The 54,976-nt window shown below is 58.9% G+C and carries 52 protein-coding genes (1 of these 52 only partly in view); 34 read left to right on the top strand and 18 right to left on the bottom strand.

All coding sequences use genetic code 11. The features are described from left to right. Positions 1 to 174 precede the first annotated feature (174 nt). From dusA to GOV53_RS17345, 4 genes are read left to right on the top strand one after another with little or no spacing between them, the layout of a single operon-like run. Positions 175 to 1,188, top strand: a complete 1,014-nt coding sequence (gene dusA / locus GOV53_RS17360) for a tRNA dihydrouridine(20/20a) synthase DusA (protein WP_217361261.1) — start codon at positions 175 to 177, stop codon at positions 1,186 to 1,188. 40 nt (positions 1,189 to 1,228) lie between these two features. Beyond that, positions 1,229 to 2,053: a sulfite exporter TauE/SafE family protein gene (locus GOV53_RS17355; RefSeq protein ID WP_170468679.1), complete on the top strand. Its 825-nt coding sequence runs from the start codon at positions 1,229 to 1,231 to the stop codon at positions 2,051 to 2,053. Continuing rightward, on the top strand, positions 2,050 to 2,832 hold the full coding sequence (locus GOV53_RS17350; RefSeq protein ID WP_170468677.1) for a hypothetical protein: 783 nt from the start codon (positions 2,050 to 2,052) through the stop codon (positions 2,830 to 2,832). Before GOV53_RS17355 ends, GOV53_RS17350 begins: the two co-directional genes overlap by 4 nt. A gap of 32 nt (positions 2,833 to 2,864) precedes the next feature. After that, positions 2,865 to 3,593 (top strand): STAS/SEC14 domain-containing protein, encoded by a 729-nt coding sequence (locus tag GOV53_RS17345; protein ID WP_170428259.1) that lies wholly within the window; start codon positions 2,865 to 2,867, stop codon positions 3,591 to 3,593. Between the two features lie 257 nt (positions 3,594 to 3,850). Here GOV53_RS17345 and GOV53_RS17340 read toward each other — a convergent pair whose 3' ends face one another. From GOV53_RS17340 to ccmI, 3 genes are read right to left on the bottom strand one after another with little or no spacing between them, the layout of a single operon-like run. Next, complete coding sequence (locus GOV53_RS17340; RefSeq protein WP_170428256.1) at positions 3,851 to 4,084, bottom strand: DUF1289 domain-containing protein; 234 nt, start codon at positions 4,082 to 4,084, stop codon at positions 3,851 to 3,853. 17 nt (positions 4,085 to 4,101) lie between these two features. Then, on the bottom strand, positions 4,102 to 4,566 hold the full coding sequence (gene ruvX / locus GOV53_RS17335) for a Holliday junction resolvase RuvX (protein WP_170428253.1): 465 nt from the start codon (positions 4,564 to 4,566) through the stop codon (positions 4,102 to 4,104). Further along, positions 4,563 to 5,789 (bottom strand): c-type cytochrome biogenesis protein CcmI, encoded by a 1,227-nt coding sequence (ccmI, locus tag GOV53_RS17330; RefSeq protein ID WP_170468674.1) that lies wholly within the window; start codon positions 5,787 to 5,789, stop codon positions 4,563 to 4,565. Before ccmI ends, ruvX begins: the two co-directional genes overlap by 4 nt. 196 nt (positions 5,790 to 5,985) lie before the next feature. Here ccmI and GOV53_RS17325 point away from each other — a divergent pair, with 196 nt between their 5' ends. The 4 genes from GOV53_RS17325 to GOV53_RS17310 all read left to right on the top strand — a co-directional run bounded on the left by GOV53_RS17325 (position 5,986) and on the right by GOV53_RS17310 (position 11,252). Then, positions 5,986 to 7,230 carry a sarcosine oxidase subunit beta family protein gene (locus GOV53_RS17325; protein WP_170468673.1) on the top strand — a complete coding sequence of 415 codons (1,245 nt, stop codon included), beginning with the start codon at positions 5,986 to 5,988 and terminating at the stop codon, positions 7,228 to 7,230. Between the two features lie 75 nt (positions 7,231 to 7,305). After that, positions 7,306 to 7,635 carry a sarcosine oxidase subunit delta gene (locus tag GOV53_RS17320; protein ID WP_170468671.1) on the top strand — a complete coding sequence of 110 codons (330 nt, stop codon included), beginning with the start codon at positions 7,306 to 7,308 and terminating at the stop codon, positions 7,633 to 7,635. Between the two features lie 43 nt (positions 7,636 to 7,678). After that, complete coding sequence (locus GOV53_RS17315) at positions 7,679 to 10,693, top strand: sarcosine oxidase subunit alpha family protein (protein WP_170468669.1); 3,015 nt, start codon at positions 7,679 to 7,681, stop codon at positions 10,691 to 10,693. Then, positions 10,686 to 11,252, top strand: a complete 567-nt coding sequence (locus GOV53_RS17310) for a sarcosine oxidase subunit gamma (RefSeq protein WP_170468667.1) — start codon at positions 10,686 to 10,688, stop codon at positions 11,250 to 11,252. The genes GOV53_RS17315 and GOV53_RS17310 overlap by 8 nt, the downstream gene beginning before the upstream one ends. Before the next feature lie 31 nt (positions 11,253 to 11,283). Here GOV53_RS17310 and GOV53_RS17305 read toward each other — a convergent pair whose 3' ends face one another. Further along, a complete protein-coding gene (locus GOV53_RS17305; RefSeq protein ID WP_170468665.1) occupies positions 11,284 to 12,045 on the bottom strand; it encodes an FkbM family methyltransferase in 762 nt (253 codons plus the stop codon). A 100-nt stretch (positions 12,046 to 12,145) separates the two neighbouring features. Between GOV53_RS17305 and GOV53_RS17300 the strand changes: the two genes are divergently transcribed. From GOV53_RS17300 to GOV53_RS17290, 3 genes are all read left to right on the top strand, one after another. Then, complete coding sequence (locus GOV53_RS17300; protein ID WP_170468663.1) at positions 12,146 to 12,745, top strand: superoxide dismutase; 600 nt, start codon at positions 12,146 to 12,148, stop codon at positions 12,743 to 12,745. Positions 12,746 to 12,966: 221 nt separating this feature from the next. Beyond that, positions 12,967 to 14,640, top strand: a complete 1,674-nt coding sequence (locus GOV53_RS17295) for an alkaline phosphatase family protein (protein WP_170468661.1) — start codon at positions 12,967 to 12,969, stop codon at positions 14,638 to 14,640. A 395-nt stretch (positions 14,641 to 15,035) separates the two neighbouring features. Further along, complete coding sequence (locus tag GOV53_RS17290; RefSeq protein WP_170428230.1) at positions 15,036 to 15,488, top strand: baeRF12 domain-containing protein; 453 nt, start codon at positions 15,036 to 15,038, stop codon at positions 15,486 to 15,488. 47 nt (positions 15,489 to 15,535) lie between these two features. On the opposite strand, the gene GOV53_RS17285 is transcribed toward GOV53_RS17290, so the two are convergent. Then, entirely contained in the window at positions 15,536 to 16,087 is a 552-nt protein-coding gene (locus GOV53_RS17285; protein WP_170468659.1) for a TIGR00730 family Rossman fold protein, read from the bottom strand. Positions 16,088 to 16,213: 126 nt separating this feature from the next. On the opposite strand from GOV53_RS17285, the gene GOV53_RS17280 reads away from it, so the two are divergent. Then, positions 16,214 to 17,545, top strand: coding sequence for a LysM peptidoglycan-binding domain-containing protein (locus GOV53_RS17280; protein WP_170468657.1), 1,332 nt, complete (start codon positions 16,214 to 16,216; stop codon positions 17,543 to 17,545). Between the two features lie 78 nt (positions 17,546 to 17,623). Then, on the top strand, positions 17,624 to 19,423 hold the full coding sequence (locus tag GOV53_RS17275) for an ABCB family ABC transporter ATP-binding protein/permease (RefSeq protein ID WP_170468656.1): 1,800 nt from the start codon (positions 17,624 to 17,626) through the stop codon (positions 19,421 to 19,423). Between the two features lie 385 nt (positions 19,424 to 19,808). On the opposite strand, the gene speD is transcribed toward GOV53_RS17275, so the two are convergent. From speD to GOV53_RS17260, 3 genes are all read right to left on the bottom strand, one after another. Further along, entirely contained in the window at positions 19,809 to 20,123 is a 315-nt protein-coding gene (speD, locus tag GOV53_RS17270) for an adenosylmethionine decarboxylase (protein WP_170468654.1), read from the bottom strand. Positions 20,124 to 20,336: 213 nt separating this feature from the next. Further along, entirely contained in the window at positions 20,337 to 24,134 is a 3,798-nt protein-coding gene (locus tag GOV53_RS17265; protein ID WP_170468652.1) for an efflux RND transporter permease subunit, read from the bottom strand. After that, positions 24,131 to 25,363, bottom strand: coding sequence for an efflux RND transporter periplasmic adaptor subunit (locus GOV53_RS17260; protein WP_170468651.1), 1,233 nt, complete (start codon positions 25,361 to 25,363; stop codon positions 24,131 to 24,133). Before GOV53_RS17260 ends, GOV53_RS17265 begins: the two co-directional genes overlap by 4 nt. 226 nt (positions 25,364 to 25,589) lie before the next feature. Here GOV53_RS17260 and GOV53_RS17255 point away from each other — a divergent pair, with 226 nt between their 5' ends. The 5 genes from GOV53_RS17255 (at position 25,590) to GOV53_RS17235 (ending at position 30,979) form a co-directional block, all read left to right on the top strand. Further along, complete coding sequence (locus GOV53_RS17255) at positions 25,590 to 26,261, top strand: hypothetical protein (protein WP_170468649.1); 672 nt, start codon at positions 25,590 to 25,592, stop codon at positions 26,259 to 26,261. Positions 26,262 to 26,303: 42 nt separating this feature from the next. Then, entirely contained in the window at positions 26,304 to 27,626 is a 1,323-nt protein-coding gene (locus GOV53_RS17250) for a PQQ-like beta-propeller repeat protein (RefSeq protein ID WP_170468647.1), read from the top strand. Between the two features lie 48 nt (positions 27,627 to 27,674). Then, complete coding sequence (der, locus tag GOV53_RS17245; protein ID WP_170468645.1) at positions 27,675 to 29,138, top strand: ribosome biogenesis GTPase Der; 1,464 nt, start codon at positions 27,675 to 27,677, stop codon at positions 29,136 to 29,138. A 162-nt stretch (positions 29,139 to 29,300) separates the two neighbouring features. Next, positions 29,301 to 30,287: a fatty acid desaturase gene (locus GOV53_RS17240; RefSeq protein WP_170468643.1), complete on the top strand. Its 987-nt coding sequence runs from the start codon at positions 29,301 to 29,303 to the stop codon at positions 30,285 to 30,287. Positions 30,288 to 30,376: 89 nt separating this feature from the next. Continuing rightward, entirely contained in the window at positions 30,377 to 30,979 is a 603-nt protein-coding gene (locus GOV53_RS17235) for a helix-hairpin-helix domain-containing protein (RefSeq protein WP_170468642.1), read from the top strand. Positions 30,980 to 31,033: 54 nt separating this feature from the next. Here the strand turns inward: GOV53_RS17235 and serS are convergent, their stop codons facing one another. Both serS and GOV53_RS17225 read right to left on the bottom strand, forming a co-directional pair. Continuing rightward, a complete protein-coding gene (gene serS, locus GOV53_RS17230; protein WP_170468641.1) occupies positions 31,034 to 32,326 on the bottom strand; it encodes a serine--tRNA ligase in 1,293 nt (430 codons plus the stop codon). 72 nt (positions 32,327 to 32,398) lie between these two features. Beyond that, positions 32,399 to 34,063 (bottom strand): mechanosensitive ion channel family protein, encoded by a 1,665-nt coding sequence (locus tag GOV53_RS17225; RefSeq protein WP_170468640.1) that lies wholly within the window; start codon positions 34,061 to 34,063, stop codon positions 32,399 to 32,401. A gap of 201 nt (positions 34,064 to 34,264) precedes the next feature. On the opposite strand from GOV53_RS17225, the gene yajC reads away from it, so the two are divergent. The 10 genes from yajC (at position 34,265) to GOV53_RS17175 (ending at position 41,255) form a co-directional block, all read left to right on the top strand. Beyond that, a complete protein-coding gene (yajC, locus tag GOV53_RS17220; protein ID WP_170428181.1) occupies positions 34,265 to 34,552 on the top strand; it encodes a preprotein translocase subunit YajC in 288 nt (95 codons plus the stop codon). A gap of 33 nt (positions 34,553 to 34,585) precedes the next feature. Continuing rightward, positions 34,586 to 36,247 (top strand): protein translocase subunit SecD, encoded by a 1,662-nt coding sequence (gene secD / locus GOV53_RS17215; protein WP_170468638.1) that lies wholly within the window; start codon positions 34,586 to 34,588, stop codon positions 36,245 to 36,247. Position 36,248: 1 nt separating this feature from the next. Continuing rightward, entirely contained in the window at positions 36,249 to 37,217 is a 969-nt protein-coding gene (gene secF / locus GOV53_RS17210; protein WP_170428175.1) for a protein translocase subunit SecF, read from the top strand. Continuing rightward, complete coding sequence (locus GOV53_RS17205) at positions 37,204 to 37,980, top strand: TSUP family transporter (RefSeq protein WP_170468636.1); 777 nt, start codon at positions 37,204 to 37,206, stop codon at positions 37,978 to 37,980. The genes secF and GOV53_RS17205 overlap by 14 nt, the downstream gene beginning before the upstream one ends. Further along, positions 37,967 to 38,320: an Mth938-like domain-containing protein gene (locus GOV53_RS17200; RefSeq protein ID WP_170468634.1), complete on the top strand. Its 354-nt coding sequence runs from the start codon at positions 37,967 to 37,969 to the stop codon at positions 38,318 to 38,320. The genes GOV53_RS17205 and GOV53_RS17200 overlap by 14 nt, the downstream gene beginning before the upstream one ends. Before the next feature lie 148 nt (positions 38,321 to 38,468). Further along, on the top strand, positions 38,469 to 39,083 hold the full coding sequence (gene ccmA, locus GOV53_RS17195; RefSeq protein WP_170468632.1) for a heme ABC exporter ATP-binding protein CcmA: 615 nt from the start codon (positions 38,469 to 38,471) through the stop codon (positions 39,081 to 39,083). After that, the gene (ccmB, locus tag GOV53_RS17190; RefSeq protein WP_170468630.1) at positions 39,080 to 39,736 is read left to right on the top strand and encodes a heme exporter protein CcmB; all 657 of its coding nucleotides are present in this window, start codon (positions 39,080 to 39,082) and stop codon (positions 39,734 to 39,736) included. Before ccmA ends, ccmB begins: the two co-directional genes overlap by 4 nt. A 61-nt stretch (positions 39,737 to 39,797) precedes the next feature. Next, a complete protein-coding gene (locus GOV53_RS17185) occupies positions 39,798 to 40,571 on the top strand; it encodes a heme ABC transporter permease (RefSeq protein WP_170468628.1) in 774 nt (257 codons plus the stop codon). Continuing rightward, positions 40,568 to 40,726 carry a heme exporter protein CcmD gene (ccmD, locus tag GOV53_RS17180; RefSeq protein ID WP_170468627.1) on the top strand — a complete coding sequence of 53 codons (159 nt, stop codon included), beginning with the start codon at positions 40,568 to 40,570 and terminating at the stop codon, positions 40,724 to 40,726. The genes GOV53_RS17185 and ccmD overlap by 4 nt, the downstream gene beginning before the upstream one ends. After that, on the top strand, positions 40,719 to 41,255 hold the full coding sequence (locus GOV53_RS17175) for a DsbE family thiol:disulfide interchange protein (RefSeq protein WP_170468625.1): 537 nt from the start codon (positions 40,719 to 40,721) through the stop codon (positions 41,253 to 41,255). The genes ccmD and GOV53_RS17175 overlap by 8 nt, the downstream gene beginning before the upstream one ends. A 110-nt stretch (positions 41,256 to 41,365) precedes the next feature. On the opposite strand, the gene acnA is transcribed toward GOV53_RS17175, so the two are convergent. Then, positions 41,366 to 44,056, bottom strand: a complete 2,691-nt coding sequence (acnA, locus tag GOV53_RS17170; RefSeq protein ID WP_170468623.1) for an aconitate hydratase AcnA — start codon at positions 44,054 to 44,056, stop codon at positions 41,366 to 41,368. Positions 44,057 to 44,285: 229 nt separating this feature from the next. Here acnA and GOV53_RS17165 point away from each other — a divergent pair, with 229 nt between their 5' ends. Beyond that, a complete protein-coding gene (locus tag GOV53_RS17165; protein ID WP_170468622.1) occupies positions 44,286 to 44,987 on the top strand; it encodes a DUF1223 domain-containing protein in 702 nt (233 codons plus the stop codon). Here the strand turns inward: GOV53_RS17165 and GOV53_RS17160 are convergent, their stop codons facing one another. The 4 genes from GOV53_RS17160 to purB all read right to left on the bottom strand — a co-directional run bounded on the left by GOV53_RS17160 (position 44,988) and on the right by purB (position 49,393). Continuing rightward, positions 44,988 to 45,911: a lysophospholipid acyltransferase family protein gene (locus GOV53_RS17160; RefSeq protein ID WP_170468620.1), complete on the bottom strand. Its 924-nt coding sequence runs from the start codon at positions 45,909 to 45,911 to the stop codon at positions 44,988 to 44,990. 91 nt (positions 45,912 to 46,002) lie between these two features. Beyond that, a complete protein-coding gene (locus GOV53_RS17155; protein WP_254439318.1) occupies positions 46,003 to 47,079 on the bottom strand; it encodes a flagellar motor switch protein FliG in 1,077 nt (358 codons plus the stop codon). A gap of 86 nt (positions 47,080 to 47,165) precedes the next feature. Beyond that, on the bottom strand, positions 47,166 to 47,708 hold the full coding sequence (locus GOV53_RS17150; RefSeq protein ID WP_170468616.1) for a tetratricopeptide repeat protein: 543 nt from the start codon (positions 47,706 to 47,708) through the stop codon (positions 47,166 to 47,168). 380 nt (positions 47,709 to 48,088) lie between these two features. Further along, the gene (gene purB, locus GOV53_RS17145) at positions 48,089 to 49,393 is read right to left on the bottom strand and encodes an adenylosuccinate lyase (protein ID WP_170468614.1); all 1,305 of its coding nucleotides are present in this window, start codon (positions 49,391 to 49,393) and stop codon (positions 48,089 to 48,091) included. A gap of 89 nt (positions 49,394 to 49,482) precedes the next feature. Between purB and GOV53_RS17140 the strand changes: the two genes are divergently transcribed. The 3 genes from GOV53_RS17140 (at position 49,483) to GOV53_RS17130 (ending at position 50,801) form a co-directional block, all read left to right on the top strand. Next, complete coding sequence (locus tag GOV53_RS17140) at positions 49,483 to 49,815, top strand: hypothetical protein (protein ID WP_170468612.1); 333 nt, start codon at positions 49,483 to 49,485, stop codon at positions 49,813 to 49,815. A gap of 67 nt (positions 49,816 to 49,882) precedes the next feature. Then, positions 49,883 to 50,440 carry a hypothetical protein gene (locus GOV53_RS17135; RefSeq protein ID WP_254439317.1) on the top strand — a complete coding sequence of 186 codons (558 nt, stop codon included), beginning with the start codon at positions 49,883 to 49,885 and terminating at the stop codon, positions 50,438 to 50,440. A gap of 10 nt (positions 50,441 to 50,450) precedes the next feature. Beyond that, a complete protein-coding gene (locus GOV53_RS17130; protein ID WP_170468610.1) occupies positions 50,451 to 50,801 on the top strand; it encodes a hypothetical protein in 351 nt (116 codons plus the stop codon). A gap of 9 nt (positions 50,802 to 50,810) precedes the next feature. On the opposite strand, the gene GOV53_RS17125 is transcribed toward GOV53_RS17130, so the two are convergent. After that, positions 50,811 to 52,025 (bottom strand): bifunctional alpha/beta hydrolase/OsmC family protein, encoded by a 1,215-nt coding sequence (locus GOV53_RS17125; RefSeq protein WP_170468608.1) that lies wholly within the window; start codon positions 52,023 to 52,025, stop codon positions 50,811 to 50,813. Positions 52,026 to 52,257: 232 nt separating this feature from the next. Here GOV53_RS17125 and GOV53_RS17120 point away from each other — a divergent pair, with 232 nt between their 5' ends. Beyond that, entirely contained in the window at positions 52,258 to 52,452 is a 195-nt protein-coding gene (locus GOV53_RS17120; RefSeq protein WP_170468606.1) for a hypothetical protein, read from the top strand. Positions 52,453 to 52,456: 4 nt separating this feature from the next. Here GOV53_RS17120 and dddP read toward each other — a convergent pair whose 3' ends face one another. After that, positions 52,457 to 53,800: a dimethylsulfonioproprionate lyase DddP gene (gene dddP / locus GOV53_RS17115; protein ID WP_170468604.1), complete on the bottom strand. Its 1,344-nt coding sequence runs from the start codon at positions 53,798 to 53,800 to the stop codon at positions 52,457 to 52,459. Between the two features lie 120 nt (positions 53,801 to 53,920). On the opposite strand from dddP, the gene GOV53_RS17110 reads away from it, so the two are divergent. Beyond that, on the top strand, positions 53,921 to 54,664 hold the full coding sequence (locus tag GOV53_RS17110) for a heme-dependent oxidative N-demethylase family protein (RefSeq protein ID WP_170468602.1): 744 nt from the start codon (positions 53,921 to 53,923) through the stop codon (positions 54,662 to 54,664). 36 nt (positions 54,665 to 54,700) lie between these two features. Here the strand turns inward: GOV53_RS17110 and GOV53_RS17105 are convergent, their stop codons facing one another. Further along, on the bottom strand, positions 54,701 to 54,976 hold the 3' portion of the coding sequence (locus GOV53_RS17105; protein ID WP_367648791.1) for a hypothetical protein. It continues 636 nt past the right edge of the window; only the last 276 of its 912 coding nucleotides appear in the window; the start codon falls outside the window, past its right edge; its stop codon occupies positions 54,701 to 54,703.

Genomic DNA, 54,976 nt, shown 5'->3' with positions numbered 1-54,976 from the left:
CCTCCCATCCGGTGCAATCGCGTAGGGCAGGTCGCAAGACCTGCCCTTTCTTTTTTGTGCCGAAGGCCCTGTCTGATGTGATGCGCCCTTGGTTGCGAAACCACGTTTGGTGCAGTAAGCCAGCAGCCTAGTTTAGCCCGAGATCAACCGATGACAGCGCCGTCAAACTCTGTGATGCAAAGACAATCCACTTCGGCAGCCCGTGTTTCACAGGCCGCAAGGCTGTCTGTTGCGCCGATGATGGACTGGACCGATCGCCATTGCCGCTATGTACATCGACTGCTGAGCCAGCAAACGCTTCTATACACTGAAATGGTGACCGCCCCGGCCTTGGTACGCGGAGGGGCATTGCATCTGTTGGACTACAATCCCCAAGAACACCCTGTCGCCCTGCAACTGGGTGGGTCTGATCCGCAAGAACTGGCGCAGGCGGCGCGACTGGGGGCGCAGGCCGGGTATGATGAGATCAACTTGAACTGCGGCTGCCCCTCGGACCGGGTTCAATCGGGAACGTTTGGTGCGGTGTTAATGAAAGAGCCCGAACGGGTCGCTGATTGCGTTGCTGCAATGCGTGAGGCGGTTGACGTCGAGGTCACTGTGAAATGCCGCATCGGGGTCGACGATCAGGAACCCGAACAGGTTCTGCCAGATTTCTTGCAGGCCATTCAGGCAGCGGGATGCCAGCGCGTGACAATTCATGCGCGTAAGGCCTGGTTACAGGGGCTGAGCCCCAAGGAAAATCGGGACATTCCACCGCTAGACTACGATCTGGTGCACCGCATGAAGGCGGCGTTCCCCGATATGCATGTCTCGATCAATGGTGGCATTACCTCGTTGAAACAGGCGCAGGCGCAGCTTGAGGCCGGTTTGGACGGCGTCATGATCGGGCGCGCAGCGTATCACCAACCAACTGATATTCTGGCTGAGGCGGACGTTCGGATTTTTGGCGCCGGACAGGTGGCTGATCCGATTGATGTCGTTCACAAAATGGTGCCCTATGTGGAACGTCACCTTGCCAATGGTGGGCGTTTGCACCAGATCACGCGTCATATGCTGGGCCTGTTTGCCGGTCGCCCGGGCGCACGCGCATGGCGGCGGGCTTTGTCCGAGGGTGCGGTGCATGACGGTGCTGGCCCCGAGGTGATGCTGCAGGCTCTGGACAGTATCGCGCCATTGGCCGAGGTTTGAGTGGAACGGAGTACGGCTGTAAGGCCGGTTTGGGGGGATGATGCCCGAGACGATGTTGCTGGCCCAGATGCTGGGCCTTTTGCTTGTGATCGGGGCGCTGGCCGGCGTGCTGGCGGGATTGCTGGGCGTTGGGGGCGGCATTGTGCTGGTGCCTGCGTTTTTCTATGCGTTTCAGACCCTTGGGTACGGTGGCCCGCAGTTGATGCAGCTGTGTCTGGCGACCTCTTTGGCGACGATCATCGTGACTTCGTTGCGCTCGGTTCTGGCGCATAACAAGAAAGGCGCGGTCGATTGGGATATTCTGCGCGGTTGGGGGCCGGGGATCGCGGTCGGTGCTATTGTCGGCGTACTGGTCGCCTCGGCCTTGCGGACCGAGGCACTGCAGGCTCTGTTCGGGGTGCTGGGCATGGTGATCGGTGCTTATCTGGGGCTTGGCAAATCCGAGTGGCGGCTTGGCGACGCAATGCCCAAGGGCGTGAAACGCGCGGTTCTGTCCCCGTCGGTTGGGTTTTTGTCGGTGCTGATGGGGATTGGCGGGGGCAGCTTTGGTGTGCCGTTGATGAGCCTGTTCAACACGCCGATTCACCGGGCGGTGGCGACGGCGGCCGGGTTTGGCGTGATCATCGCCGTGCCCTCGGTACTCGGTTTTCTTTTTCTTGACATCGCGCCCGAGCATCGCCCTCCGCTGACCATTGGGGCCGTCAATCTGGTGGCTTTTGCAATCGTTGTGGCCATGACCATGATCACCGCCCCGTGGGGGGTGAAGCTGGCGCATGCGATGGACCCCAAACCTTTGAAGCGCGTGTTTGCAGTGTTCCTGACGCTGGTTGCGCTGAACATGTTGCGCAAGGCACTGGGGCTGTGACCGACTTTTGGGACAAAGGCTGGATTCGGTTTCCGTATGATCCTGCCCTTGCCCGATGGGTTGATCATGCCTTGCCGCAGGCGCGGGCCTCGGTCACCGATCTTGTCTTTGCCGAGTGGCTTGATTGCGAAGGCACGTGGTTTATCGGGGTAGATGCGCTGGACAACGATCCTGAGGGCAGGGTGGGGCAATCGGACCCTCTTTCAGGTCAGGCCATGACATTTGTCTCTCAGCATTACGGGCACTTGCCGCTTCACAAGGGGCAGGTCTCGGTTGTTTATCCCGGCTATCCACGACCGCGCCGTGGCGAAAGCGAAGCGGCCAGTCGTTACCGGCAGAACCGTGATGCGGCACATGTGGACGGGTTGCGCCCTATGGGGCCGGATCGTCGCCGACGCGTCGACGAACCGCATGCCTGGATCCTTGGTATCCCGTTGACCGAGGTCAGCGCGGACGCCGCCCCAATGGTTCTGTGGGAAGGCAGCCACAAGATCCTGGGTTCTGCTTTTGCGCGCGCAATGGAGGGCCAGCCCAAGGACGCCCTGCATCAGATCGACATCACTGACATCTATCAGGCAGCCCGCCGCGAGGTTTTTGAAACTTGTCCCCGAATCGAGTTACCCGCAAAGCCGGGGGAGGCGTATCTGCTGCATCGCCATTGCCTGCACGGTGTTGCGCCCTGGGCCGACGGGGCTTCGGCCGGGCCGGATGGACGGATGATCGCCTATTTCCGCCCTGAATTTGCAGGGGGTGTGGCGGAGTGGATCGAATCCCCGTAACCTCCTGCCATTATTCAGGTTTGGAGGGTTTCATGATTACGGTTCATACGGATTCAGAAGGGGCACAGATCGAGGTCGAGCTGTCCGGCGAAGTCACCAGCAAAGATTACAGCGAAACATTGGTACCCGCGATTGAGGCCGCACTGGCGGATCATGACGCGGTGCGGATGCTGGCTATCGTTCAACCAGAATTTCAAGGCTATGACCTTGGTGCCGCTTGGGCGGATACGAAACTTGGCCTCAGCCATTGGCGCGGGTTCGACCGCATTGCTGTTGCAGCCGATCAGGGCTGGGTCCGATCCGGCGTTCATCTGGCTGCACCGATTTTGCCGTGTCCGGTTCAGGTTTTTGATCTTGCAGAACTTGAGGCCGCGCGCCGTTGGATGCGAGAATCTCTGGGGGCCATTCATGTCACCGATCTGGGCGGACCCTGTGTTCAGATCAGCCTGATGGGAAAACTGGACCCGGATCAATATAAACAAGCCGAGCGCGATCTTGATGCCGTTCTAAGTACCAAGGACGGGTTTCGCCTGCTGATTGATTTGCGAGAGTTTGACGGCTGGCAGGGGCTGACAGCGTTGGCCGCGCATTTCCGGCTGGCACGAGGGCACGTAGGACTGTTGGACCGCGCGGCCATTGTGGGGGACAAGGCCTGGCAGCATATCGCGCAACGCGTGGCCAGTCATGTTCTTGGCGCGCGTACGCAGTTCTTTCCGTCCGAAGAGTTTGAAAGCTCAAAGACCTGGCTGGCGGCGGGATAGCGCGTCTGTTTTGCAACATAAATGCTGCGCAAATTGACCATTACGTCAAGTTAAGTAAGCGAGCGTTCAATTTTTCTTGATCGACTGGTCAAAAAACATTAAGCAAACAGTGTCCGCCCGTCTAACCACTTCGGGCGAAACACAATTTTGAAACGCCGCTGTGGGTTGCCACTCACTCACCGTTTGTCTTAGAACTTGACCCCCTCGTAGTTCAGACCAACTCGCAGCGGCGCGGATACATCCCTGAATTGAGGATTTTAGGACTTGTTCAAGCGTGCAGAACGTCCGCCGCGCCGCTTGGCAAGGCGCGGTTTGCGGGCAGGCAGATCTTCCATGATTTCTGCGCGTTCACTGCTATCCATTTTTGACCAGCGCGTGATCTCGTCAATGGTGCGATAGCAGCCGGTACAGATGCGTTCGGTCGGGTGCACGACGCAAATCTGGATGCAAGGGCTTTCGACCTCGTTCCTTTTCCAGACCATGTTTGTCATCGGTGTTCCCCGTGCCGTTACAAAAAGCGCAGCCTATCCAGCGCTCCTTGCAGAATATAGCCAGCCGCAACGTGATCGATAACCTGTCCGCGACGTTTTCGTGTCGTATCCGCCTCCAGCAGTGCTTTTTCTGCCGCAACCGTGCTAAGCCGTTCATCCCAAAAGCCGATTGAAACCTCGGTCAGGCGCGACAGGTTTCGGGCAAAAGCGCGGGTTGATTGGCAGCGAGGGCCTTCGGTCCCGTCCATGTTTTTAGGCAGGCCGAGGATAACACCGCCGATCTCGCGATCTGCGATGATCTCCAGCAGGCGAGCGGAATCGAGAGTGAATTTTTTACGCCGCACAGTCTCAAGCGGGCTGGCGACACCGCGCATCCGGTCGGACACGGCGACACCGATGGTCTTTTCGCCCAGATCCAGCCCCATCAGCGCTGTCATCGGCGGAAGATTGGCCGCGAAATCTTCAAAAGCGTCATGGATCATTGTGCGATACCGGCTTGGTAGGCTGCGGCGTCGATGATCTCGAGCGCTTCTGCGTTTCCGGCAAAGACTTCCATCGCCTCGTTCTTGATGTCGATGGCGCGCTGTCCTTCGCCCAGAACGCCCAGCGCAGCTATCAGGCGGGCCCAGTCTTCTGGCGCACCACCTTCGGTGGCCAGCCGGTCCGACAGCTGATTGACCATGCCACGGATCATCTCTTGCCGTTCTTCGGGGGGCAGGGCGGCCGCAGCATCGATATCGTCCTGCGAGGGACCAGAAATTGCGGGTGCCGGAATCTCGGGCGCGTTGAACACACCTGCGCGGAAGGCCAGTTCATCCAGCTGCGCCAGGATCGCATCCGCCCAAGGAGCTCCGGCAGGCGCGTTGCGCAGCGCGTCGGTCCAGATACGGTATCCAATGTCAGGCCGCCCGACCTGCACCATCATCTGGCCCAGGTAATACAGCGCCGGACCATGGCGAGGATCGCGCTGCAGCGCCTGACGCAGCGCCTCTTCGGCTTCGGGCGACACATATCCGCGTGCCGACAGGATCATCATTTCGGCCAGATGCGAATAGGCGTCCGCAGGAACCTGATCTCCAGACAATTCGATGACACGCTGTTGAGCTTTGTAGGCCGCCGGAAAATTCCCTGCGTTCGCTTCATGTTGTGCCAGAAGAATGTGCCCCTGAAGATCGTCAGGGCGCGCAGCCACGGTTTCGCGAAGCTGGTTCAGCAAAGAGGCGTAGCTTTCATCCAACTCCGGCAGCGGGGCTGGCGTTGCGGCGGCTTCTGCCTCGGCCTGATTGGGGCGTTCCGCGCGGAGAATTTCGGCCTGTTCAAGCCGCAGAGACAACGGCTGATCCGGCAGGCCCGCTGCGCCCATAAGGTTGTACATCCAGGCCGCGCCCCCAACCAGAAAGGCACCAACAAGCGCAATCCCAGTGATCGTGACCCAAACCGGTGGCCCGGCCTGCGCTGTCTGCGCCTGCATTTGGGCATCAGCCGCCAGAATACGACGCGAGATTTCAGTTCGCACACGCTCGGCATCTGCTTCGCCAATAACGCCGCGCGCCAGATCCTTGTCCACTCCCGCCAGCTGTTCACGATAAACTCGCAGGTCATAAGCAGCGGCCGGTTCGCGCGTATCGCGCCCCCGCAGCAGGGAAAAACCCAAAAACACCGCTGTTACCAGCGCGGTCAAGATGATCAGGGCCCAGAACGTCATGGCTTCTCCGATATGGCTGCCCTGACTTAGACCTCTGGGCAGGGCGAAAAAAGGGACAAATGGCCGCTGTTCGACTTCATGTCGCAATAATGGAGCCTATGTCGCAATAATGCGATATTACGGCGTTGCACGGCAGGGGCGTATTGTCGTTACACGGCATATCTTCGCCCAATCACCGAACCGGATGGATTCGCTTATGAAACACTATTCAGCCTTTGCTGTGGCGCGCGAAGCGCTGCGCTATCACACCGGATGGGAGCGCGCGTGGCGTTCGCCCGAGCCCAAGAAGAAATACGACGTCATCATCGTCGGTGCCGGCGGCCACGGATTGGCCACGGCGTATTACCTGGGCAAGAACTACGGCATCCAGAATGTTGCCGTGATCGAAAAGGGCTGGCTGGGCGGTGGAAACACCGGCCGCAACACGACCATCATCCGCTCGAACTATCTGCAGGATCCGTCTGCTGCGCTTTATGAAAAGGCGCGTGGCCTGTACGAAGATCTGAGCCAGGAGCTGAACTATAACATCATGTTCAGCCCTCGCGGCGTCATGATGCTGGCGCAAACCCAGCACGAGATTCGCGGCTATCAGCGTACCGCGCATGCGAACGCGCTGCAGGGCGTAAAGACCGAATGGATCGGGCCAGAGCGCGTCAAGGAACTGGTGCCGATCATCAACATCGACGGGCCGCGTTATCCGGTTCTGGGTGCCCTGTGGCAGGAACGCGGCGGCACAGCTCGCCATGACGCGGTTGCGTGGGGGTATGCCCGTGCATGTTCCGCGATGGGCATGGACATCATCCAGCAGTGCGAAGTCACCAGTATAAGGTCGGAAAATGGCCGTGTCGTTGGTGTGGATACAACCAAGGGCGCGATTGATTGCGAAAAACTTGGCATCGTGGTTGCGGGGCATTCCGGCCAGCTGGCCGAGATGGCAGGCTTCCGTCTGCCGCTTGAGGCGATTGCGCTGCAGGCTCTGGTGTCCGAGCCGATCAAACCCTGCATGGATGTAGTCGTGATGGCGAACACCGTGCACGGCTATATGTCTCAGTCTGACAAAGGCGAGATGGTGATCGGCGGTGGTACCGACGCGTACAACAATTTCACGCAGCGCGGTTCGTTCCACCATATCGAGGAAACGGTGCGGGCGTTGGTCGAGACCTTCCCGATGATCTCGCGTCTGAAGATGCTGCGCCAGTGGGGCGGGATCGTGGACATGACCGGTGACCGGTCACCGATCTTGTCGAAAACACCTCTGGGCGGTTGCTTCATCAACTGCGGCTGGGGCACGGGCGGCTTCAAGGCCATCCCGGGCTCGGGCTGGGGCATGGCGCAGCTGATGGCCACGGGTCATTCACCGCTGACCGAAGCCTTCACGCTGGACCGCTTCAAAGAAGGCCGCTTTATCGACGAAAGCGTTGCTGCCGGGGTGGCGCACTAGGGTCCGACCTAAAAGCGCCACTGTTTAGAATTCTGGTTGGCCGCGGTGCCAACCGACCGCCAAAAGGATGATCACATGCTGATCCTGAATTGCCCTTATTGCGGCGTCGATGCCGAAGAAACTGAACTCACCGCCGGTGGTGAGGCGCATCTGAAACGCTATGGTCCGGGCTCGTCCGAGGATGAGTTCCACGACTATCTGTTCATGCGCGAAAACCCCAAAGGCGTTCATTTCGAACGCTGGCGTCACAGCAACGGCTGCGGCAAGTGGTTCCACGCTGCGCGCTGTACGCAAACGTTGGAAGTGTTTGGAACTTATTCGGCCCAGACCACCGAGCCGCCCCAAGAAATCAAGGACGCGATCACCGCAAAGCGTCCCGGCTGGACGTGGAGAGAGTACAAATGATCCGCGCCGCCATCCGTAATTCCGCCTGCGAAAGGTCCGCAACATGAGCACCCGTCTCGCAAAACAAGGCCGGCTGATTGACCGGTCGAAAAAGGTCACGTTCACCTTCAACGGCACTTCGATGCAGGGCTATGAGGGCGACACGCTTGCCTCGGCTCTGTTGGCCAATGACCAGATGATGATGGGCCGGTCGTTCAAGTACCACCGTCCGCGCGGCGTTGTCGCCAGCGGCGCGGAAGAGCCGAACGCCCTGGTTGGGCTTGGCGAGGGCAATCGGTTTGAGCCGAACCAGCGCGCCACCACGACCGAACTTTTCAACGGCCTAACCTCGGTGTCGCAGAACCACTGGCCGAACCTCGAGTTCGACGTGGGCTCGATCAACACCCATCTGTCGCGCTTCCTGCCGGCTGGTTTCTACTACAAGATGTTCATCCATCCGAAGCCGTTCTGGAAACACGTCTACGAACCGTTCATCCGTCAATCCGCCGGTCTGGGCAAAGCCCCCGACAAGGATAGCCGCGACGCCGACACCTACGAGCACTTCTATGCCTTCACCGATGTTCTGGTGATCGGCGGCGGTATCGCGGGTCTGCAAGCGGCCAAGGCCGCGGCCCAATCCGGTGCCAAGGTTCTGCTGATCGAACAGACGGCCCATTGGGGTGGCCGCGCTCCGGTCGATGGGGGAACCATCGACGGCGAGCCTGTGGATAAGTTCGTGGAACAATTGGTTTCCGAGCTTGAAACAATGGATAACGTCACCATGCGCGCTCGTTGCATGGGGGCAGGTGTCTATGACCATGGCTATGTGCTGGGGTATGAGCGCCTGAATGACCATAAGCCGGGCACACAAGGTCCGCGTCACCGCCTGTGGCGCATTCGCGCCAAGCAGGTGGTCACCGCGACGGGTGCCATCGAACGCCCGTTGTCCTTTGCTGGTAACGATGTCCCAGGCGTCATGCTGGCCTCGGCGATGCGCGACTATGTGGTGAACTGGGGTGTAACACCGGGCGAAAAAGTGATCGTGGCCACCAACAATGACGACGCGTATCGGACAGCGATCATCCTGAAACAGGCGGGCGTGAATGTCCTGCGCGTGGTCGATGCGCGCGCCGCAGCGGGTCCTCTGGCCGAAGAGGCACGTCAGCTTGGCATCCGCGTCGACCCCGGCAAGGCGATCGCCAAGGTCAAGGGCGGCAAACGCGTCAAGAAGGTTGCAATCTGCAATCAGGAAGGCATTGGCGGCGCTCGCGAAGAGGTTGAGTGCGACGCGGTGGCAATGTCGGGCGGATGGTCTCCGGTCGTGCATATGTGGTCGCATTGCGGCGGCAAACTGATCTGGGATGACGCCAACGCGCATTTCCGCCCGGATCCCGATCGTCCTCCGTTGGGCGCAAATGGAGAAGGGTTTGTCGTGGCCGCAGGTGCGTCCAACGGACCCTTGGCCTTGGGCGAGGTTTTGACCGACGCGCACGCTGCGGGCAAAGCCGCCGCCAAAGCCGCTGGGTTCAAGCCTAAGAACACCAAGGCTCCGTCCGGCGAAACAACCGGCGAAGCCCCGATGGAAGCTGTCTGGCTCATGCCCGCGAATGCTGAAATCCAGCTGCGCATGAAGTCTTGGCTGGATTTCCAGAACGACGTCAAAGTCTCGGACGTTCAGCTGGCCGCGCGTGAAGGGTATGAAAGCGTTGAACATACCAAGCGCTACACCACGCTGGGCATGGCAACCGACCAGGGTAAGTTGAGCAACATCAACGGTCTGGCGATCCTTGCTGATGCGCTGGAATCGGAAATCCCGAAGGTCGGTACCACCACATTCCGCCCGCCGTACACCCCAATTTCGATGGGTGCGATTGGCGGCGAAGCGCGGGGCGAGGTTTTCCAGCCGATCCGTCGTACTCCGATGCAAGACTGGCACGACAAAAACGGCGCCGATTGGGAGCCAGTCGGCCATTGGCGCCGTCCGTATGCCTATGTTCGTGCAGGTGAAACCGTCCATGATGCGGTGAACCGCGAGGTGAAAAACACCCGTGATAACCTTGGACTGTTGGATGCCTCAACGCTGGGCAAACTGATCGTCAAAGGCCCGGATGCCGGGAAATTCCTGGACATGATGTACACCAACATGATGTCCACGCTGAAGATCGGCAAATGCCGCTACGGTCTGATGTGTTCGGAAAACGGGTTCCTGATCGACGACGGCGTAGTCGCCCGGATCGACGAAGACACCTGGCTGTGCCACACAACCACCGGCGGAGCGGAACGTATCCACGCCCATATGGAAGAGTGGCTGCAGACCGAGTGGTGGGACTGGAAAGTCTACGTTGCCAACGTGACCGAGCAATACGCTCAGGTCGCCGTGGTCGGCCCTAATGCTCGCAAAGTGTTGGAGAAGCTGGGTGGCATGGATGTCAGCCCCGAAGCGCTGCCGTTTATGGAGTGGCGTGACGGTCAGATCGGCGGGTTCGATTGCCGTGTCTACCGGATCTCTTTCTCGGGTGAGCTGAGCTGCGAGATAGCGGTTCCTGCATCGCAAGGACAGGCTTTCTGGAACGCGCTGATGGAGGCCGGAAAAGAGTTCGGGGTGATGCCGTATGGCACCGAATGTCTGCACATCCTGCGGGCCGAGAAGGGCTTTATCATGATCGGGGACGAGACCGACGGCACCGTGATCCCGCAGGATCTGGGGCTAAACTGGGCGATCTCGAAAAAGAAAGAAGATTTCCTTGGAAAGCGCGCGCAGGAGCGGTCGCATATGACCGACCCGGATCGCTGGAAATTGGTTGGGCTTGAGACTGTGGATGGTTCCGTCCTGCCTGATGGAGCTTACGCAGTGGGCGAGGGTGTCAACGCCAACGGTCAGCGCAATATGATCGGGCGTGTGACCTCGACCTACTACTCGGCCAATCTGGGCAAGGGCATTGCCATGGGGCTGATCAAGCACGGTCCCGACCGAATGGGCGAGATTGTCGAGTTCCCCGGAACCGACGGCAAAACCTACAAAGCAAAGATCGTGGACCCGATCTTCTTCGACAAGGACGGGGAGAAGCAGAATGTCTGAACCCATCAGCGCACTGAACCACGCCAGCTATGATGGTATAGCCAAGGTCGAAGAATGCGGCCTGCAGGGCATGATCACCTTGCGCGGCGATCTGTCCGACAAGGTTCTGGCCAAGGCCGTGAAGGACGCCACCGGGCAGAAAGTGCCCGGTCAGCGCGAAGCTCTGGTCGATGGTGAAACCGGCGTTTGCTGGATGTCCACCGACGAGCTTCTGGTGCTTGTTCCCTATGCCGAAGTCGAAGCCAAGCTGGCGGCCATGACCAACGCGCTAAGCGGCACGCACGCGCTGGCGGTCAATGTCTCGGATGCTCGTGCTGTGTTCCGCATCGGCGGTAGCAGCGCCCGTGAGGTGCTGGGCAAGCTGGCACCGGTTGAACTGTCGTCAGAGGCTTTCCAACCGGGCCAAATCCGCCGTTCGCGTCTGGCGCAGGTGGCGGGTGCGTTCTGGATGGACGACGCTGAAACGCTCCGCGTCGTCTGTTTCCGCTCAGCTGCGGATTACGTCTTCAACCTGCTGAAGGTTGCGGCGCAGCCCGGCAGTGAAGTCGGCGTTTACTGAACCAAAGAACGGCCCCTTTCCGGGGCCGTTTCTACTTTGAGAACAGATACGTTCCGAAACCGGACAAGGCGTCAGAACTGACAAAATCATCCTTGGACGTCGCTCGGCCCAACCCATCACGGCATTCCGAATAAAACGCGAGCGTGTCAAACAGGGCAGCCATTTTTTCTTTGCGATCTTCCGCATTCAGGTATGGCGCGTGGGTTGAAAGGTATAGTGCGGGGCGGTTCTGGCTCAGCCAGTTGGCGAGGGTCGGAACAACCGAATACTCGGCCCCTTCGATGTCCATCTTGACCAAAGAAACGCCCGACAGATCGTTCACAGCCTCGAACTGATCCCAAGCGATGGTCAGGGCGTCGCTGCCATGAGTGCCGTCATGCAATAGGGAACTGGTGGAATCTCCAGGCTCCCCACGGACCGACGCCATGCGCGCCACACCAAACCGGTCCGACAGCGCGACACCGAAGGCCGAGACATTCTCGAAACCGTTCAGGTCCAGATTCCAAGCCAGGTACCGATATGCCGTTGGGTCGGGCTCAAAGCACCACACGTGCCGCGCCTTGCTGGCACCATACAGCACCGTCGGGCCAATCCACGCGCCGATGTCCAGATAGTCACTGTCCGGGTACAGGAACTGATCCAGCACGGCAAAGGTTTCGGGTTCCCACTGGCCCGAGGCCGCCTTGCGCCAGAATTTCGAATGATAGGGATCCAGACGAAATGGCGCGCCGTTCAGGTTGCCCGCATAGTATCCGCGGGCGCGGTAAAACATCTTGCGCGCCTGTGTCAGCATCGCCTGCCTCCGGGTTTTCTTGTCTCGGCCCTTGACCTGCGGCGGTTGCCAAAGCATTTAACCCTTGGGAACCGCAACTTACATTTAACAGGGGGCCGACATGGCTTTTGAACTTCCTGATCTTCCTTATGCACATGACGCGCTGGCAGCCAAGGGTATGTCCGCGGAAACGTTGGAATATCACCACGACCTGCACCACAAAGCCTATGTCGACAACGGCAACAAGCTGATCGCCGGGACCGAGTGGGACGGCAAGTCGCTGGAAGAGATCATCGTCGGCACCTACGATGCAGGCGCAGTTGCCCAAAACGGCATCTTCAACAACATCAGCCAGCTGTGGAACCACAACCAGTTCTGGGAAATGATGGGCCCCGGCGGCAACGCCATGCCTGGTGAGCTGGAAAAGGCGCTGGTCGAAAGCTTTGGTTCGGTTGACGAATTCAAATCGCAGTTCAGCGCCGCTGGTGCCGGTCAGTTCGGCTCGGGCTGGGCGTGGCTGGTCAAGAACGCAGACGGCTCGCTGGCCGTAACCAAGACCGAGAACGGCGTAAACCCGCTGTGCTTTAACCAATCCGCCCTGCTGGGTTGTGACGTTTGGGAGCACTCGTACTACATCGACTTCCGCAACAAGCGCCCGGCTTACCTGTCGAACTTCCTCGACAACCTGGTGAACTGGGAAAACGTTGCATCGCGGATGTAACCGTTAACCCAATAAGGGTTAATCAAGGGCCTGCTGGTGGTGACACTGGCAGGCTTTTTTGTCAGTGGCTGTATCGACCGCGATTTCACGATTGTAGCCAAAACCGCATGTCGGCTTTGAGCCAAAAGTGGAAGTTCAAAAGAGCGTCTTTTCTGACCCTAGGTAGCCGTTGGAAATAGATGCTGGTATTCAGAGTACTAGGTCGTCCTATGAGGTCAAAAATGCAGCGATCACTGGCGTTAGTCTCAACCATCCTCCTATCAATTTCCACGACGGCAGTCGGTGCAACGGAAGACATCAGACTTGTTGTGCAAATTACAGTTGATGGACTACGCGGAGACTTGATCTCTCGCTATCAGGCCGCCTTCGGGGGCTCAGGCTTCAATAGACTGATTGAAAACGGCGTCTGGTATACCGACGCCCATCATCGTCACGCCAACACCGAAACCATTGTTGGTCACGCGACCCTTGCGACAGGAGCCCATCCCTCTGAACATGGAATGATCGGCAATGCCTGGTTCAACAGGGCTGAAGAGCGATTGGGCTATAATATTGAAGATCCGGACTACCCGATGTTGCCAGTTCCTGGCTTCGGTGGAAACGTTGATCAAGTCGATCCGACACAAGCCGCTGCTGCGACTTCGGGCCGTTCTCCCGTCAACTTGTTGGCGACGACGTTCGGAGACGAACTGGTGAAAGCAAATGCGGGCCGATCAAAAGTCTTTTCCGTATCAGGTAAAGACCGTTCAGCGGTTGCTATGGCTGGACATTCTGGAAAGGCTTTTTGGCTGTCGGCGGCTACAGGGGCATTTGAAACAAGTACTTTTTATTTTGACGCGTATCCTGATTGGGTTCTCGATTGGAACTCTAAACGCCCAGCAGATGCGAAGATCGAAAGTGAATGGTGGCCGGAGTGTTCAGACGCGCCTTACCTGATGGAAAGAAAAGAACGCTCCTTCGTAACGAGCCTTGGCACGTTCGGTCGCGTTTTCCCACATTTCTATGGGAAGCCGGACGACGGGCTCTACTATACACAGGTATTGTTGTCGCCGCACGGGGACCGGATCACGGCCGACTTCGCAAAAACTGTGGTTAAAGAGGAAGGGCTTGGTGATGACGAATGGCCAGACTATCTAAGCGTTAGTTTCTCTGGTGTTGACGCCACCAACCATTTTTTCGGGCCATCCAGTTTGGAAAATGAAGAAATGGTGCGTTGTTTGGATCAGACACTGGCAGATTTCTTTGAGTTCATGGATCAAGAGGTCGGGCGTGCGAATGTGCTTTACGTACTTTCCGCCGACCATGGCATGCCGGAAGCGCCCGAAGAGATGGCCGAAGCCGGGCTTTCGACGTTCCGAAACTCTACCGAAGCATTGATGATGGATGTGAACTCGGTGATCGCCGATGAGTTTGGGGTAGAGTCCGCAATACAGTTCTTTTTTCGTCCTTACGTTTATCTGGACAACGCCGCGATTGAAGAGTCGGGCACCGACCGGCGCGTAATCGAACGACGTATTGCCGAAAAACTGATGGCTGCATCTGGCATTGAGCTTGCAATGCCGACCGAACCGCTTGCTGAACAGCGAGGGCATACACTTGAGGAGCAGATCCGGCGAAATTATCACCCAACGCGCTCTGGCGACATTTACGTTGTCCAGACACCTTATTCATTTCTCTTCGAGGAAGGTCCAATTGCCGTTATGCACGGATCGCCTTGGCGCTACGACACGCATGTTCCAATCATTTTCGCTGGTCCAGGCATCACGCCAACTCGCGTCAGCCGTCCCGTTTCCACGGTAGACGTGGCCGTCACTCTGAGTACCATTTTAGGTATCAGCCAGACTAGCAGTGCTGCGGGTGAAGCATTGAGCGAGATTGGCGTTACAGATCCATAATCGGTCTTGTCTATTAGTCGAGTGACCAACGGTAAGGCGTCTTGGTGGAGAAATCAGTGATCTTTGGCCCAACCTCCCAAGTTTGGCTAAATCTGGAGAGTTACCGAAACGATCGGCAGGTTTATCCACAAAGCTAACAATTTGACACAAGCCAGCCCGAAGTTCTGTTACGCCCCTATGTTGAAGCCGCAGGTGGAAACCTGCCTATACGTCAACTTTCGAATTGAGACCTATTGTACGCGGCCCCGCAGTACTTAGCTAAGATATGCGGAAGGGAGAGAGCCGCAAACCACTAAGAGCACTGTCAGGCAACGCGCTGAATAGCTTCGGCGCGTCTCGGGATAGGTGTGTCTGACGCATGAGGAATGGCATCAACGCCACAACAGGAGAACGCTATGGTCGAACTTGCACAGGGAACATGGGTTGTTATTGCCGACGGGGAAAAGGCGCTGTTCATGGAGAACGTCACCGACGCCGAAGATCCCAATCTGGTTGTCGTATCCGTCGAGGAAAGCGACGGCGCGAACGCCAAGCCGTCTGATCGGGCAGGTCGTCGATATGACACGGCGCCGAACCAGAAATCGGCGATGGAAGAGGGTAAATGGAAGACCCATGCCAAATCCCTGTTTGTGCAGGACGTGGCCAATCTGCTGAACCGCAAAGGGCTTAAAGGCGCTTATAAACGGCTGGTTCTAGTGGCCAGTCCGCATGTCCTTGGGTTGCTGCGCCGACGGTTGCACAGCGAGGTGCTGGGCAAGGTGATCGCCGAAGTCGACAAGACGCTGACGAACCATCCTCTGCACAAGGTCGAACAGGTTCTGCGCAGCCGCCTTGCGCCCGCGACCTGACCTAGAAAGCCAGACGGGCGGTCTCGGCCGCCCGTTCATCGCGCAATTCAGGTAAGACTTGATCTGAGCGCTGACATTGCAGCCTCGGGGCTATCGACCCAGGTTATGAAATCCGCGAGCGAGGCATCGGCGAAGCCTTGGCCGATGACCTGCTGCAACAGCGCCTTCAGCGTATCCCAATAGCCATCCACATTCATGATCAGAATGGGCTTGTCGTGCAGGCCCAGCTGCCGCCATGTCAGCGCCTCGAACAGCTCGTCCAGCGAGCCGGGGCCGCCGGGCAGGACAACGACCGCATCGGCGTTCATAATCATGACCTTCTTGCGCTCGTGCATCGTCTCGGTCACGACAAAGCTAGTAAGGTCCGTTTTGCCGACTTCGCGTCGCAGCAGATGAACTGGGATAACGCCAAAGGTATCACCCCCGGCGGACTGCGCCGCGCGGGCGACTTCGCCCATCAGGCCCACATCCCCGGCACCGTAGACCAGCCTCCAGTCTTCGTTTGCTAGCAATTCGCCGAACCGACGCGCGGCCTCGGAATAGGCCGGATTCGCGCCATTTCGTGACCCGCAATACACACAGACAGATTTCTGAGACATGGAATGGCTTCTCCGGGCTTGTATCTGAGGTTTTGACCCCTGATAGCGGGATTGATAGATTGGCTCAACCGTCAGGCACAATGTGTTATACTCAAGGCACTTGCGCTGCGGAGTGAAAGGAAAAGAATGGACTCCAAGTCGGGAAGCGAAAGCTCGGGGGCATTCGCCTGGGGGGCGATTGCGGGTGTTGTCGTGGTGCTTGGCGCGGGCGGTTTGTACCTGTCTGGAATTTTTGGACCCGGCCCGCAGGACGAGGTGTCTGAACCGGATGTAGCCATTGCGACCACCGAAAGTTCCGCTCCTGCAACCCAAACATCAGAGGAGCAGGCGGAAGCAGAGGCCGAGCAACCTGCGCCTGCGCCAGAGGATACGACCGCAACCGCACCGGATGATACGGCTGAGGCTGCGACCGAGGACACTGCCCAGGCGGACCCGGTCATTCCCGCTCCGACGCTGGACCAGATCTTTGTTGAACCCGACGGCAACACGCTTTTGTCCGGGAATGCCGAGCCGGGATCCGACGTGCGTGTCTTGTTGGATGGTGAGCAGGTGCACAGCTTTACTGTCGACGCCTCGGGCCAGTTTGCCGAGTTTTTGTCGATCCCGTTCTCGGAAAATGCCCGAGGCCTGACATTGGAAACTGAGGGCGCGGATGCCCCTCTGCGCTCAGATGATTACCTGATTGCAGCTTTGCCCGAGCCAGAACCGGAGCCCGAGCAAATCGCCGTCCCCGAAACGGAGGAGCCAACTCCCGCCGAGGACACCGCGGCGCAATCCGAGACACCGGCCGTGCCTGCAGATGACGCGACTGCTGAGGTCGAAACGGCGGATGCCGGTGCAGTTCAAACTGAGCCGACGGCCCAAGAGGCCGCTGAGGACGTCGCGGAAGACTCCCAAAATCAACAAGTTGCTGTCCTACGTTCAGGTGAGGATGGGGTTGAGCTGGTGCAAGCTCCGACTTCGGAAACAAGCGCGCCGGAAGAGGTTGCTCTGGACACGATCGGTTATTCCGATGTGGGGGACGTCGAACTGACGGGGCGCGTGCCGGACGGGTCGGCGGTGCGCTTATATCTGGACAATCTGTTGGTCGACGATCTGTCGCCAGCAGATGACGGCAAGTGGCGCAGCGAATTGGAGGGGATCGACCCGGGTGTCTATACCCTGCGTGTGGATGAGGTCGCCTCGGACGGAACCGTCGTCAGCCGCCTGGAGACGCCGTTCAAGCGTGAACCGCTTGAGGTGCTGCGTGCCGCCGAAGCCAGTGATGAGCCAGAGGCCGCGCCCGAAACGTCCGCGATCCGCGCTGTGACCGTGCAAGAGGGCGACACACTCTGGGCGATTTCTCGGGACCGGTTTGGTGACGGAATCCTTTACGTCAAGCTGTTCGAGGCCAATCGCGACTCGATCCGTGATCCTGACCTGATCTATCCGGGCCAGATTTTCACAATCCCCGAATAACCCTTGGCCTCTGGCCCCAGCGGGGCCAGGGACTATCTCTGACCGCAGATCAGGTACGTGATGAGACGAGCAGCCCCTATGACCTCAGAAGATATGCCTGCGACGGACGAACGCCGCTCTGGTTGGCGCACGATCCGCAAGGTCGCACCTTACCTTTGGCCCGATGATGAGCCTTGGGTGAAACGTCGCGTCGTGGTCGCGATGGGGATGCTGGTGCTGGCCAAGCTGATCGCGGTCTACACGCCGATCCTGTACAAAGGGGCGGTCGACAGTCTGGCGGGCGAGGGCGTACCGCCTCTGGCGCTGGGCGCGGTTGGTTTGACTGTGGCCTATGGCGTCGCGCGGTTATTTACCGTGGGGTTCCAACAGCTCCGCGATGCGGCCTTTGCCCCGGTTGGGCAGCGTGCTTTGCGGGCACTGGCGCTTGAAACCTTCCAGCATATCCATCAACTGTCCATGCGCTATCACGTGACACGCCGCACCGGAGGCCTGAGCCGCATCATCGAGCGCGGCGTGAAAGGCGTCGAGTTTCTTTTGCGCTTCCTGCTGTTCTCTATCGGCCCATTGATCCTTGAACTGTTGCTGGTCGCGATCATCCTGATGTGGCTGTTTGACGTCTGGTATCTGGTTGTTGTGGCCGTGACTATCGGGCTTTACATCTGGTTCACTTTTGCGGTGACCGAGTGGCGCGTGAAACTGCGGCGCGAGATGAACGATCAGGATACTGAGGCCAACCAGCGCGCCATCGACAGCCTGTTGAACTTTGAAACCGTCAAGTATTTCAACGCCGAAACGCGCGAAGCTGAACGGTATGACGTGTCGATGAAGGCCTATGCGGGGGCCGCGTTGAAGACAGCGTATTCGCTCGCTTTCCTGAATTTTGGTCAGTCCTTTTTGATCACCTGTGGTCTGATCGGAGTGATGGTTTTAGCGGCCATTGGTGTGCAGCAGGGCAGTCTGACCGTGGGCGATTTCGTCATGGTCAATGCGTATATGATCCAGATCACCGTGCCTCTGAACTTCCTCGGCACCGTCTATCGGGAAATCCGCCAATCGCTGGTGGATATGGGGCAGATGTTCGACCTGCTAGAGCAACCGGCCGAGGTGCAGGACAAGCCCGATGCGCCGGGCCTGGTGGTCAATGGCGGCGAGGTGACCCTGGACCATGTGCACTTCGGCTATGACCCCGATCGCGAGATTCTCAAGGGCGTTTCTCTGACGGTTCCCGCTGGGCAAACTGTGGCCATCGTAGGGGCCACAGGGTCCGGCAAGTCCACCATCGGGCGGTTGCTGTTCCGGTTCTATGATGTCACGGGCGGCGCGCTGAAGATCGACGGGCAGGATGTGCGCGACGTGACGCAGTCTAGCCTGCACGCGGCCATTGGCGTCGTGCCGCAGGACACGGTGCTGTTCAATGACACCATTCGCTACAACATCGCCTATGGCCGCGACGGAGCCACGCAAGCCGAAGTGGAAGAGGCCGCCAGAGCTGCGCAAATCCACGATTTTATCGAGACGCTTCCCGAAGGCTATGACACCAAAGTTGGCGAGCGTGGGCTGAAATTGTCAGGCGGTGAAAAGCAGCGTGTGGGGATCGCGCGGACCTTGCTCAAAAACCCTCCGATCCTGTTGCTGGATGAGGCGACGTCGGCGTTGGATACGGATACCGAGCAGGACATCAAAGACGCGCTTGCGCGGGCAGGCGAGGGGCGCACTGTTCTGACCATCGCGCATCGCCTGAGCACGATTGCTGAGGCTGACCGCATCGTGGTTCTGGAGCGTGGCGAAATCCTTGAGCAAGGCACTCACGATGAACTGTTGCAGCGCGACGGGCGCTACGCGCAACTCTGGAGCCGCCAGCAAGCGGACGCTGCCTGATGCGGCGGGCTCTTTGGGGCCATTAGTTAGGTGCCGCTTACGTTGGATGGCTACGTGGGATAGATGCCCAGACTGCGGATTGAGTTCACTTCCAATTCCCGTCAGGGCATTAGCGCCTCTTACGATGCCAATCGGGTCGTGAACCTACTTCCCAACTGATAATCGCCCAACATCGAGCCAAGCGTTAATCTGCTTCTTAGAGGTCCAGAGCACGCACCTTCAAGCCGTTCTTATTCAAACGCGGCGGGGGCAAGAGAGCGCAATGAAACGATTGTTGCGGGGGTCCCGGCGTGGTTCCTGTCTTCGTCGTTCAGGAATCTGCGACAGCCAATCGGGGAACAGTCTGCCCGGCAAGGCCGCGTCTGATGTACTGGACTTTGACGCTTTACGGACGGAAATAGTCTTTCAAGACATCAAGGCTGCGCTGTGGTTGCACTTCGCCGCACATAAAGATGTCGATGGCGGCATAGCCGTGTTCCGGCCAAGTATGAACCGAGATATGGGACTCCGCCAACAAAACCACGCCGGTAAACCCCGCCCGTCGTCCAAAGTCATAGGCCTTGAGGCCAAGAATGTCGGCCTTGGCCGCAAGGGCGGCACGCCTCAGCGCATCTGCTGCGGGGAGTGGGTCATGAAGGGCAGTTGCGTCGAAGAAGTCGGCGATCAGGTGCAGGCCCAATGAGGGTGAATATCCATCCATAAAAAAGCGTGGTTCAAAAAACAGGCTGCTGTGACATCGATAGACTTTTGTCTGCCCAAGTCAATTATGGCTTAGCAACACTTTCCAACATCGCTTTTGGTGTGGCAATTTTTGTAGTGTCGGACAAACCGCGCGCAAAACCAGCAATGGATTTGTCGGAAAATCACCCGGACCCAAACGAAAAGCGGCGCCTTATGTGGGCGCCGCTTTTGGCTACTCAGCCGCCTTCAAAGGTGTTTTCGGTGGATGATCGGGGCGATCGTCCGTTCCGGCCTCGGGCTGCCCAGCTTCTGGTGCACCATCATCCCAGACAACTTCTGTCGTTTGAGCCTGGCGGGCGGCGCGACCCACGGCCATATCCTGGGCGATCTGGCTGGAGCGTCCTGCGGTCGCCCGCGCCAGCGCCTTGGCCAGCCACACGGCATAGGTGGTCACCCACACCCGCAGCGCCAGGAAGGACGGCGTCACGATCAAGGTCAGGATCGTCGCGATGCCCAGCCCAAAGACTACGGCAGTCGCCAGCTGCTTCCACCACAGGGCCGTCGGGCTGTTGATCGAATAGCCGCCATTAATGAAATCCAGCGACAGGCCGAACATCATCGGGGTCAGACCTGCCATCGTGGTCAGGGTGGTCAGCAGAACCGGACGGATACGCGCCTCGGCTGTGCGGATGATGGCTTCGATCCGGGGCATATAGCGGCTGTATTCCTGATAGGTATCGATCAGAACAATGTTGTTGTTCACCACGATACCCGCCAGCGCCACGATCCCGGTGCCCGTCATGATGATCGAGAACGGTTGTTGCATGACCATCATTCCGATCAGGACACCCGTGGTCGACAAAACAACAGCCAGCAGCACCAGCACCGAGTTGTAGAACGAGTTGAACTGCGCCAGCAGGATCACGAACATCAGGCCCAAAGCTCCCAAAAAGGCGCTTTGCAGGAAGGCTCCGGACTCTTCCTGTTCTTCCTGATCACCGGTCCATTCCCAGTCGACGGCGCTGCCAAAGGGGTCGGTGTTCAACCACTCGGTCAGAACGGCGATGCGTTCGTTGGGATTGATCAGAACGATCCGCGCGTCGCCATCCTCAAGGCCTGTGCGCACCTCATCGGCACTTCCGGCATCAGTCAGCATCATCAACTCGAATGTGCCACCGGTCGGGCCTGCAAAGGTTGTTCCCGTTGGCTCGACATCCTCGGGGACCTCGCGCACCACGGCCAGACGTTGCTCTGTCCCGTCTGAGTTATCTGTCACGACCTTGCTCAGCCCCGGTTCAACATCGGCTTTTACGTCGTAATAGCGCTGTTGGTTGATCCGGTTGATCTCGGCCAGTTTGGCCACAGGTTTCCGCGTCACAAAGTTCGACAATGGTACCAGACCGTCGGGTGTGCGGACTTTGAGCGTATCCAGCGTGGACAATACCCGATCAGAGTCGGGAAAGCGCACGCGGATTTCGATTTCTTCGTCCACACCCTCGGGGCGCATTTCACCCAGAAGCAATCCGCGCGTGACCAGTTGAACCATCGCACCAACCGTTGCCACATCCGCACCGAACCGTCCCGCCTTGGCGACGTCCACGTCGATCTGCCAATCGATACCGGGCAGGGGCAACGTGTCTTCGATCTTGATCAGGCCAGGGGTGGCATCGAACGCTTCACGGGCGGCGACTGTGGCCGTTGTGAGCTCTTCCCAGCCATCTGCCTTGATGCGCAGATGGACCGGCTTGGCCGAGGCGGGCCCTTGCTCCAATGGCTCGATCTCGACCACGAAACCCGGAATCTTTGCCAGTTCGGCGTTCAGCTCATCCAAAACAAAATTGCCGTCATATTCTGGCGCAATGGTCTGACGATCCACCAACCCGCCGAGGATCGGCTCGGACAGGTTTGGCCGGTCCTCCCACGGAATGATCTCGAACTGCACGCGACCAACCGTATCGGCCGGAGCTTGCGCGCCGCCGTTGTTTTGGTTCAGACCACCTTCGCCCGCAAAGGCAAAGACGTTTACCACGGCGGGGTGCGCGCTGATGATTTCCTCGGCAGCCAGAACCATCTGGTCTTTTTCGACCAGCGAGAGGTTGCCGCGCGCACGTACGAAAGCAGTTGCCTGTTCCGGTTCGGTTTCGACAAAGAACTCAACGCCGCGGTTGTTGTTGCCGAAGGCTGTCATGACGCCGACGATCGCAAAACCGATCACGATAATCGAAACGATCGGCATGATCGGGTTGCCGACCAGAAACTTGATGACGTAGCCAAACAGCGTGTGTTCGCGAGCTGTATGCACATGCTGATCCGGCGCGCGTTCGATCCGCGCCGCGCTGAGCGTGACCGACCCCGCAAATCCGCCCAAGATGAACAGAGCCGCGCCTAACAACACGCCGCCCGATGCGCCCTCGGGCAGCAAATACGCGGGGTTCAGCAGCTGCATTGCGCCAAGGAAGATCATGTACAGTGCGGGTGGCACCATGACGGCCCGAACCCACCACGACGTTCTCGCACGCAGCCAGTCCGAGCTGCGGTCGAACACCCGGCTCATGCGGCCCGAAACACCGCCCATCACCGGCAGATAGACAAGAGCCACCACCAGCGAGGCCGACAGAACAAAGATCAGCGTGATTGGCAGCATCTTCATGAACTCGCCCGGAACACCGGGCCAGAACAGCATGGGCAGGAAGGCACAGAGCGTGGTCGCGGTCGATGACACGATGGGCCAGAACATTCGCTGCGCCGCTTCGACATAGGCATGCATTGGGCCGACGCCCTCTTTGATGCGCTTGTCGGCATATTCCACGACGACGATGGCCCCGTCGACCAGCATACCCACGGCTAGGATCAGTCCGAACATCACCATGTTCGAGATCGTGACCCCGATCATCGCCAGAAACGCGAAACACAGCAGGAACGAGGTCGGGATGGCAAAGCCCACCAACAGCGCCGCGCGGGTGCCGAGTGAGGCCAGAACAACGATCATAACCAACGCGACAGCAGTCAGAACCGAGCCTTCTAGCTGGCTGACCATTGAGCCGACGATGCGGCTTTGGTCATTTGATGTGCCCAGCTGAATTGCGGCCTGCATTTCGGGCGGCCATTTGGTCTGTGCGGTGGCAATGGTGGCCTTCACGGCGTCGACCGTGTCGATCAGGTTATAGCCCTTGCGCTTGACCACCTGCAGCGCAACGGTCTGCTCTCCGTTGAAACGGGCGGTGCCTTCGCGGTCCTCAAAGGTGTAGTTGACCTGTGCCAGCTCTCCCAGCGTGACGACGCGGTCGCCGTTCACCTTGACCGGCAGGCCATACACGTCCTGCGCGGTTTTGAACGATGACGGGATCTTGACCGAGAACGTGCCTTGCGCCGTTTCAACCTCGCCCGCTGCAATCAGCTGGTTGTTGTTGCGCACGACGTTGATCAATTCGTCCGCGGTAACGTTATAAGCCTCAAGCCGAAGGGGGTCGATCAGGACCTCAAGCAATTCGTCACGATTGCCCGCGATACCTGCTTCAAGCACCGAGTCCAAAGCCTCAAGGTCGTCCTGAAGGTTTTTCGCGATGCGGGCCATGGTGCGTTCGGGTACAGCGCCTGTCAGGTTGACGATGACGATGGGGAATTCCGAAAAGTTGATTTCGGTCAGCGAGTATTGCTCGGCGCCTTCAGGAAACTCGGCCTGCGCGCTGTTCATCGCATCGCGTACGTCGGCCATGATCGCGGTTTTGTCCCAGCCGAACTCAAACTCCAACGCCACACCGGCATAGCCTTCGGCGGCGGTCGAGGTCATGTCTTTCAGGCCATCAAGGTCTGCAAGCTCGGTCTCCATCGGTTTGACCAAAAGATTTTCCGAGTCCTCGGCGGAAATGCCAGGAAACTGCACCGAGACGAACAGGGCAGGGATTTCGATGTCCGGCTCACCTTCTTTCGGCAGGCTGACATAGGCAAACCCGCCGATGACCAATGAAATGGCGATAAAGGCCAGAACCATTCTGGCCCGGCCTGCGGCCCAACTGACTATTCCGGTCATTTCGCTGCTTCCCGATAAGTGGGTTCGACCATGACGCCGCGGGTGACGAACTCCTGACCCACAACGATGACGTCCACGGTTTCTGGCAGCCCGCCGACCCAGACGCCTTCGGCTGTGTCGCGAAGCAGGGCGACGGGATGGAAATCAACCACATTGCCCTGGCCAACGGTGCGTACCCCCACCTGACCTTCGTTGTTGAGGGTCAGGGCCGACTGCGGCAGGAAGTGCGCCTTGGCTCCGGCGGCTGAGATACGGATATCGGCGGTTTGCCCGTCCCGGATGGCCAGCTCGGGGTTCGGAACCGTGATCTCGACTTCGAACGTGCGGGTGACTTCGTCGGCAGAGCGGCTCAGGAAGGTCACGCGACCGGCGACTTGCAGTCCGGTCACCAGTTGTGCGGTTGCCTCAGAGCCGACGATGACCCGGTTGACTTCGGTCTCGGGGACAAACCCGACCAGCTTGATCGGGTTCAGCTGAATGACGGTCGCGCACAGCGAACCGGGCTGCATCAGGCTGCCCAACTCGGCGGTGTCGCTTTCCAGCAGGCCCTTGAACGGAGCTTCGATGGTCTGACGTTCGATCTCGCGCTCAGCGGCCTTGACCTCGGCTGTTGCGGCTTCGATCCCGGCGCGGGTGGCTTCCAGCCCGGCTTCTGCAGTCTTCACACCAGCCTCAGCGGTGCGCATCGCAGCCTCGCTTGAGATTCGGCGTGTTTCCGAGCCAAAGCCGGTCTCGGACAGCTTGTTCGCCGCGGTCAGGTTGATCTGGGCCTCGGCCACGCGGGCGTGAGCCTCTTGCAAGCGCGCTTCGGCTTCGGGAATGCGGCTTTCGGCCTCCAACTTGGCCGCTTTGGCTTCGGCCAGACTGGCGGGGCGGGTGCCCGGATCAAGCTCGCACAGCAAATCGCCCGCTTCGACAAAGGCACCCTTACGCTTGGGTTCCGAGATCACGGTCGAGGTGGTTTCAGCCAGAACTTCGACTTCGCGATTGGCTCGGGTCTGGCCGCGCAACTGGACGGCGTTATCAATCTCGCGCGCTGACGATCGCATGGCTACGACCCCGATGGTCAGCTGTTCTTCGCCCGAATCCGCGGCGGATTCGGTGGCTGTTTCCGGGTTCGCGTCTGCTTCTGCGCGTCCGGCAAAGGCAAAAAGGCTGTCCCTCTGAAACACGAGGAAAAATAGAACAACAATAACCAATGCGGCGTTTACAAGTGAAATCAATCGCATGCGGGGCTACTCCCAGAATTCGCTGCCGTGTTTTTCTTGGCGTCCATGCTAGAAAGTGGGCACGAGTATGTATCTTTTCTACGCTAAACTGAATAGTTCGGTTTATTTTTTTCCACAATAGCGAAGGCCCCCATTGTGAATGTGCGAAATCGGACCCTTGGCTTGGCGAAAGCGCCGGGGTATGACATGGCGCCATACACCAAGGATGCAGCCCCGGAGGGCAGGGATGAGCGACGTCGACAGTTTTATTGATGAGGTGACCGAAGAGGTGCGCCGAGACCGCCTGTTCCTGTTATTGCGCAGATGGGGCTGGGTTGGCGTTCTTGCGGTCCTTCTGATCGTGGGCGGTGCCGCGTTTAACGAGGTGCGCAAGGCACGCGCCACCAGCCAGGCGGAACAGCTGGGGGATTCCCTTTTGGCCGCGCTGACGCAGAATCAATCCCAAGATCGGGTTGCAAGCCTGGAAGCGGTCGAAACGCAATCGCCTGGCGGCGACGCGATTCTCAACATGCTTCTGTCGGCCTCTCAGCTTGAGGCCGGGTCCGACCAAGATGCGGTTGCCAGTCTGAACGCTGTCGCAACGCAGGGCGACCTACCGGAAATCTACCGCGCCATCGCCAGCTTCAAGGCGCTTCTGCTGCAGTCCGAGACTTTGCCCGCCGCTGATCGCCGCGTTCAGTTCGAAGCGCTTGCCGCGCCTGGCGCGCCGCTGCGGTTGCTGGCCGAAGAACAACTGGCCCTGATCGATGTGGCCGAGGGCAATGTCGAGGCCGCAATCACGCGCCTGCAATCGCTGCGTCAGGATGCTGAGGTCAGCATTGATCAGCAGCAACGCGCGGCGCAGCTTATCGTAGCGCTGGGCGGCGAGCCAGAACCTCTGGTAGCCCAGCAGGGCTGATCCGGTAGCGGCAACAACATTTTCAGGCGAGTTTGGAATATCATGGTAGCAAGTCTATTTTCTCGTATTGGATTGCCGGTGGCAGCCCTGGCCCTGACCATGGTCGCAGCCTGTGAAGAGCCCGAGGTCATCCTGCCGGGTGAGCGGGAAGATATTCGCCCCGCCTCTGACACCGCAACCGTCGAGACCCGTGGCTCGAAACCGATCAGCCTGCCAGCGCAAAGGGCCAACGCCAGTTGGCCGCAGAGCGCGGGCACCGCGGCGTTCCGCACGACCAACGCCCAATTGCGTGCAACGCCACAGCGCATCTGGTCCACATCCATTGGCAAGGGCGACTCGCGTAAGCTGCGGATCACGGCCGAGCCGGTTGTTGCGGGTGGCCTGATCTACACGCTGGATGCAGGTGCCACTGTTTCGGCGGTATCGCCACAAGGGCAAGTCGTTTGGAACACCAACTTGATCCCGCCTAATGATGGCGACTCGGATGCCACGGGTGGTGGCATGGCCTATGACAATGGCGTTCTATATGTGTCCTCAGGCTTTGGCCGCCTGACTGCGCTTGACGCCAGAACCGGTGCTGTCCGCTGGCAGAAGCGATTGAACGCAACCGGCAGCGGTGCGCCTTTGGTTAGCGGTGGTCTTTTGTATCTGGTCGCCGGGGACGAAACCGGCTGGGCCGTCAACACCAAAGACGGACGTATCGCCTGGCAGGTGCAGGGCACGCCCAGTGTTGGCAACGTGCTCGGCGCTCCCGCGCCGGTTTTGGCATCCGATTTTTCTGTCTTCGCCTTTGGTTCCGGTGACATCGCCGCGACCTTCCGCCGGGGCGGTATTCGCCGCTGGAACGCTTCGGTTGCGGGTGGACGTCGTGGACGTGCGGCTGCGCAGATCGTGGACGTGACCGGTGGACCGATGGTCGTGGGCAACACGGTCTACATCGGCAACCACTCCGGGCGCACCGTAGCGTTTGACGCCAACACAGGCGACCGCATCTGGACTGCGGACGAAGGAGCCGTCGACACTGTCTGGCCTGCTGGCAATAGCATCTTTCTGATTAGCGACCGCAGCCAGCTGGTGCGGCTGGACGCGGCCACCGGGGCAATTGTCTGGGCACAGGACCTCCCGGGGTTTGTCAAAGACAGGCCAGGTCGGCGTGGACCGATCTATGCGCATTACGGCCCCATTGTGGCGGGCGGTCGCATCGTCATCGCCTCGAATGACGGCTATCTCCGCTTCTTCAACCCGGTTGATGGATCGCTGGTGAACCGCGTCGAGGTGCCCGGTGGTGCAACGACGGCGCCGGTTGTGGCGGGTCAGACGCTGTACGTGGTGTCGACCAAAGGTGATTTGCACGCTTTCCGTTGACCGAAAGATGCGCTAAAGGGCGCGTCTGAGTCTTGAAAGTTGAGTAACATGTCGCTGACCCTCGCCATCGTGGGCCGCCCCAACGTGGGCAAATCCACCCTGTTCAACCGCCTTGTCGGCAAACGCCTGGCTCTGGTCGATGACCAGCCCGGCGTGACGCGCGACCTGCGCGAGGGCGAGGGACGTCTGGGCGATCTGCGCTTTACCGTGATCGACACCGCAGGTCTTGAGGATGCGACCGACGACAGTCTGCAGGGACGCATGCGTCGCCTGACCGAGCGCGCGGTGGATATGGCGGACGTCTGTCTGTTCATGATCGACGCACGTGTCGGCGTCACACCGACGGATGAGATGTTCGCGGAAATCCTGCGCAAACGATCGAAACACGTGATCCTTGCAGCCAACAAGGCCGAAGGCAGCGCGGCTGATGCCGGTGTGCTTGAGGCTTATAACCTCGGTCTGGGTGAACCCGTCCGTTTGTCGGGTGAGCATGGCGAGGGGATGACCGATCTTTACACCCAACTGATGCCACTGGCCGATGCCGCCGAAGAGCAGGCGGTCGACGATGCGCCGGAAACCGATATTGAGCTGGACGAAGACGGCGAGGGCGAAACGCCTCTGATCACGGCGGCCAAACCCCTGCAGGTGGCCGTTGTCGGGCGTCCGAATGCTGGTAAATCCACGTTGATCAACAAGATCATGGGCGAAGATCGGTTGCTGACCGGACCCGAAGCCGGGATTACCCGCGACGCCATCAGCCTGCGCATCGATTGGGCCGACCCGGATGGGGAAACCACGCCCATGCGGATATTTGATACCGCGGGCATGCGCAAAAAGGCGAAGGTGCAGGAGAAGCTTGAAAAGCTATCGGTCTCTGACGGTCTGCGCGCGGTGAAATTCGCTGAGGTCGTGGTGGTTCTGTTGGACGCGGCCATTCCCTTCGAACAGCAAGACCTGCGCATCGCCGATCTGGCCGAACGCGAAGGCCGCGCCGTCGTTGTTGCCATCAACAAATGGGACATCGAAGAGGACAAGCAGGAAAAGCTGCGGGATCTGAAAGAGTCGTTCGAGCGTTTGCTGCCGCAACTGCGTGGTGCTCCACTGGTGACGGTTTCGGCAAAAACCGGCCGTGGGCTGGAGCGCCTGCGCGCCGCCATTCTGCGTGCCCATGACATCTGGAACCGCCGCGTCCCGACGGCTGCATTGAACCGCTGGCTGACGGCCATGTTGGAACAGCACCCGCCGCCAGCCCCCCAAGGCCGCCGGATCAAGCTGCGTTACATGACCCAAGCCAAGACCCGCCCGCCGGGGTTCGTCGTGATGTGCTCGCACCCAGATAAGATGCCTGCCAGCTATACGCGGTATCTGGTCAATGGCCTGCGCGAAGATTTCGACATGCCGGGCACGCCGATCCGCCTGACGTTGCGCGGGCAAGGGGACAAGAACCCCTACAAAGGTCGCCGCAAGAAAAACGCCGGTGCCTTGGCCAAACATCTCAAGGGTCGCGCGTAACTGCGCCAATTTTCAGCATTTTCGCCTGAGGGGCGTGACAGCCCCATTTCCCCGCGCTAGCATTCACTGGCGTGCATCTGTTTTTTGCGCGTGGTTTTTCACGCGGAGATTCCGCACCAGTTTTTGACACCATTGGACCTGACCAACGTGGGGAGCGGCTGGATGGATCTGAGGGAATACACAAGGCAATACGCGGTTCAGGACAATAGATTGGCCGCGCTGAGCTATTTCGGAACGTTCGCGGTGTATTTTACATCGCTGGCGCTGGCGATCATTTATGTAGACCGCTGGTATGTGATGGTTCCTGCCGGGATCGTCTTTGCTTTTTCTGCGGTGCGTCTTTATGTGCTGCAACATGACTGCGGGCATCATTCGTTGTTTGAAACCCGCGCGCAGAATGAATGGGCAGGGCATGGGCTTTCACCGTTCACATTTGCGCCGTTTGAGGTGATGAAGCAGAACCACAACCTGCATCACGCCGGGATCGGGAATCTGGAGCACCGTGAAACGGGCGAAATCCACACCATGACCGTGCGCGAATGGGAAAACGCCGACTGGAAAACGCGTCTTTTCTACAGGCTTTACCGAAATCCGTTCATCCTGGTTCCGGTTGGGGCACTGTTCACCTATTTCATTCGCTATCGCTGGCCCAAAAATACCGTCCGGTTTGGAGTAGTGGGCGTGGTGTTGCATAACCTGTCCATCATCGTGTTCCTCGGACTTTTGTACCTTCTCGCCGGCACGACTGGCATTTTGGTGTGGCTGGTGTTCTCGCTTCTGGGCGGCATGCTGGGTGTGTTTCTCGTCTATCTTCAGCACAATTTCGAAGACACTTACTGGGACCGTCGTCCCGAGTTGGACCCTCAGTTGGCCGCGCTTCAGGGCTCATCTGCCTTGGATTTTGGGTGGTGGTTCGACAATGCGGTCGCATGCATCACGCTGCACGACATTCACCATTTCAATGCACGTATTCCGTCTTATCGGCTTCGGGCCTGCCACTATAACCTACCGCCGGAATACACTCCGCGCCGGATCAAGTTCCCCGAGGCCGTGGCCGCATTGAACCTGAAATTATGGGATGAAGAGGCGAAACGCCTTGTACCCTTTCCGCGCAAGGATCAATCAGGACGGTTCGCTCATAGCAATTGATACAAAAAACCTTATGCTCGGACATAGGGTTGCGAGACTGTATATCTTGTGTATATACGGATTGCAAGGATAGACAGAAAGGACAGAGAATGACCGCAGTGACCGAAATCAAAGGTGTAGGTGAGGCACTTGGACAGTCTTTGACGTCTAATGGGTTCAAGACCGCAGAAGCCATAGCCAAGGCAACCCCCGCTGATCTGGTCAAAGTTCCTCGCATCGGTGAAGCGCGCGCGGCTGTATTGATCGCCGCGGCCAAAGAGGCGATCGCGCCTAAGGCAGCCGCCGCAAAACCTGCTGCAAAGCCGACCGCGCGGCGCGCGCCTGCCCGCAAGGCAGCAACCCGAAAACCGGCGACGCGCAGGCCCGCGGCCCGCAAGACCGTGGCCGCCGCCGCTGCTGAGAAACGTGCGGAAGAGGCTGCGCGCAAAGCGGCCGAGGAAAAGGCGGCTGCAGAACTGGCAGCGGCCAAAGCACGCAAGAAGGCGAAGGCAAAAGCCAAGGCTGAAAAAGCCGCCAAAAAGCTGCAAGAGATAGAGGCTGTCTTTTCCAAGGCCAAAGACAAGGTGAAAGCCAAGGCCGAGAAAGATAAGAAAAAAGACAAGAAAGACAGCAAGAAAAGCGCCGACAAAAAAGACAAGAGTAAAGATAAAAAGAAAGACAAGAAGAAGGATAAGAAAAAGGCGAAGAAGTAGAACTTCCTCGCCCTTGATCTTTCGGAACCGGCGCCCGTTTGGACGCCGGTTTTCTTATGCCAGCGTGCCGTCCAGCTGCAGGGTCAGCTTGCCGCCCAGATAAGGGGCCAGCACTTCAGGCAGGGTGACGGTGCCGTCGGCGTTCTGACCGTTTTCCAGAACGGCAATCAGGCAACGGCCGACGGCCAGACCCGAGCCGTTCAGCGTGTGAACGTATTCCGGTTTGCCGCCCCCTTCGGGACGGAAGCGTGCGTTCATCCGGCGGGCCTGGAAATCACCGCAGGTCGAGACCGAACTGATCTCGCGATAGGTGTCCTGACCCGGCAGCCATGCTTCGATGTCGAAGGTCCGGCGCGCGCCAAAGCCCATGTCGCCGGTGCACAGGATCACAGTGCGATAGGGGATGCCCAGCTTTTCCAGGATACCCTCGGCACAGCGCAGCATGCGTTTCTGTTCCTCATCCGAATTATCCGGATGGGTGACCGAGACCATCTCGACCTTTTCGAACTGGTGCTGACGCAGCATCCCGCGCGTGTCCTTGCCTGCCGACCCGGCCTCCGACCGGAAGCAGAGCGAGTGGGCTGTATAGCGGCGGGGCAAATAGCTTTCCTCGATCATCGTGTCGTTGACGATATTGGTCAACGAAACCTCGGAGGTTGGGATCAGCCACCAACCTTCGCGGGTCTGATAGCTGTCCTCGCCGAATTTTGGCAGTTGGCCGGTGCCCTGCATCATCTCGGACAGAACCAGAACCGGGCCGTTCACCTCGGTCAGTTCGTTCTCGTTGATATGCGTGTCCAGCATGAACTGCGCCAGCGCACGGTGAATGCGGGCGACACCGCCGGACAGCAATACGAAACGCGAGCCGGAGAGTTTTGCCGCCGTCTCGAAATCCATTCCGTTCTGAACGGATTCAATCTCGAAGTGCTCTTTCGGCGCAAAGTCCAGTTCCCGCGGAGTGCCCCAGCGATTGACTTCGACGTTGTCGTCTTCGTCCGCACCTTCGGGCACGTCCTCGGCCGGCAGGTTGGCGATGCGGATCAACTGATCCGTCAGCAGCGCGTCCAAATCCTTGGCCTCGGTCTGCATCTGAGCGATTTCAGCCTTTTTCTCGGCCACCAAAGCGCGCAGGCGCTGGAACTCATCCTCGTCACCACGGGCTTTGGCTGCGCCGACTTCTTTGGAGGCCTTGTTCTGTTCCGCCTGCGCGGTTTCAGCGGCCAGAATCTTGGCCCTGCGGCTTTCGTCCAGCCTCAGCAAATCTGACGACACCGGCGCGTCCCCACGGCGCGCAAGTGCGGCGTCGAAGGCGGCTGGGTTTTCGCGAATGGCGCGGATGTCGTGCATGGTTCAGATCCTTAAATGCGTGAATCACTGAAACCGCTTATGCACCATCTGAAAGGCAGGGTGTAGCGCCGGTTACGACTTATCCGCATCCTCGTGTGTTTCATGCGCCAGGTGGCCATCCCAATGCTCGGACGGGATCTTGGGTTCGGGCGGATCGGCCATGTAAGAGGGCGTCATGATCTGGACGCCATTCTCATTGAAAACGGCCACGATATTGCGATGCAGATCCGACCGGATTTTCGGAATGATACTGCCGCGAGTCGTATAGCCGTTGATCTGATAGTTGATCGCGTAGTCGGCCAGGGCGGTCCACAAAACAAAGGGTTCGGGCTTGGACTTGATGCCCTTGGTGCGATTGGCAGCCTCGATCAGCATCGCCTCGACCTTTTCCGGTGGCTCTTCGTATCCGATGCCGACAGTGGTGTGCAGCAGCAGCCCGCTGCCGTCCGTTTTCTTTGAAAAATTCACCACATCGGAATTCATAAGCTGCGCGTTGGGGATCGAGATCAGCTCGTTCTTTATGGATTTCAGGTGGGTTTCCATCAGCTTGATCTGAACCACGTCACCGATGTGATCGCCGATCTGAATCCGGTCGCCGATTGAGGTCGAGCGGCGGTAGATCACGAACAGCCCTGCCAGCATGTTGGACACGACTGAGTTTGCACCTAGCGACAGCATCGCGCCCACGAGGATGGTCAATCCCTGGAATGCAGCCGAGTCCGACCCTGGGATGTACGGGACGGCAAAGACCAGGGCGATCAGGATCACAACAACGCGCGCGATGTTGAAGGTCGGGCTGACCCAGTGTTTTTCGAAATCGCCCATGTCGAATGAGCCCGCTTCGACCGCGTCAAAGAACACCCGCATCCCTTTGATAATGTACATCGTCACCCAGGTGATCAGGCCAAGCATGATCATGTTGGGGATATAGCTGAGTATGCCCTTGAAGATCAGCAACACGGGCTCTGTCAGGTAGGTCAGCAGTAGCTGCGCGAAATAGCGGGTTTCAGCGAATGCCAGCAGAACGAAGGACAGGTAATAGTAGAACCCAAGGAAGAAGATGATGAGCAGAACGAAGTTCAACCCATACCGCACCAGCGCGGCAATTGCCTCGGCTTGCACGCTTTTGGCGGTCGCTGTCTCCACGTCTTTAAGGTGTCGTTTGACGAGTTTTAGTGTTTTGCGCCGAATGCGACGGTGCACCCATAGGATCGCCACCACAAACGCAACAAATCCCAAGGTCCAAGCGGCCGCCTCGATCGCGCCAGATACTCTGGCTTTTTCGGTGCGGTTAGCACGGTAGGCTTCGATGGATTGCTTGATCGCGTTCCCGTGCAACACGCTCAGAACGCTGAGCTCCATCTGATCCAGTTCGGCGTCAGCTGCCGTGACGATTGAGACCCTCTCACCATCCGCAATTATCCAGATGCCGATCTCGGTTTCCTCATAGGTGATCTCGACTGTTGGCGCGTCCGAAGCCTCGGCAATTTCGATGATCTTGTTCTGGACACCTTCAGCCCGCTCCGGCGCGGGCAGGGCGCTGGAGCCCCGGACCTGGAACAAAACGTCACCGTCCACGATGACCGGAGCCATGAAAGCATCCGATTCCTCACCCTCGGGTGTGACCGTGTCGGCCGGCGTTTCCTGTGCCCGTGCGACATCTGAAAACCAAAGGCTCGACGCCAAGGCTGTCAGAAAATAAACCAGCAAAAGGAAGGGCTTGAATTGCCGTACCATATGTCCCCCTTAACCCAAACTATACCCGGATTCAGCAGGGTGCCTAGGACATATCTGCAACGCCTGGATTGTTCTTTGCACAGTGTTGCCACGTCAGGGCGGGGCACAGCGATGCCTTTGCTTGCAAAGGGGCAACTCAGAGCATAGGTTCTCGCCAAATTTGCGGAGCGTGTCCGCAGCATCTAGACAAAGGAATATCCCATGGAAGGTGGCGCAATCGCCCAGTTTCTCCCGCTGATCCTGATCTTCGCGATCATGTATTTCCTGCTGATCCGTCCGCAGCAGAAAAAGATGAAGGAACATCAGGCCATGGTCGAGGCTGTGCGCCGCGGCGATCAGGTTGTCACCCAAGGTGGATTGATTGGCAAAGTCGCCAAGGTCAAAGAAGGCGAGAACGAAATCGAGGTCGAAATCGCCGAAGGCGTCAAGGTTCGCGTCGTCAAGTCGACCATCGCTCAGGTTCTGAACAAGACCGAACCGGCGAAGTAACTTCGCGCGACAATTCCTTGAAAAGGCAGGGTAATGCTGCAAATTGATACCTGGAAGCGGGTTCTGATCTGGTCGGTCTGCGTGATCGGCCTGCTGATGGCCCTGCCGAATGCGTTTTATACGCGCGTCGAGCAATCCAACGATGCCAAGGCCGCAATCGAGCTTGGCATCGACACCCCTGAAATGCGGGCCGAAGCGGCGCAGTGGCCAAACTGGCTGCCGTCGTCTCTGGTCAATCTGGGCCTCGATCTGCGCGGCGGTGCACATCTGCTGGCAGAAGTTCAGGTCTCGGATGTCTACGAATCCCGGATGGAGGCGATGTGGCCGGAAATCCGTGATGCGCTGCGGGATGAACGCGCCACCGTTGGCACGATCCGCAAACAGGAGTCGGCTCCCGACGAAATTAGCGTCAAAATCAGCCAGCCAGAGGGCATCAACCGCGCGCTTGAGGTTGTGCGCGGATTGGCCCGACAGGTGCAGACCCTGACCGGAGTAGGGGCCACGGACATCGAAGCGCGCGCCGAAGGCGACACTATCGTTGTTCAGCTTTCCGAAGCGGAAAGGCTGGCCTCGGACGACCGCACCGTACGCCAGTCGCTTGAGATCGTGCGCCGTCGTATCGACGAAGTCGGCACGCGCGAACCCACGATTCAGCGCCAGGGCGCGGACCGTATTCTGATTCAGGTTCCCGGCATTGGCAGCGCGGGTGAGTTGAAAGAGATTATCGGCACCACCGCGCAGTTGACCTTTAATCCGGTCGTTGGACGGGGCACGAATGAAAACGCTGTGCCAGGCATCGGCGAAAAAATCATCCCTTCCATCGATGAGAACGGTATCTTCTACACCGTCGAGTCCGCTCCTGTCGTCACCGGCGAGGAACTGGTGGATGCCCAGCCATCCTTTGACCAGAATGGACGCCCGGCGGTCAGCTTCCGGTTCAACACGTCTGGCGCACGCAAGTTCGGCGACTACACGCTGGAAAATATCGGCCAACCGTTCGCAATCGTTCTTGATGATGAGGTCATTTCGGCCCCTGTGATCCAAAGCCACATCCCCGGTGGTTCAGGTATCATCACCGGCAACTTCACAGTTGAAGAAAGCACCAATCTGGCCGTCCTGCTGCGTGCGGGTGCCCTGCCTGCGGGGCTGGAGTTCCTTGAGGAACGCACCATTGGCCCAGAACTCGGACAAGACAGCATCGACGCCGGTAAGGTGGCAACAATCGTGGCCTTTGTCGCCGTGTTGACCTTTATGGCGCTTAGCTATGGTCTGTTCGGTATCTTTGCCAACATCGCTCTGATCATCAACGTGGGCCTTTTGTTTGGCCTGTTGTCCCTGATCGGCGCCACGCTGACTCTGCCCGGCATCGCGGGCATCGTTCTTACTGTGGGTATGGCGGTGGACGCCAACGTGCTGATCTTTGAGCGTATTCGCGAAGAACTGAAATCCGCCAGAGGGCCGGCCCGGGCCATCGAGCTGGGCTATGAAAAGGCGTTGTCGGCCATTTTGGACGCGAACGTGACCACCTTCATCACCGCTGTGATCCTGTTTGCTATGGGCAGCGGTCCGGTGCGCGGTTTCGCAATCACACTGGGCCTTGGTATTCTGACCTCGGTCTTCACCGCGATCTTCGTGACGCGTCTGATGATCGTCATGTGGTTCGAACGCCGCCGTCCGAAAACGATCGAGGTTTGACATGAGACTGAAACTCGTACCCCAGAACACCTCGTTCGACTTCTTCAGTCGCTGGAAAATCTGGCTGGGCATTTCCGGCCTGATGATGGTGATTGCCTTCACCTCATTCATGATCCAAGGCCTGAACTTTGGCATCGACTTCCGCGGCGGGACCACTATCCGAACCCAAAGCGCCGAGGTCGTGGACGTTGGCGCCTATCGCGATGCGATCGCTCCGCTGGAACTGGGCGACGTGACCATCACCGAAATTTTCGATCCAACCTTCGGGCCTGATGAAAATGTCGCGATGATCCGTATTCAGGCTCAGGCCGAGGCAGAAGCAGTGTCGGCTGAGACCGTCACAGCGGTTGAAGAGGCGCTAAAGATTGCGGCTCCGGATATTCAGTTTGTCTCGGTCGAATCTGTTGGCCCCAAAGTCTCGGGCGAATTGATCCAAACGGCGGTCATTGCGGTCGCGCTGGCGATTGGCGCGGTGCTTGTCTACATCTGGCTGCGCTTTGAATGGCAATTCGCTTTGGGTGCGGTCGCAGCGCTGGTGCATGACGTGATCCTGACCATCGGGATCTTCTCAGAGCTTCAAATCCGGTTCGACCTGGCCATTATCGCCGCGTTGCTGACGATTGTGGGGTATTCGCTGAATGACACCGTGGTCGTGTTCGACCGTGTGCGCGAGAACCTGCGGAAGTACAAAAAGAAAGACCTCAAAGAGGTGCTGAACATCTCGATCAACGAAACCCTCAGCCGGACGGTCATGACCTCTGTCACGACCCTGCTGGCGCTGATCTCGCTCTATGTGCTTGGCGGGGACGTGATCCGTGGCTTTGTCTTTGCCATGATCTGGGGTGTGATCGTGGGGACGTACTCATCGGTCTTTGTGGCTTCTACCATCCTGTTGTGGCTGGGTGTCAAGCGCGACTGGTCCAAACCGTCCAACAACGCGGGCAATCAGTTCGCGAATGTGGACGCTTGATCTGTTCGGCCAGTCCCCGACGGGGCTGGCCGTACTCTTTTTTGCAGCTTTTCTAAGCGGAGTCGTGCGCGGGTTTTCCGGGTTTGGGACCGCGCTGATCTTCCTGCCTCTGGCGACACCGTTTCTGGGCCCGTTCGGGGCGCTGATCGGGCTGACCATCATGGACATCTTCGGACCACTGCCCAACCTGCGACGGGCATGGCGAGCCGTGGATCGCGGCGACCTTGTGCGGTTGCTGCTGGGATGCGCCTTGCTTCTGCCGATTGGCTTGTGGCTACTTACACTGGTCGCGCCTGAGGTGTTCCGATACGCGGTCAGCCTTTTGGCCCTGTTGTTGCTGGCAATCCTGATCCTTGGCCTGCGGTATCAGGGCCGTGTGCGGCGCGCGATGGTGACGGCAATTGGTGGTGCCGCCGGATTTTTAGGTGGTGTCGCAGGCCTGCCTGGACCTGCCGTGATCCTGTTCTACATGTCCCGTCCGCTGCCGATCGAGGTCATCCGTGCCACCATCCTGCTGTTTCTCTTCGGGTTTGATTTCCTGATCTTTGGCTTCCTGTCCGCCATGGGGCGCGTGACGCCCGACAGCATCTTTCTGGGGCTGGCGCTTTCGGTCCCAAATCTGTTGGGCAACTGGCTGGGCGGCCGGATGTTCAACCCGGAAAAAGAGAAACTCTACCGCTATGCGGCCTATATCGCGATCGCGGTTGCCGCCTTGTCGGGGTTGCCTATATGGGGCATAGAGGACGCCCATGCGATTGAATGAGATCACATATAACAACGCTGTGCCGATCGACGGCTATGGCCCCGGTTTCTTCCGCATCGGCGGTCAGGTTTACGAGGGCGCGGTTCTGACAGGCGCGCAAGGTACCACAGCTTGGGGTGGTTATGATGATCGCGATCCGCTGCTTGCTCTGGCCGAAAATGTTGACGTCTTGCTTATCGGAACCGGCGCCGATCTCACGCACATACCCACAGACCTTCGCAGCGCGATGGAAAAGGTTGGTATCGGCGTCGAGATCATGAATGCACCAGCTGCCTGCCGGACATACAATGTTCTGCTGTCCGAAGGTCGCCGCATCGCGCTCGCTTTGATCCCCGTATAACCGGATCCTCCTTCATCTGGCCCAAAATACCTCGGAGAGCGCGAGAGGCTGGCCTCTCGCTCCCGCACCCGACAAATTGCTCGGCCCTGCTGTCCCTGCGGCAAATCTCGCCTTTTGCCCCTGTCCGCAATGAGATAAGCGGGACTGCATGACACTGACCGTGACCGACCTAGCCATCGCCCGTGGCGGCATTCCCGTTCTGGAAGGACTTACCTTCTCGCTACTGCCAGGGCGCGCGCTGATCCTGCGCGGGCCAAACGGTATCGGCAAAACGACGCTGCTGCGGACTTTGGCCGGATTGCAGTTGCCACTGGCGGGTACGGTCAAGGGGGCCGAGGATCAAATTGCCTATGCTTCGCATTCCGACGGACTGAAGCCGACGCTGACGGTGGTGGAAAACCTGACCTTCTGGGCTTCGGTCTTCGGAACGCAGGATATTCAACCCGCACTGGATGCCTTTGAACTGAACGAGTTATCTGACCGCCATGCTGGGAACCTTTCAGCCGGTCAGAAGCGCCGCCTTGGTCTGGCCCGGATGCTGGTCACCGGGCGGTCGATCTGGATGCTGGACGAGCCGACCGTGTCGCTGGACAAGAACGCTGTACAAATGTTTGCCGATGCCGTACGCGCGCATCTGGGGCAGGGGGGCTCGGCCCTGATCGCGACCCATATCGACCTTGGCCTCGAAGGCGAAGTTCTGGATGTGGGCCCCAACAAAGCCAAGCCAAAGCCCATCGACGATTTTGACGGAGGCTTCCTGTGATCGCCCTTTTGTTGCGCGACCTGAAACTGGCCTTCCGTGCCGGAGGGGGCTTTGGGCTGGGGCTTGCGTTCTTCCTGATCGTGACCGTTCTGGTACCTTTTTCAGTGGGCCCACAATCCTCGCTGCTATCCACCATCGCGCCCGGTATCCTGTGGCTGGGGGCGCTCTTGGCCTGCCTGCTGTCGCTGGACCGACTGCTTGCATTGGATTGGGAGGACGGGTCGCTGGACCTGCTGGCCACCGCGCCGTTGCCGCTTGAGGCTGTCGTGTCGATCAAAGCGCTGGCGCATTGGCTGACGACCGGTTTGCCATTAGTTCTGGCCGCGCCGTTTCTGGGTGTTTTGCTGAACCTGCCGGTGCCTGGCTTTTTCTGGCTGGTGATCTCGCTGCTGATAGGCACCCCGGCCATGAGCGTTATTGGAACCTTTGGTGCTGCCCTGACCGTGGGCCTGAAACGCGGCGGGTTGCTGTTATCTCTGCTGGTTCTGCCGCTTTACGTTCCAACACTGATTTTTGGGGCCGAAGTCGCCCGTCGCGGGGCTACTGGGATGGAAACGCAGACCCCTTTGCTTATGCTGGGCGGGATCACCGCGGCTACGATTGCGTTGCTGCCGTTTGCTAGCGCCGCGGTGTTGCGGATCAACCTTCGGTGACGCGGTCGCAGTTTGACTGATGTCAATTGAGAACAAGCACGACTCGGACTAAGTAAGGCCCATGTCTATAGCAGCCAAAGCCAACACCCTCTGGGAATACGCCAACCCACGCAAATTCCTGGCAACCAGCGAACGGGTTCTGCCGGTTTTCTGGATTTCGTCCGCCATTTGCCTGGTCGTTGGCCTGATCTGGGGGTTTTTCTTCACACCGGATGATTACAAGCAAGGCTCAACGGTCAAGATCATCTATCTGCACGTGCCTTCGGCGCTTATGGCGATCAATTGCTGGCTGATGATGCTGGTAACTTCGCTGGTCTGGCTGGTGCGACGCCACCATGTCAGTGCGCTGGCCGCGCGTGCGGCAGCTCCGGTCGGGATCGTGATGACACTGATCGCTCTGGCAACCGGCGCGATCTGGGGCCAGCCGATGTGGGGCACATGGTGGGCGTGGGACCCGCGTCTGACGTCGTTTCTGATCCTGTTTCTGTTCTATCTGGGCTATGTCGCCCTGTGGGAAGCGATCGAGGATTCTGACACGGCGGCTGATCTGACCTCGGTCCTGTGTCTGGTGGGGTCGGTTTTTGCGCTTCTTAGCCGATATGCCGTGAACTTCTGGAACCAGGGCCTGCATCAGGGGGCTTCGGTGATGCGTGCCGCAGCGGTGACCGGTGCAGATACGGAAGAGAAAGTCTCGAACATCTACTTCTACCCTCTGCTGCTGTGCATGATCGGGTTTGTTCTGCTGTTCATTGCGCTGGTGCTGTATCGGACCGGAACTGAAATCCGAGCGCGGCGGATAAAGGCGCTTTTGGCACGGGAAAGGGTTAGCGGATGATGCCTGATCTTGGAAAGTATGCGGACGCGGTCCTGTGGTCCTATGCGGCGTCGCTGGCATTGTTGGTTGCCCTTGTGGTTCTTTCGGTCCTGCGTGGCCGCAAGATCCGGGCCGAGATGGAAAAGGTTGAAAACAGGATGACGCGCAATGGCTAAGATTTCACCATTGATGATCGCTCCGCCGTTGATCTTCGGTGCTTTTGCCGTACTGGCCGGTATCGGCATGTTCCGCGAAGATCCCAATGCGCTGCCATCAGCGCGCGAAGGTCAATCCGCCCCGCCGGTCGTTCTGACCGAGTTTCCGGGCAAGACGTTGTTTGACGATGCCACCTTGCGGGATGGTGAGGTCAAGCTGGTGAACTATTGGGCCAGTTGGTGTGCCCCGTGCCGGGCCGAGCATCCAAACCTTGAGGCGCTGTCGGAAGAGGGCATTCCGGTCTATGGCATCAACTACAAGGACCAACTGGCCAATGCGGATGCGTTCCTGACCGAGCTCGGTGACCCTTACGAGGCGATAGGGCGGGATGAGCAGGGTCGCATGGCGCTGGACTGGGGCCTTTATGGCGTGCCCGAGACCTATGTCGTGGATGGAAATGGCACGATCATTTTGCGTTTCGCTGGTCCGATCACTCAGCGTGTGATCGAAAACACTATTCGCCCGGCCCTGGAAAAGGCCGGTCAGTAACCCGAGCTGTTGCCAAGCGGTGCGTGCCTTCGGCACGCGCTCTTTTCTTGGGTTTGGACGTGAGGTGCTGAATGCAAAAGCCCCGGCGCAGAGGCCGGGGCTTTGGTCTTTTAGCCTGCTTTTGCCAGGTTCCTGAGAACGTATTGCAGAACACCGCCGTTTTCGATGTATTCGATCTCGGGCGCGGTATCGATCCGGCATTTCAGCGTGATCGTCTTCTCGGTGCCGTCGCCATAGACGATGGTGCAGGGCACCTCTTGCAGCGGTTCGACCGTGTCCAGACCGTGGATCGAGACGGTTTCGTCGCCCTTCAGGCCCAGCGTTTTGCGGGTGTCACCGCCGGTGAATTCCAACGGGATGACGCCCATACCAACCAGGTTCGAGCGGTGGATGCGCTCAAAGCTTTCGGCGATCACGGCCTTGACGCCTAGCAGCGCCGTACCCTTGGCCGCCCAGTCACGCGAAGACCCCGCGCCGTACTGTTCACCGCCGAATACCACCAGAGGAACGCCCTGTTCCTGATAAGCCATCGACGCCTCATAGACCGAGGTCTGCTGACCATCGGGGCCCTTTGTGTAACCGCCCTCGACACCATCCAGCATCTCGTTCTTTACGCGGATGTTGGCGAATGTGCCACGCATCATGACCTCGTGGTTGCCGCGGCGCGAGCCATACGAGTTGAACTCGCGCGGTTGCACCTGACGGTCGGTCAGATATTTTCCGGCTGGCGTGGTCGTGGCAAACGACCCGGCGGGCGAGATATGGTCGGTGGTGATCATGTCGCCAAGGATCAGCAGAACCTTCGCACCGTCGATGTTCGAGATCGTGCCCGGTTCGGCGCCCATGCCCTGAAAGTAAGGCGGGTTCTGGATGTAGGTCGAGGTCGGAGGCCAGTCATAGGTTTCCTGTTGCGGAACTTCGACGCCTTGCCATTTCTCATCGCCTTTGAAGACGTCAGCGTATTTGGACTGGAACGCCTCGCGGGTCACGGTTGCTTCGACTAGTTCGGCAATCTCGCTTTGGGTCGGCCAAATGTCTTTCATGAAGACATCATTTCCGTCCTTGTCCTGCCCAATCGGTTCCGATGTCAGGTCGATACCCATCGTGCCCGCCAGCGCATAGACCACCACCAGCGGCGGCGAAGCCAGATAGTTGGCGCGCACGTCCGGTGAGATCCGGCCTTCGAAGTTTCGGTTGCCTGACAGGACCGAAGTAGCGACCAGATCGCCCTCGGAAATCGCCTCTGAGATTTCCCGCTGGATCGGGCCGGAGTTCCCGATGCAGGTGGTGCAGCCATAGCCGACAAGGTTGAAACCGATAGCGTCCAGGTGCTGTTGCAGACCTGCGGCCTCAAGATACTCGGACACAACCTGCGATCCGGGGGCCAGAGATGTTTTGACCCAAGGCTGACGGTTCAGGCCCAGCTCATGCGCCTTTTTCGCCACCAGACCGGCCCCGATCATCACATAAGGGTTCGAGGTGTTGGTGCAGGAGGTGATCGAGGCAATCACAACCTTGCCCGACTCCATGCCGTATTCTTCGCCTTTGACCTCGACCTGTTTACCCATCGGGCGCTTGAAGGTCTCGGCCATCTCTTTGGTGAAGGCCGCCTTGGCGTCAGTCAGGGCGACATAGTCCTGCGGGCGTTTGGGACCCGAGATCGCAGGGACGATCGTGCCCATGTCCAGCGTCAGCGTGTCGGTATAGATCGGGGCGTAGTTCTCATCACGCCAGAGACCGTTTTCCTTGGCGTAGGCTTCGACCAGCGCCAGACGCTCCTCATCCCGGCCGGTGTTGCGCATGTAGCGCAGGGTTTCACCGTCGATGGGGAAGAAACCACAGGTCGCGCCATATTCGGGGGCCATGTTGGCAATCGTCGCGCGGTCAGCCAGCGGCAGACGGTCCAGACCTTCGCCGTAGAACTCGACGAACTTGCCGACGACTCCCTTTTCGCGCAGCATTTCAACGACCTTCAGAACAAGGTCGGTGCCAGTAGTGCCCTCGACCATCGAGCCGGTCAGTTCAAAGCCCACAACCTCGGGGATCAGCATCGAGATTGGTTGACCCAGCATCGCGGCCTCAGCCTCGATCCCGCCGACACCCCAGCCCAGAACGGCCATGCCGTTGACCATGGTGGTGTGGCTGTCGGTGCCGACCAGCGTGTCAGGGTAGGCGACCTCATCCCCGTTCTGGTCGGTGTCGGTCCAGACGGTCTGGGCCAGATACTCCAGGTTCACCTGGTGACAGATGCCGGTTCCCGGAGGCACAACGCGGAAGTTGTTGAAGGCCGACTGACCCCATTTCAGGAACTGATAACGCTCCATGTTCCGCTCATACTCGCGGTCCACGTTCATCTGGAACGCGCGCGGGTTGCCGAATTCGTCGATCATGACCGAGTGGTCGATGACCAGATCCACGGGGTTCAGCGGGTTGATCTTTTGCGCGTCACCACCTAGCCCCTTGATGCCATCGCGCATTGCGGCCAGATCGACCACGGCCGGAACACCGGTAAAGTCCTGCATCAGAACGCGGGCAGGGCGATAGGCAATCTCGCGTGGGTTCTTGCCGCCGTTGGTCGCCCATTCGCCAAAGGCTTTGATGTCGTCGACCGAGACGGAAAAGCCGTCATCCTCAAACCGCAGAATGTTTTCCAAGACCACTTTGAGCGCGGCGGGAAGGCGCGAGAAATCGCCCAAACCGGCCTCTTGCGCGGCGGGGATCGAGTAATAGGAAATGGATTTACCGTTCACGCTTAGGCTGCGGCGTGTTTTGGCAGTATCTTGTCCGACTTTGATGGGCATCTGTGGCCTCCCTCTGAAATGACTTAGGTCTCGGGATTCGCTAAGTGATATCTGCATCACCAAAGCCTTTGGTTCAAGAACCAAGGCGATGCGCTGCGCCTAATGTATACCATTGCACACAGATTTTAAGAGGCACGAGGGTCGCATGCCTCAAGAAACCTTGATTGGAGGTTGAACGGGCATGCCGCTAAACCAAACTGTGCACCCAGCCAAAATCCTGAGACCCATAATGATCAAATCTGTTCGCGCAACCGCACTTGTTTCCTTTTTCCTCGCCACCGCCGCTGTGGCCGAGAATGACCCGGTTGTGGTCGAACTTTTCACCTCGCAAGGGTGTTCGTCCTGTCCGCCCGCGGATCGGATCATGCATGATCTGGCCAAACGGGATGACGTGATCGGTCTGGCTCTACACGTGGATTACTGGGATTACATCGGCTGGAAAGACGAATACGCTGACCCCGATCACACATTACGTCAGCGCGCCTATGCCCGCGAGGGCGGGCGGTCGATGATCTATACGCCTCAGATGGTGGTGAACGGTCAACAGGACGTGGTCGGGGCGCAATCGCGCGAGTTGGACCGTCTGATCAACGCGCACCTCAAGGCGGCAGCACAGGCTTCGGTCTCGGCAACGCGGTCAGGGGATGATGTGACAGTGAGCGTTACGCCGGTCGAATTGCCTGCTGGTGAAACTTACAACGTGCGGGTCATCCAGTATTCGCCGATGCGCCATGCATCGATCCGGCGCGGAGAGTTGGCTGGGCATGAGCTGGACTATGCCAATGTGGTCGAAGACTGGCATATGGCCGGACAATGGGACGGAGCGGCCCCTCAGGCGTTTTCTGTCACGTTGACGTCGGATCTGCCCGCTGTGGTTTTGGTCCAGAGGGCCGGGCATGGCCCGATCGTTGCGGCCACGCGGGTCAAGTGATCAGGGCATGTCCTCGGGCTGAACGCCCAGCCCGTTCCACGTTTTCCAGCGCCGGTGAATCCAGAACCATTGTCCCATGTGCTTTTTCACCATGGCTTCTAGGTCATCATTGGTGAACTGAGTCATGGTCTTGGGATCCGTATGCGGAACCGGGTCGTGCAGGACGATTTCAAAGTCCACACCATTGGGCTGACGCACGGCATAGCACGGGATCAGAACGGCGTTGTACTTCATCGCCAGCTCTGCATTCAGCACCGAAGTCACGGCGGGTTTGCCAAAGAACGTCAGTTCTTCGCCACCATGTGCGTGCAGATCCGAGACAATCGCAATGATCCCGCTTTTCTTGAGCGAACGCACCATTTCGACCATCCCGCGGCGGCCCTGTTCGAACATGGGTGAGCCGGTCTTGTAGAACGCCTCGACATACTTGTCGTTAAAGTATGGGTTTGCCATGCGCCGGTACAGGCATCCGATGGGTTGGCCGCTGCGCTCTTGCAGGGCGATGCGGGCCGCCAGGTAGTGACCGAAATGAGCCGTGATCATCATGATCGGGCGGCCTTCGGCTATGGCCGCATCAAAGGCCGCGACGCCGGAGCCGCTGACCTTCGCATTGCGCTGGCGCTCGGTGAAACCTTCGGGCGAAAAATGCTCCATGATTGCGCGGCCCGCATTGTCGGGCACGGCGCGGCAAATCCGCTTGACCTCATCCTCGGGGAGGTCCGGGCAAGTCAGTTTCAGATTGCTGCGCACCCGCTTGGTGAAGCCAATCAACGGAGACAAACCCCGCGCAATCGCACCCATGGTCGCCAGGCGGGCTTCATAGGGCAGCAGTCGCATGGCCCCGATGACGCCTTTCATGAACAATCCGGTGATGTAGTATTTTCTAAGCTCTGTGCGGCTTAGTTCCGACTTTTCGACGGGCATATTCTGGTCTCACCGGCTGTTGCGATTTGCCGGGTCAGACATACAAGGCAGAAACCGCAACCACAAGCGTTGCGAAGCACAAGGGTGGAAGTCAGTCTTCACTGTCCTCCTCGATAAGGGTTATGGCCCCTTCATCAACCAGCGTGCGAATGGCGCCAACGATCCGGGTCATGGCGTCCTCGGCTTCGGAGAGTTTGACCTTGCCGCGTTCTGAAATTTCCTCGCGCAGGTTGTCGGCCATGCGGCTGGACATATTGGACAGCATGAAATCGACCGCGCCCTTGTCTTCGTCGGTGGCGGCCCCGGCCAGTGCGGTCACAAGATCAGCCTGATCCACACCGCGCAGAACCGCGGGAACATCACGCGGCAGAATGCGCGCGGGGATGTGGGCAAAGGTAAAGATTGAACGGCGTACTACCGCGGCAAAATCCGTGTCTTCTTCGTCCAGTGCCGTTAAAAGCCCGTCGCGCGTGGCGGCGGCAGATTGGTTCAGGATGGCCCCGGCCCGCACGCCGGGACCATCGCTGAAGGCTGTGGCTGGTCGCTGATCAAGTTGCGCCGCCAGCGACCAGCCAATCCGCTCGACCGCTTCGGGGGTGATGTTTGCCGTCTTGGACACCGCATAGGTTATGCGCCGGGCGATGGGGCCGGGCAGATGTCCCAGCAATTGTGCGGCTTTGGCCGTCTCCAGTTTGGAAAGCATGACCGCGGCGATCTCGGTACTTTCGGCCTGCGCCATCTCGGCAAGATCTTCAGTTGGGATTTCGCGTAACCTTTGCCAGGGATCACCGATCTGGCGCACTCCGGCCTCTTTGCGCAACCGGGCCGCAGTTGCGGGGGCGATCCGATCGCTGACCGCATCCAGCGCTCCGGCCAGCCCATGAGGAAAGGACAGACCGACACTGTCCAGTGCTTCGGCAAATTCATGTGCGACGGATGCCAGCGTGACCCGGTCCACAAGCCCCATCTGCCCAAGCTGATGGGTCAGCTTTTCCTGCAGGTCGTCTGGCAATTCCTCCAAGGGAATATCAGCGCCCTCATTCAGCAGAAGGCGTACAACGACGGCTGCCTTTTGCCGATTGCTCAGCACTTTGGGAAGGACACGCGGTGCGTCGATATCCCGACTGTCCGCGACAGGAGCGGCTGCACCCGGCGCAAGTTGTACCAAAGAATTTGTGTCCTGCATCTGCCTGTGGTGCCAAGATTCTGTTCCACAGGCAGAGTATCGGGAAACGGGTAAAGAAAGGCTGAAGCCTAGTAGCTGTAGGTCAGCCCTCTCTGGATCGCTTCGCGCAGGGATGCTTCGGCCCAGGTACCTTCACCGCCGCGCGCCTTGATCTCGCGCCACTGAGCAATTGCCAGATCGGTTTTGCCTTCGGTCACAAAACCCTGACCCATGTAGCTGCGGGCCAGCAGGTTGTCGGGGTTCGCCGCAATGGCATCCGAGTAATAGGCGTTTGCCAGATCAAGCTCGCCCATTTTGCGATAAGTAAAACCCCAATAGGTCAGAACGCGGTCGTCATTCTGATCCATTACACGCAGGATTTCCTGCGCACTCTCGAGCTGGCCGTCATAGGCCAGTTCGCGCACGGCGTCATACAGCTCGTCTTGGGAGAAGTTGGTTTTGTCGGGCTTCACGCAGCGTCCGGCGTCCTTGTCATAGACGCGGCCGAACAGGCACTTCTTGGTGGTGTTGGTCGGTTTTGGCGGGCTGCTGCTGTCACCTCCGGCAGCCAGCGCGACCGGCGCGACGGCAAAGGCCTGAAGGGCAATGGCTGAAGCGAGTAATAGACGCATTTTCCTACTCCGTTTTCGGGGCTTCTTTAAGAAAGCATAGTGCGATCTTCAAAAAAGCTAACAACCGAAGGCTCGCGTTTATTCACGAATAGGAAAATTTTTTCTCAGCTGTTTACAATTTTGGCGCAAGTTTGGGTTTCAGCATCCCAAAATGTGCCCGGCGCACAGGATTGAGTTTGCTTGGAATGACCACTGCAGGCCAGTGCGACCGAGGCTGAGCAAGCAAGGGCCAGTGCGCAGATCAAAGTACGGATCATGTCGGATCTCCTGTATCGGACATTTCCAAACATCATAGCCGGTTTTGCGCGATCTGGCAAAAGTACAAGGCCCGGAACGCGTTGTGCGAACCGGGCCATGCGAACCGTTTGATCAGGCGAGGTTTATTCGCCGAAAACGCGGGTGAAGATCGTGTCGACGTGTTTGGTGTGATACCCGAGGTCGAATTTTTCTTCGATTTCTTCAGGGCTCAGCGCAGCGGTGACATCGGGGTCAGCCAGCAGTTCCTCTTTGAAATCGGTGCGGTGTTCCCAAACCTTCAACGCGTTGCGCTGAACCATGGCATAGGCGTCTTCGCGGCTGACACCAGCCTGTGTCAGGGCCAGCAGTACCCGCTGGCTCATCACCAGGCCGGGGAACTTGTTCATGTTCTCGATCATGTTCTCGGGGAAGATCAGCATCTTGTCGATCACCCCGGTCAGGCGGGCCAGCGCAAAATCCAGCGTGATTGTAGCATCGGGTCCGATCATCCGTTCAACCGAGGAATGCGAGATATCGCGCTCATGCCAAAGCGCCACGTTTTCCATCGCCGGGATCACGGCGGCTCGGACCATGCGAGCCAGGCCGGTCAGGTTCTCAGTCAGGACCGGGTTTTTCTTGTGGGGCATGGCCGACGAGCCCTTTTGGCCCATCGAGAAGAACTCGGCCCCCTCCAGCACCTCGGTCCGCTGCATGTGGCGGATTTCGATGGCAATGTTTTCGATGCTGCTGGCGATGATGCCAAGCGTCGCAAAGAACGCCGCGTGACGGTCGCGCGGGATGACCTGCGTGCTGATCGGTTCGGGGACCAAGCCCAGCTGGTCACAGACATGTTCTTCGACACGCGGGTCGATATTGGCAAAGGTGCCGACCGCTCCGCTGATCGCGCCGGTTGCGATTTCGGCACGGGCATCGCGCATCCGCGACAGGTTGCGGTCCATTTCGGCGTAGAAACGCGCAAAGGTCAAACCCATGGTGGTGGGCTCTGCGTGGATGCCGTGGCTGCGACCGATACGGACGGTATTTTTGTGTTCGATCGCGCGGCGTTTCAGAGCGGCCAGAAGACCTTCGAGGTCGGCGATCAGAAGATCAGCGGCGCGGGTCAGCTGGACGTTGAGGCAGGTGTCTAGCACGTCCGAAGACGTCATACCCTGATGCACGAAACGGGCCTCTTCGCTGCCGACATGTTCGGCCAGATGGGTCAGGAAGGCGATGACGTCGTGCTTGGTGACGGCTTCGATTTCGTCAATGCGAGCGACGTCGAATTCCACGTCCTTGGCTTTCCAGACAGCCTCGGCGTTCTCGCGCGGGATCACGCCCAGATCGGCCATGGCGTCGCAGGCATGGGCCTCAATCTCGTACCAGATGCGGAACTTGCTTTCGGGCGACCAGATGGCGACCATATCGGGGCGGGAATAACGTGGAATCATAAGCAGCGGCACCTTATTGTGTTTGGGCAGGAGGCGATGCGGCGGGGTTTAAACCCGCGCAGGCCAACGAACAAGGCGTGAGTGCGAATATGAGACGGTTTGCCCTGATTTTGGCCTTTTGGCCCGGTTTTCTGACAGCGGAGGAGTTCCGACCGCTGACGGGGGATGAGATTCTGACGGCGCTGTCCGGGCAGAAACTCGATTATGGTGAGGGTATCTGGCAGACCTTCGACGACACGATGCTGACGCAGTATTTTTCGGGTCGCCCCAGTGCAGGACGCTGGGCGGTGCGTGAGGATCGCTATTGCTCGCTCTGGCCGCCATCCGATCTTTGGGCCTGCTACGACGTGCAACAAAGCGGCGATGTGATCCGGTTCGTGGACGACAGCGGTAGCACGACGGACGGGGTTTTCTCGGACTGAAATCACTGGACAAGTCAATGCCGTACGGGTCAACCTGATTGCGATCATGTAATCAGGTTATTTCAATATGCGGATACAATTCATCTCGGCGCTGGCAATTTTCGCCGCGTTTTGGACGGGAGGAGGCCCGGCGTCGGCGGATACTCCGGTCACCTATACTGACAATGGGCGCGCACTGTTCAGCTTTTCGGTTCCAGATTTCTGGGCGCTGCGCACAGGTGGCTCGCGCGAGATTGAGGACACTGAACTGGCCGATCCCCGCGCGGTCGCACGCGTGATGGGGCTGCGGCCCGTCACGGACGATAGCGTCTGGATGGGCTTTGTTTCGCCGGTTGGTGTGGCCTCGATCGACGATGGCCTTCGGTATCTGCAGGACATCGACAAGTTTCTGGTCAAAGACCCAACAGTGACCGGGACCAGCACGACGCGGATTGGCGGTTTGCCTGCGCGTGTGATCCGGGGTTCAGGCACGCGGGAAAGGCGAGGCGTGAACTTCACCGCGACTGTAATTGACCTGCCAAACGGCCGGGTGGCTGTTGCCGTCGCGATCCTGCGAGACGGGGCCGATCCGGCTTATGTGGACGACCTGAACGCCGTATTTGCGTCGTTCCGGTCCCTACAGTGAGGAGGCGCAAATGACTCGCAATCTGATCAAACGCGCAACCCTTGCCCTTGGACTTGGGGCGGCCAGCCTGACACTTTCGGCTTGTGATGGCGTGACCGTCGGAGTGGGGTACGGGTATGACCCATTCTATGACTCGATGCTGTGGAACGACTACTATCACGACGTCAATGTGGATATTGATATCGACCGCCCGGATCGTCCCCGGCCGCCCGACGGTCGTCCCCCGGCGCGCCCCGTTCCGCCCATTGCGAAACCGCCCAACAGACCGCCGATCTCGCGGCCGCCGAACCGGCCCCGACCGCCTGTTGCACGGCCTCCGGCGGCGAGACCGCCGATCCACCGTCCCGCGGGGCGACGCTGAGGCATCGGGTCAGTCCAGCAGCTCGGTCGTAATCTGGGCTGACCCTTCCAGTGTTCTATGCACCGGGCATTTGTCCGCGATTTCCAGCAGTCGCGCGCGCTGATCCGAGGTCAGCGCGCCTTCAAGACGGATTTTGCGACGGAACTGATCAACCTTGCCTTCGCCAGCAAGTCCGGCGTCCTGCGCGTGGACTTTGTTGTGGCATACATCGACTGTGATGCCCTTAAGGGGCCAGCGTTTGCGCCGCGCGTACATGCGGATTGTCATCGACGTACAGGCTCCTAAACCTGAAGACACGAAACCGTAAGGCGACATGCCCCGGTCGGTGCCGCCGTAGGACGCGGGCTCGTCCGCGACTGCATGGTGCCGTGGGCCGGACTGAATGTCTTGCAGAAAGCCTTCGGGATCCGCTTCGGTTACGCGCACAACGCCCTCTGGTGCGCCCGGCGGTGGGGCGGGCGGGCAGAGCCTGACATAGCGCTTTACCCAGGCCGCAATCACATCCGCCGCGTATTCAGCATCTGAGGCGCGAGTGATCAGGTGATCGGCGTCATCAAGCGTCACAAAGCTTTTGGGGTGTTTGGCCGCCAGGAAAATTGTGCTGGCGTTCTCGATGCTTACAGTCTCATCCCGCGGAGCGTGCAGGATCAGCAAGGCGGCCTTCAGTTCCGCAATCGCCGGGAGCAGGGCCGTCTCGGAAATATCGTCGACGAACGCTTTGCCAATGCGGAACGGACGCCCGCCCAACATGACTTCGGCGGAGCCCGCCTGTTCAATTTCCGGCAGCGCGCCTTCAAAGTGATGGGACACGTGGCCGGGATCGGCGGGCGCGCCCAAGGTCACAACGGCGTTGACGCTGGGAATCCCGGCACGGGCGCGCAGCACCGCAGCGCCACCCAGCGAATGACCGATCAAGAGAGCAGGGGCCATATTGCGGCCCGCGAGATACTGCGCTGCCGCGATCAGGTCTTCGACGTTCGAGGTGAAGGTGGTGTTGGCAAACTCGCCACCGGAATGCCCCAACCCGGTGAAATCGAACCGCAGCACAGCAATGCCCATAGCGGCCAGCCGCGCGGCAATCCGGCGTGCGGCTGGGATGTCTTTGGAACAGGTGAAGCAGTGTGCAAACAAAGCCGTCGCCAGAACCGGCCCATCCGGTAAATCCAGGCGCGCGGCCAGTTGGTTGCCGTCGTGACCGGCAAAGGTAATGCGTTCGGTGGGCATGGCGGTTCCTTACTTGGCGGGATGCCCTAATACTGAGTGCATCCGTATGGGCTCTCAACCCCATTGTAAGACGCGTCACGGGAAGGTGAGGATTGGATACAGGTTTGCGTGTGAAAGTGTGAGTTCAATAAATCAATATTTGTGATGTTTAGTCAAATAAATATTCGTTTCACTTATTTTTAGAACGCCCCCATGTTGCGGTCATGGCACTTATTCAGCTCAGGAGGCTCACATGGCACATACCGTATCTGAACCCAGGGGCGTGATGCTGCGTCCGGACGTTTTGATCGCGATCGCGCTGACCGGAGTGATCGGGTTTTCGATTGGTCAGAACTGGCCGCTCGCTTCGTCGGGCACAACGGAAATTGCCGCGCCCGTGTCCGAGGACTGGCACGGCAATGTCCGGCGGTCGCATTGGCCCAACTGAGACGTTAGCTCAGCCCCATGAGCTGCGGATCAAAGGGGTAGGTGGTCAGGTTCTCATATCCGTCTTCGGTGATAAGAACCTGATCTTCCAGCTTAATCGAGAAATCGCCACCGACCTCGCCAACGGCGGCTTCGACGCACAGGACCATGCCGGGTTCCAACGGATAGTCGTATGATCCTGCCACTGCCTTGTCCGGATAGGCGACCAGAGGCCACTCGTCACACAGACCGACACCATGCATGAGGCAGCCGTATTTCTGCGCCTGGAATTTGTCATCCAGTTTATGCGCATTGGCCGTCAGCTCGGGGATCATCACGCCGGGTTTCAGCATTTCCATATTGGTCATGATGTGCTCATGCGCGTGTTGCATCGCGTAGACCATGTCCGCACGGGGCTTTTCGTCGCCGATCCACCACGTCCGAGAGATATCAATGCAGATGCCGTAGGACCCGATCAGGTCGGTGTCGAAGGCGATGATCTCATTTTTCTGCGTGATCCGAGGCCCGCATTCCTGGAACCAAGGATTGGTGCGCTGACCCGAAGCCAGCAGGCGGGTTTCGATCCACTCACCGCCGCGACGGATGTTTTCGGCGTGCAGGACAGCCCAGATGTCATCTTCCGAGGTCTTGCCGTCACCCACGTTGGCGCGGGCGAATTTCTCCATCTCGGCAACGGCGGTCTCGCAGGCGTGGTTGGCGCAGCGCATGGCAAGGATTTCATCCGGACCTTTGATGGCACGGGTCTTTTCGGTGAGCTCTTCACCCTCCATGATCTCGAAACCCTGCGCCTCAAGCGATCGCAGGCCGTGCAGCATGATCTTGTCGACAGCCAGACGCTTGTTGCCGCCGCCGTGTTCTTCGATCAGAACGCGCACCTCGTTCGAGAATACATCGGCGGCCACGTCCACTTTGTCGCCGCGATCAAAATAGAACAGATCCGCGCCTGAGCGTTGCTCGCGCACCAGGGGGTTGAACTTGGACAGGAACGGAGAGTTCTTGTAGTCCCAGATCACCATGTACCCGTCGGCGCATAACAAAACCGCGCGGAACGGGTTATGCGTGTTCCACAGCTGCATGTTGGTGCTGTCCGTCGCGTACCGGATGTTGAGCGGGTCAAAGACCAGCAACCCCCCATAGCCGCGATCCACGATGGCCTGGGTCAGCCGTTTCCAGCGGTATTCACGCATGCGCGCCAGATCGGGCAGGGCAAGCCCGGCCTGCTCCCATTCGGAAAACGCCAGCTGGGTCGGGCCGATCTCGATCCGATCATTTTCGTTCGGGGTGCCGTCGCCAAGGGTTGCGCCCTTGGTTGGGTCAATTTTGCGAGTGTCACGGTAATGCTGATTCATGGCGGCCTCCCTGCCTGTACTCAGCGTGGAGAATCAATCGAGCGCCGTCTTGAAAAATTGCGACCGCGCGATCGTCGCTTTTTGACCGACAGGCCGGATTTCTGATGATAGGTCATCTTCATGACCTGCATTCTACAGACCACGATCCCGTTTAACCCATTGGAACAGCGTCCCTTGCCCGGCATTCAGCCAGCCAGCATGGACAGCTGGTTACACTGCGACGACGCGTTCGCCGCACAGATGCAACACCGCGACCGGCTTTTGTCAAACCGACGTTCGGATGTACTGGCGCAGGATCCCGCTGCCGTTCCCGCTGCGCAAGAGCTGTTGGATCTGGTCCTTGCCCAAGTCTATCCAGACAGCACGGATCACGTGACGCGCCCGGACGGGCAGAGCGTGCAGGTGGACCGCGATCGCCCTTTGGAGACGCTCTGTCGGCTCGTGCAAGAAGACTTCTGCATCCTCCAAAAACATGGCGACGAACATGTGCTTACAGGGGCGATCCTTTGCTTTCCCGCCAGTTGGACCTTGTCCGAAAAATTCATGCGGCCTCTGATCGACATTCATATCCCCGTGGACAGCTATGACGAGAACATTGCCCGACGCGTTCAGCGGCTGTTTGACGGGATACAACCGGGGCGCCCTTTGTGGCGCTTCAACGCGCTTTGGTACGAGGATGCTGAGCTGCATCAGCCGCGTAGCGCAAATGAACGTCGCGACCCGCAGACCGCCAGTTCAGCGAAGTATTTGCGTAGTGAGCGTCAGACATTGCTGCGCCTGCCGCAAACGCAGGCGGTTGTGTTTTCCATTCATACCTATGTGCTTTCAGCAGAGCGGGTGGCCCAAATGGAAAACCCCGCCTGATGGCGGGGCCTCCAAGGAGGGTCATTGATAACTGGGCTAGAGGCCCAGAGCGCCGGCGACGCCCGCGAGTGCTCCGCTTGTGCTGAGAGCGGAGATCGCGACCGTATACGCCAGCACCTGAGTATTCAGGCGAAAGTCCTCGCCCTTGATCAGGTTTACAGCGGCCAACGAGACCGCAATCGGGACCGACACGCTTGCCACGGCACCCGTCAATCCCCAGCTGGATAGCCGGAGAATGTCACTGGGTCGCTCATGGTCGAGGGGGGGCGTGTCGTCCCGATCGGTATTCTGCTCGATAGGTTCTGTCCGAAA

Source organism: Ruegeria arenilitoris (assembly GCF_013035315.1).
Lineage (GTDB): Bacteria > Pseudomonadota > Alphaproteobacteria > Rhodobacterales > Rhodobacteraceae > Ruegeria > Ruegeria arenilitoris_D.
This window is presented reverse-complemented; position numbering and strand designations above follow the sequence as displayed.

What these genes read in the sequence shown, in the direction of transcription:
- dusA (WP_217361261.1), top strand. Translation starts at nt 175, where the DNA reads ATGCAAAGACAATCCACTTCGGCAGCCCGTGTTTCACAGGCCGCAAGG.
- GOV53_RS17355 (WP_170468679.1), top strand. Translation starts at nt 1,229, where the DNA reads ATGCCCGAGACGATGTTGCTGGCCCAGATGCTGGGCCTTTTGCTTGTG.
- GOV53_RS17345 (WP_170428259.1), top strand. Translation starts at nt 2,865, where the DNA reads ATGATTACGGTTCATACGGATTCAGAAGGGGCACAGATCGAGGTCGAG.
- GOV53_RS17340 (WP_170428256.1), bottom strand. Translation starts at nt 4,084, where the DNA reads ATGACAAACATGGTCTGGAAAAGGAACGAGGTCGAAAGCCCTTGCATC.
- ruvX (WP_170428253.1), bottom strand. Translation starts at nt 4,566, where the DNA reads ATGATCCATGACGCTTTTGAAGATTTCGCGGCCAATCTTCCGCCGATG.
- ccmI (WP_170468674.1), bottom strand. Translation starts at nt 5,789, where the DNA reads ATGACGTTCTGGGCCCTGATCATCTTGACCGCGCTGGTAACAGCGGTG.
- GOV53_RS17325 (WP_170468673.1), top strand. Translation starts at nt 5,986, where the DNA reads ATGAAACACTATTCAGCCTTTGCTGTGGCGCGCGAAGCGCTGCGCTAT.
- GOV53_RS17320 (WP_170468671.1), top strand. Translation starts at nt 7,306, where the DNA reads ATGCTGATCCTGAATTGCCCTTATTGCGGCGTCGATGCCGAAGAAACT.
- GOV53_RS17315 (WP_170468669.1), top strand. Translation starts at nt 7,679, where the DNA reads ATGAGCACCCGTCTCGCAAAACAAGGCCGGCTGATTGACCGGTCGAAA.
- GOV53_RS17310 (WP_170468667.1), top strand. Translation starts at nt 10,686, where the DNA reads ATGTCTGAACCCATCAGCGCACTGAACCACGCCAGCTATGATGGTATA.
- GOV53_RS17305 (WP_170468665.1), bottom strand. Translation starts at nt 12,045, where the DNA reads ATGCTGACACAGGCGCGCAAGATGTTTTACCGCGCCCGCGGATACTAT.
- GOV53_RS17300 (WP_170468663.1), top strand. Translation starts at nt 12,146, where the DNA reads ATGGCTTTTGAACTTCCTGATCTTCCTTATGCACATGACGCGCTGGCA.
- GOV53_RS17295 (WP_170468661.1), top strand. Translation starts at nt 12,967, where the DNA reads ATGCAGCGATCACTGGCGTTAGTCTCAACCATCCTCCTATCAATTTCC.
- GOV53_RS17290 (WP_170428230.1), top strand. Translation starts at nt 15,036, where the DNA reads ATGGTCGAACTTGCACAGGGAACATGGGTTGTTATTGCCGACGGGGAA.
- GOV53_RS17285 (WP_170468659.1), bottom strand. Translation starts at nt 16,087, where the DNA reads ATGTCTCAGAAATCTGTCTGTGTGTATTGCGGGTCACGAAATGGCGCG.
- GOV53_RS17280 (WP_170468657.1), top strand. Translation starts at nt 16,214, where the DNA reads ATGGACTCCAAGTCGGGAAGCGAAAGCTCGGGGGCATTCGCCTGGGGG.
- GOV53_RS17275 (WP_170468656.1), top strand. Translation starts at nt 17,624, where the DNA reads ATGACCTCAGAAGATATGCCTGCGACGGACGAACGCCGCTCTGGTTGG.
- speD (WP_170468654.1), bottom strand. Translation starts at nt 20,123, where the DNA reads ATGGATGGATATTCACCCTCATTGGGCCTGCACCTGATCGCCGACTTC.
- GOV53_RS17265 (WP_170468652.1), bottom strand. Translation starts at nt 24,134, where the DNA reads ATGACCGGAATAGTCAGTTGGGCCGCAGGCCGGGCCAGAATGGTTCTG.
- GOV53_RS17260 (WP_170468651.1), bottom strand. Translation starts at nt 25,363, where the DNA reads ATGCGATTGATTTCACTTGTAAACGCCGCATTGGTTATTGTTGTTCTA.
- GOV53_RS17255 (WP_170468649.1), top strand. Translation starts at nt 25,590, where the DNA reads ATGAGCGACGTCGACAGTTTTATTGATGAGGTGACCGAAGAGGTGCGC.
- GOV53_RS17250 (WP_170468647.1), top strand. Translation starts at nt 26,304, where the DNA reads ATGGTAGCAAGTCTATTTTCTCGTATTGGATTGCCGGTGGCAGCCCTG.
- der (WP_170468645.1), top strand. Translation starts at nt 27,675, where the DNA reads ATGTCGCTGACCCTCGCCATCGTGGGCCGCCCCAACGTGGGCAAATCC.
- GOV53_RS17240 (WP_170468643.1), top strand. Translation starts at nt 29,301, where the DNA reads ATGGATCTGAGGGAATACACAAGGCAATACGCGGTTCAGGACAATAGA.
- GOV53_RS17235 (WP_170468642.1), top strand. Translation starts at nt 30,377, where the DNA reads ATGACCGCAGTGACCGAAATCAAAGGTGTAGGTGAGGCACTTGGACAG.
- serS (WP_170468641.1), bottom strand. Translation starts at nt 32,326, where the DNA reads ATGCACGACATCCGCGCCATTCGCGAAAACCCAGCCGCCTTCGACGCC.
- GOV53_RS17225 (WP_170468640.1), bottom strand. Translation starts at nt 34,063, where the DNA reads ATGGTACGGCAATTCAAGCCCTTCCTTTTGCTGGTTTATTTTCTGACA.
- yajC (WP_170428181.1), top strand. Translation starts at nt 34,265, where the DNA reads ATGGAAGGTGGCGCAATCGCCCAGTTTCTCCCGCTGATCCTGATCTTC.
- secD (WP_170468638.1), top strand. Translation starts at nt 34,586, where the DNA reads ATGCTGCAAATTGATACCTGGAAGCGGGTTCTGATCTGGTCGGTCTGC.
- secF (WP_170428175.1), top strand. Translation starts at nt 36,249, where the DNA reads ATGAGACTGAAACTCGTACCCCAGAACACCTCGTTCGACTTCTTCAGT.
- GOV53_RS17205 (WP_170468636.1), top strand. Translation starts at nt 37,204, where the DNA reads ATGTGGACGCTTGATCTGTTCGGCCAGTCCCCGACGGGGCTGGCCGTA.
- GOV53_RS17200 (WP_170468634.1), top strand. Translation starts at nt 37,967, where the DNA reads ATGCGATTGAATGAGATCACATATAACAACGCTGTGCCGATCGACGGC.
- ccmA (WP_170468632.1), top strand. Translation starts at nt 38,469, where the DNA reads ATGACACTGACCGTGACCGACCTAGCCATCGCCCGTGGCGGCATTCCC.
- GOV53_RS17185 (WP_170468628.1), top strand. Translation starts at nt 39,798, where the DNA reads ATGTCTATAGCAGCCAAAGCCAACACCCTCTGGGAATACGCCAACCCA.
- ccmD (WP_170468627.1), top strand. Translation starts at nt 40,568, where the DNA reads ATGATGCCTGATCTTGGAAAGTATGCGGACGCGGTCCTGTGGTCCTAT.
- GOV53_RS17175 (WP_170468625.1), top strand. Translation starts at nt 40,719, where the DNA reads ATGGCTAAGATTTCACCATTGATGATCGCTCCGCCGTTGATCTTCGGT.
- acnA (WP_170468623.1), bottom strand. Translation starts at nt 44,056, where the DNA reads ATGCCCATCAAAGTCGGACAAGATACTGCCAAAACACGCCGCAGCCTA.
- GOV53_RS17165 (WP_170468622.1), top strand. Translation starts at nt 44,286, where the DNA reads ATGATCAAATCTGTTCGCGCAACCGCACTTGTTTCCTTTTTCCTCGCC.
- GOV53_RS17160 (WP_170468620.1), bottom strand. Translation starts at nt 45,911, where the DNA reads ATGCCCGTCGAAAAGTCGGAACTAAGCCGCACAGAGCTTAGAAAATAC.
- GOV53_RS17150 (WP_170468616.1), bottom strand. Translation starts at nt 47,708, where the DNA reads ATGCGTCTATTACTCGCTTCAGCCATTGCCCTTCAGGCCTTTGCCGTC.
- purB (WP_170468614.1), bottom strand. Translation starts at nt 49,393, where the DNA reads ATGATTCCACGTTATTCCCGCCCCGATATGGTCGCCATCTGGTCGCCC.
- GOV53_RS17140 (WP_170468612.1), top strand. Translation starts at nt 49,483, where the DNA reads ATGAGACGGTTTGCCCTGATTTTGGCCTTTTGGCCCGGTTTTCTGACA.
- GOV53_RS17135 (WP_254439317.1), top strand. Translation starts at nt 49,883, where the DNA reads ATGCGGATACAATTCATCTCGGCGCTGGCAATTTTCGCCGCGTTTTGG.
- GOV53_RS17130 (WP_170468610.1), top strand. Translation starts at nt 50,451, where the DNA reads ATGACTCGCAATCTGATCAAACGCGCAACCCTTGCCCTTGGACTTGGG.
- GOV53_RS17125 (WP_170468608.1), bottom strand. Translation starts at nt 52,025, where the DNA reads ATGCCCACCGAACGCATTACCTTTGCCGGTCACGACGGCAACCAACTG.
- GOV53_RS17120 (WP_170468606.1), top strand. Translation starts at nt 52,258, where the DNA reads ATGGCACATACCGTATCTGAACCCAGGGGCGTGATGCTGCGTCCGGAC.
- dddP (WP_170468604.1), bottom strand. Translation starts at nt 53,800, where the DNA reads ATGAATCAGCATTACCGTGACACTCGCAAAATTGACCCAACCAAGGGC.
- GOV53_RS17110 (WP_170468602.1), top strand. Translation starts at nt 53,921, where the DNA reads ATGACCTGCATTCTACAGACCACGATCCCGTTTAACCCATTGGAACAG.